The organism is Kribbella sp. NPDC031520, from assembly GCF_055580825.1.
The window spans coordinates 1-57671 of the sequence record NZ_JBVIKS010000001.1 but is presented as its reverse complement, the minus strand read 5'-3'; the positions used below and the strand labels follow the sequence as shown (position 1 = coordinate 57671).

The 57671-nt window shown below is 68.9% G+C and carries 45 protein-coding genes (1 of these 45 running past the window's edge); 35 read left to right on the top strand and 10 right to left on the bottom strand.

Annotated elements, in window-relative coordinates; translation table 11 throughout:
• Both ACZ5BU_RS00225 and ACZ5BU_RS00220 read right to left on the bottom strand, forming a co-directional pair.
• On the bottom strand, positions 1–261 hold the 5' portion of the coding sequence (locus ACZ5BU_RS00225) for a glycoside hydrolase 5 family protein (RefSeq protein ID WP_465694340.1). It extends 900 nt beyond the left edge of the window; 261 of the gene's 1161 nt are visible here — the first part of the coding sequence; its start codon is at positions 259–261; its stop codon lies off the left edge, out of view.
• A gap of 209 nt (positions 262–470) precedes the next feature.
• Positions 471–1487, bottom strand: coding sequence for a LacI family DNA-binding transcriptional regulator (locus ACZ5BU_RS00220; protein WP_465694339.1), 1017 nt, complete (start codon positions 1485–1487; stop codon positions 471–473).
• Positions 1488–1571: 84 nt separating this feature from the next.
• On the opposite strand from ACZ5BU_RS00220, the gene ACZ5BU_RS00215 reads away from it, so the two are divergent.
• The 3 genes from ACZ5BU_RS00215 to ACZ5BU_RS00205 are packed head-to-tail and all read left to right on the top strand — an operon-like array spanning position 1572 to position 4644.
• Positions 1572–2864 (top strand): ABC transporter substrate-binding protein, encoded by a 1293-nt coding sequence (locus ACZ5BU_RS00215; protein WP_465694337.1) that lies wholly within the window; start codon positions 1572–1574, stop codon positions 2862–2864.
• Positions 2864–3742, top strand: a complete 879-nt coding sequence (locus ACZ5BU_RS00210; RefSeq protein ID WP_465694336.1) for a carbohydrate ABC transporter permease — start codon at positions 2864–2866, stop codon at positions 3740–3742. The genes ACZ5BU_RS00215 and ACZ5BU_RS00210 overlap by 1 nt, the downstream gene beginning before the upstream one ends.
• Positions 3739–4644 carry a carbohydrate ABC transporter permease gene (locus ACZ5BU_RS00205; RefSeq protein ID WP_465694335.1) on the top strand — a complete coding sequence of 302 codons (906 nt, stop codon included), beginning with the start codon at positions 3739–3741 and terminating at the stop codon, positions 4642–4644. The genes ACZ5BU_RS00210 and ACZ5BU_RS00205 overlap by 4 nt, the downstream gene beginning before the upstream one ends.
• Here ACZ5BU_RS00205 and ACZ5BU_RS00200 read toward each other — a convergent pair.
• Positions 4634–5476 (bottom strand): phosphotransferase, encoded by an 843-nt coding sequence (locus ACZ5BU_RS00200; RefSeq protein WP_465694333.1) that lies wholly within the window; start codon positions 5474–5476, stop codon positions 4634–4636. The two genes, ACZ5BU_RS00205 and ACZ5BU_RS00200, sit on opposite strands and share 11 nt — an antisense overlap.
• A gap of 61 nt (positions 5477–5537) precedes the next feature.
• Positions 5538–11819: an RHS repeat domain-containing protein gene (locus ACZ5BU_RS00195; RefSeq protein ID WP_465694332.1), complete on the bottom strand. Its 6282-nt coding sequence runs from the start codon at positions 11817–11819 to the stop codon at positions 5538–5540.
• A 184-nt stretch (positions 11820–12003) separates the two neighbouring features.
• Here ACZ5BU_RS00195 and ACZ5BU_RS00190 point away from each other — a divergent pair, with 184 nt between their 5' ends.
• From ACZ5BU_RS00190 to ACZ5BU_RS00180, 3 genes are read left to right on the top strand one after another with little or no spacing between them, the layout of a single operon-like run.
• Positions 12004–16020, top strand: a complete 4017-nt coding sequence (locus tag ACZ5BU_RS00190) for an RICIN domain-containing protein (protein WP_465694331.1) — start codon at positions 12004–12006, stop codon at positions 16018–16020.
• A 45-nt stretch (positions 16021–16065) separates the two neighbouring features.
• Positions 16066–16746, top strand: coding sequence for a TetR/AcrR family transcriptional regulator (locus ACZ5BU_RS00185; RefSeq protein WP_465694329.1), 681 nt, complete (start codon positions 16066–16068; stop codon positions 16744–16746).
• On the top strand, positions 16743–17825 hold the full coding sequence (locus ACZ5BU_RS00180; protein ID WP_465694328.1) for an FAD-dependent oxidoreductase: 1083 nt from the start codon (positions 16743–16745) through the stop codon (positions 17823–17825). The genes ACZ5BU_RS00185 and ACZ5BU_RS00180 overlap by 4 nt, the downstream gene beginning before the upstream one ends.
• On the opposite strand, the gene ACZ5BU_RS00175 is transcribed toward ACZ5BU_RS00180, so the two are convergent.
• Positions 17812–18189: a DUF1844 domain-containing protein gene (locus ACZ5BU_RS00175; protein ID WP_465694327.1), complete on the bottom strand. Its 378-nt coding sequence runs from the start codon at positions 18187–18189 to the stop codon at positions 17812–17814. The two genes, ACZ5BU_RS00180 and ACZ5BU_RS00175, sit on opposite strands and share 14 nt — an antisense overlap.
• A gap of 295 nt (positions 18190–18484) precedes the next feature.
• Here ACZ5BU_RS00175 and infC point away from each other — a divergent pair, with 295 nt between their 5' ends.
• From infC to ACZ5BU_RS00125, 10 genes are all read left to right on the top strand, one after another.
• Entirely contained in the window at positions 18485–19162 is a 678-nt protein-coding gene (infC, locus tag ACZ5BU_RS00170; RefSeq protein WP_465694325.1) for a translation initiation factor IF-3, read from the top strand.
• 81 nt (positions 19163–19243) lie between these two features.
• A complete protein-coding gene (gene rpmI, locus ACZ5BU_RS00165) occupies positions 19244–19438 on the top strand; it encodes a 50S ribosomal protein L35 (RefSeq protein WP_130383713.1) in 195 nt (64 codons plus the stop codon).
• Positions 19439–19516: 78 nt separating this feature from the next.
• Positions 19517–19909 carry a 50S ribosomal protein L20 gene (gene rplT, locus ACZ5BU_RS00160; RefSeq protein WP_380202324.1) on the top strand — a complete coding sequence of 131 codons (393 nt, stop codon included), beginning with the start codon at positions 19517–19519 and terminating at the stop codon, positions 19907–19909.
• 20 nt (positions 19910–19929) lie between these two features.
• Entirely contained in the window at positions 19930–20733 is an 804-nt protein-coding gene (locus tag ACZ5BU_RS00155) for a TrmH family RNA methyltransferase (RefSeq protein ID WP_465694324.1), read from the top strand.
• A 249-nt stretch (positions 20734–20982) separates the two neighbouring features.
• Positions 20983–21366: a hypothetical protein gene (locus tag ACZ5BU_RS00150; protein ID WP_465694322.1), complete on the top strand. Its 384-nt coding sequence runs from the start codon at positions 20983–20985 to the stop codon at positions 21364–21366.
• A gap of 114 nt (positions 21367–21480) precedes the next feature.
• Entirely contained in the window at positions 21481–22515 is a 1035-nt protein-coding gene (locus ACZ5BU_RS00145) for a fatty acid desaturase family protein (protein WP_465694321.1), read from the top strand.
• 111 nt (positions 22516–22626) lie between these two features.
• A complete protein-coding gene (locus ACZ5BU_RS00140) occupies positions 22627–22956 on the top strand; it encodes an ANTAR domain-containing protein (RefSeq protein WP_465694319.1) in 330 nt (109 codons plus the stop codon).
• A 57-nt stretch (positions 22957–23013) separates the two neighbouring features.
• Positions 23014–23721 (top strand): ANTAR domain-containing protein, encoded by a 708-nt coding sequence (locus ACZ5BU_RS00135; protein ID WP_465694318.1) that lies wholly within the window; start codon positions 23014–23016, stop codon positions 23719–23721.
• A gap of 42 nt (positions 23722–23763) precedes the next feature.
• The gene (locus ACZ5BU_RS00130) at positions 23764–24498 is read left to right on the top strand and encodes a GAF and ANTAR domain-containing protein (protein ID WP_465694317.1); all 735 of its coding nucleotides are present in this window, start codon (positions 23764–23766) and stop codon (positions 24496–24498) included.
• Positions 24499–24763: 265 nt separating this feature from the next.
• Entirely contained in the window at positions 24764–25471 is a 708-nt protein-coding gene (locus tag ACZ5BU_RS00125; protein ID WP_465694315.1) for a hypothetical protein, read from the top strand.
• On the opposite strand, the gene ACZ5BU_RS00120 is transcribed toward ACZ5BU_RS00125, so the two are convergent.
• A complete protein-coding gene (locus tag ACZ5BU_RS00120; RefSeq protein WP_465694313.1) occupies positions 25461–26165 on the bottom strand; it encodes a TetR/AcrR family transcriptional regulator in 705 nt (234 codons plus the stop codon). The genes ACZ5BU_RS00125 and ACZ5BU_RS00120 overlap by 11 nt on opposite strands.
• Before the next feature lie 56 nt (positions 26166–26221).
• Between ACZ5BU_RS00120 and ACZ5BU_RS00115 the strand changes: the two genes are divergently transcribed.
• The 9 genes from ACZ5BU_RS00115 to ACZ5BU_RS00075 all read left to right on the top strand — a co-directional run bounded on the left by ACZ5BU_RS00115 (position 26222) and on the right by ACZ5BU_RS00075 (position 43681).
• The gene (locus ACZ5BU_RS00115; RefSeq protein WP_465694312.1) at positions 26222–27739 is read left to right on the top strand and encodes an MFS transporter; all 1518 of its coding nucleotides are present in this window, start codon (positions 26222–26224) and stop codon (positions 27737–27739) included.
• A 14-nt stretch (positions 27740–27753) separates the two neighbouring features.
• Entirely contained in the window at positions 27754–28098 is a 345-nt protein-coding gene (locus tag ACZ5BU_RS00110) for a hypothetical protein (protein ID WP_465694311.1), read from the top strand.
• A gap of 129 nt (positions 28099–28227) precedes the next feature.
• Complete coding sequence (locus ACZ5BU_RS00105; protein WP_465694309.1) at positions 28228–29184, top strand: hypothetical protein; 957 nt, start codon at positions 28228–28230, stop codon at positions 29182–29184.
• Positions 29185–29354: 170 nt separating this feature from the next.
• Positions 29355–30464, top strand: coding sequence for a phenylalanine--tRNA ligase subunit alpha (gene pheS, locus ACZ5BU_RS00100; RefSeq protein WP_465694308.1), 1110 nt, complete (start codon positions 29355–29357; stop codon positions 30462–30464).
• Positions 30464–33085, top strand: coding sequence for a phenylalanine--tRNA ligase subunit beta (locus ACZ5BU_RS00095; RefSeq protein WP_465694307.1), 2622 nt, complete (start codon positions 30464–30466; stop codon positions 33083–33085). The genes pheS and ACZ5BU_RS00095 overlap by 1 nt, the downstream gene beginning before the upstream one ends.
• Positions 33086–33110: 25 nt before the next feature.
• On the top strand, positions 33111–34655 hold the full coding sequence (locus ACZ5BU_RS00090; RefSeq protein ID WP_465694306.1) for a gamma-glutamyltransferase: 1545 nt from the start codon (positions 33111–33113) through the stop codon (positions 34653–34655).
• 43 nt (positions 34656–34698) lie between these two features.
• Positions 34699–35673 carry a glycosyltransferase family 2 protein gene (locus ACZ5BU_RS00085; protein WP_465694304.1) on the top strand — a complete coding sequence of 325 codons (975 nt, stop codon included), beginning with the start codon at positions 34699–34701 and terminating at the stop codon, positions 35671–35673.
• Positions 35670–37880, top strand: a complete 2211-nt coding sequence (locus tag ACZ5BU_RS00080; RefSeq protein WP_465694302.1) for a hypothetical protein — start codon at positions 35670–35672, stop codon at positions 37878–37880. The genes ACZ5BU_RS00085 and ACZ5BU_RS00080 overlap by 4 nt, the downstream gene beginning before the upstream one ends.
• 80 nt (positions 37881–37960) lie before the next feature.
• Positions 37961–43681 (top strand): Ig-like domain-containing protein, encoded by a 5721-nt coding sequence (locus ACZ5BU_RS00075; protein ID WP_465694301.1) that lies wholly within the window; start codon positions 37961–37963, stop codon positions 43679–43681.
• Position 43682: 1 nt separating this feature from the next.
• On the opposite strand, the gene ACZ5BU_RS00070 is transcribed toward ACZ5BU_RS00075, so the two are convergent.
• Genes ACZ5BU_RS00070 through ACZ5BU_RS00060 form a run of 3 tightly spaced genes read right to left on the bottom strand, consistent with a single transcriptional unit; the run spans position 43683 to position 45661 of the window.
• Positions 43683–44201 (bottom strand): GNAT family N-acetyltransferase, encoded by a 519-nt coding sequence (locus ACZ5BU_RS00070; protein WP_465694300.1) that lies wholly within the window; start codon positions 44199–44201, stop codon positions 43683–43685.
• A 33-nt stretch (positions 44202–44234) separates the two neighbouring features.
• Positions 44235–45110 (bottom strand): RNA polymerase sigma-70 factor, encoded by an 876-nt coding sequence (locus tag ACZ5BU_RS00065; RefSeq protein WP_465694299.1) that lies wholly within the window; start codon positions 45108–45110, stop codon positions 44235–44237.
• Positions 45107–45661: a carboxymuconolactone decarboxylase family protein gene (locus ACZ5BU_RS00060; RefSeq protein WP_465694297.1), complete on the bottom strand. Its 555-nt coding sequence runs from the start codon at positions 45659–45661 to the stop codon at positions 45107–45109. Before ACZ5BU_RS00060 ends, ACZ5BU_RS00065 begins: the two co-directional genes overlap by 4 nt.
• A 115-nt stretch (positions 45662–45776) precedes the next feature.
• Between ACZ5BU_RS00060 and argC the strand changes: the two genes are divergently transcribed.
• Genes argC through ACZ5BU_RS00020 form a run of 8 tightly spaced genes read left to right on the top strand, consistent with a single transcriptional unit; the run spans position 45777 to position 53731 of the window.
• Positions 45777–46817 carry an N-acetyl-gamma-glutamyl-phosphate reductase gene (argC, locus tag ACZ5BU_RS00055; RefSeq protein ID WP_465694296.1) on the top strand — a complete coding sequence of 347 codons (1041 nt, stop codon included), beginning with the start codon at positions 45777–45779 and terminating at the stop codon, positions 46815–46817.
• The gene (argJ, locus tag ACZ5BU_RS00050) at positions 46814–48016 is read left to right on the top strand and encodes a bifunctional glutamate N-acetyltransferase/amino-acid acetyltransferase ArgJ (RefSeq protein ID WP_465694295.1); all 1203 of its coding nucleotides are present in this window, start codon (positions 46814–46816) and stop codon (positions 48014–48016) included. The genes argC and argJ overlap by 4 nt, the downstream gene beginning before the upstream one ends.
• Positions 48013–48888 carry an acetylglutamate kinase gene (argB, locus tag ACZ5BU_RS00045; RefSeq protein ID WP_465694293.1) on the top strand — a complete coding sequence of 292 codons (876 nt, stop codon included), beginning with the start codon at positions 48013–48015 and terminating at the stop codon, positions 48886–48888. The genes argJ and argB overlap by 4 nt, the downstream gene beginning before the upstream one ends.
• Positions 48885–50084, top strand: a complete 1200-nt coding sequence (locus tag ACZ5BU_RS00040) for an acetylornithine transaminase (protein WP_465694292.1) — start codon at positions 48885–48887, stop codon at positions 50082–50084. Before argB ends, ACZ5BU_RS00040 begins: the two co-directional genes overlap by 4 nt.
• Positions 50084–51016, top strand: a complete 933-nt coding sequence (argF, locus tag ACZ5BU_RS00035; protein ID WP_465694291.1) for an ornithine carbamoyltransferase — start codon at positions 50084–50086, stop codon at positions 51014–51016. The genes ACZ5BU_RS00040 and argF overlap by 1 nt, the downstream gene beginning before the upstream one ends.
• Positions 51013–51525 (top strand): arginine repressor, encoded by a 513-nt coding sequence (locus ACZ5BU_RS00030; protein WP_465694290.1) that lies wholly within the window; start codon positions 51013–51015, stop codon positions 51523–51525. The genes argF and ACZ5BU_RS00030 overlap by 4 nt, the downstream gene beginning before the upstream one ends.
• A gap of 11 nt (positions 51526–51536) precedes the next feature.
• Entirely contained in the window at positions 51537–52964 is a 1428-nt protein-coding gene (gene argH / locus ACZ5BU_RS00025) for an argininosuccinate lyase (RefSeq protein ID WP_465694288.1), read from the top strand.
• Between the two features lie 44 nt (positions 52965–53008).
• Positions 53009–53731 (top strand): DNA-3-methyladenine glycosylase, encoded by a 723-nt coding sequence (locus ACZ5BU_RS00020; RefSeq protein WP_465694287.1) that lies wholly within the window; start codon positions 53009–53011, stop codon positions 53729–53731.
• A gap of 50 nt (positions 53732–53781) precedes the next feature.
• On the opposite strand, the gene ACZ5BU_RS00015 is transcribed toward ACZ5BU_RS00020, so the two are convergent.
• On the bottom strand, positions 53782–54729 hold the full coding sequence (locus tag ACZ5BU_RS00015; RefSeq protein WP_465694286.1) for an LLM class flavin-dependent oxidoreductase: 948 nt from the start codon (positions 54727–54729) through the stop codon (positions 53782–53784).
• A gap of 121 nt (positions 54730–54850) precedes the next feature.
• Between ACZ5BU_RS00015 and ACZ5BU_RS00010 the strand changes: the two genes are divergently transcribed.
• Positions 54851–55888, top strand: a complete 1038-nt coding sequence (locus ACZ5BU_RS00010; protein ID WP_465694285.1) for an App1 family protein — start codon at positions 54851–54853, stop codon at positions 55886–55888.
• 60 nt (positions 55889–55948) lie between these two features.
• Positions 55949–57241 carry a tyrosine--tRNA ligase gene (gene tyrS, locus ACZ5BU_RS00005; RefSeq protein WP_465694283.1) on the top strand — a complete coding sequence of 431 codons (1293 nt, stop codon included), beginning with the start codon at positions 55949–55951 and terminating at the stop codon, positions 57239–57241.
• The last annotated feature ends 430 nt before the right edge of the window (positions 57242–57671 follow it).

Below are 57671 nucleotides of genomic sequence, written 5' to 3'. Positions count from 1 at the left end.
GACCGCGACGGTCAGCCCGTGTTCCGCGGCGGCGTCGATGGTGTCCAGCAGGTCGGCGATCGCGCGCTCGCGGATGATCGCCCGGTTCGGCTGGATCCACGGCCAGACCGGGAACATCCGGACGTGGTCGAGACCCATCCCGGCCAGGTCCGCGAAGTCCCGGCGGACCGCGTCACCGTCGTAGTCGAGCCAGCTGTAGAACCACCCCGCCGAGGGAACGTAGTTCGCACCGAATCGCGGCGTGCTGGTCTGCGGAGCCATGGCGAGGATGCTAAATCGGTTTAGGCCACCGGAGCAACTGCACCGTCTCCGCACCGACCGCCCCGGCGGGCCGATCACCCCCCGATTTGCCTGGCTTGCCAGCCGAATCGGGGGTTGCTGACCGGTTGTCCGGGTCAGTAACCCGGCGTTTGGTGGGTATGCCAGGCAAATGCGTCAGGTGTGGCGGGCCGGTCGTCCGGGGCGAGGGGTCATGCAGGTGGAGAGGTCGACTCGCGGACCGTGAGCACCGGATCGGCGGTGCGGCGGTTGATCACCGTGGACGGGTCGGCGATCGTGTCGAGCAGCACCTCGGCGGCCTGGCGGCCGAAGTCGAAGGTGTCCCGGGACAGCGCGGTCAGCGCCGGGTGCATCAGCTGGGTGAGGATCGAGTCGTCGAAGGCCACGATCGACAGGTCGTGCGGGACCGCGACGCCCATCTCCATCGCGACGCCCAGGCCCGCCACCGCCATCACGTCACTGTCGTAGACGATCGCGGTCGGGCGCTGCGACTGGGAGAGCAGCTTGCGGGTGATAGCGGCCCCCTCCGCGTCGCTGAAGTCGGTCGTCAGCGAGGGGGAGTCGACCAGCCCGAGCCGCGGGGCCGCGTCCCGGACCGCGCGGATCCGGCGCTGGGTGTGCTGGAAGTTCGGCGTACCGGCGACGTGCGCGATCCGGCGGTGGCCGAGCGCGGCCAGGTACTCGACGATCGCCAGCATGGCGTCCCGGTCGTCGGCCCAGACCGAGGCGAGCGCGCCCTTGCCGCCGCGGCCGCCGATCACCACGGCGGGCAGCTCGAGCGCCTTCAGCTCGTCGACCCGCGGGTCCTTTACGGTCAGGTCGACCAGGATCACGCCGTCGACCCGGTGCTCGGACGCCCACCGCCGGTACACCTCGATCTCGGCCGCGGTGTCCTCGACGATCAGCAGCTGCAGTGAGATCGACTCCGCGGACAGCCCGGACTGGACGCCGGAGAGCAGGTGCGCGAAGAACGGCTCGACGCCGAGCGTACGGGCCGGCCGGGCGATCACCATGCCGACCGAGTCCACCCGGGACGCGCCGAGCGCCCGCGCCGCGCTGTGCGGCCGCCAGCTCATCTGCTCGGCGATCTTCAGGATCCGCTCCCGGGTCGCGTCGCTGACCCCGGGCCGCCCGTTCAGCGCGAACGACACCGCACCCTTGGACACCCCGGCCCTGGTCGCGATGTCCGCGATCGTAGGTCTCGCCATCGTGATACCTCCTGCCCTTGACAGCGGATTCTACGATGTGGATAGTTCGGGAGCTATACCGGTTTATCAAATCCAGGAGATCCCATGCGTAGACGCCGTCCGGCGCTGATGGCAAGTCTTGTCGCCGCCGCTCTCACCCTCGCCGGCTGCGGCCTCGGTTCGGAGGACTCCGGCAGCGGCGGTGCGAAGCCGACCGTGGACGCGAACGCCCAGGTGACCGGTGAGGTCAGCTTCCAGACCTGGGCGCTGAAGCCCAAGTTCACGTCGTACGTCGAAGGCGTGATCAAGGCGTTCGAGGCGAAGTACCCGGGCACCCACGTCACCTGGCTGGACCAGCCGGGCGACGGCTACGACAAGAAGGTGCTGAGCCAGGCGTCGGCCGGCCAGCTCCCGGACGTGACGAACCTGCAGCCGGACTTCGCGCTCAGCCTGGCCAAGCAGAACATGCTGCTCGACGTCGCCGCCGCGGACCCGAAGCTGAACGACGAGTACGTCGCGGGCGGCGTGCAGGCGTACCAGTACCAGGGGATGAGCGGCACATACGGCTACCCGTGGTACCTGAACACCGACATCGACTACTGGAACGCGACCAAGTTCGCCGCGGCCGGCCTGGACGTGAAGAACCCGCCGAAGACCTTCGACGAACTGCTCGCGGCCGCGAAGACGATGCACGACAAGACCGGCGGCAAGGAATACCTGATGAGCCGGCTGCCCGGCATCGGCGACTTCACCAACGCCGGGGTCAAGATCCTCTCCGACGACGGCAAGAAGTTCGTCTTCAACACCCCCGAGGCGGCCGCGCTGCTGGACAAGTACCGCGACGCCTACAAGGCCGGGTACATGCCGCGCGACATCCTCACCAACGAGTACCTCGGCAACTCCAAGCTCTTCACCCAGGGCAAGGTCGCCTGGACCACCGGTGGCGGCAACGCGATCCAGGACTTCGTCAAGGACAACCCGTCGCTGAAGGGCAAGGTCGTCCCGTCGCCGGCGCTCGACACCCCGCCGCTGTACGTCCAGGGTCTGTCGGTGTCGGCCAAGACCAAGAACCAGGCGGCGGCGATCGCGCTCGCGCGGTTCGTCACCAACGCCGAGAACCAGGCCGCGTTCGCGAAGATCGTGAACATCTTCCCGTCCACCAAGGCCTCCGCCCAGGACCCGTACTTCTCCAAGTCCGACGGTACGCCGGAGAGTGACGCCAAGGTGCTCGCATTCCAGTCGCTGGCCAAGGCGAAGAACCTGCAGCCGCCGGTGATCAGTGGCGCGACCAACGACTTCATCGGGCAGCAGATCTCGCTGGCGATCTCCGGCAAGATCTCGTCGCAGGCCGCCCTCGACGCCGCGGTGGCGAAGGCCGACCAGCTGCTCACGCAGTAATGCGGTCGAACCGGTGGTTCACCCCGTGGGTGCTGGTGATCCCGGCACTCACGTGGTTGCTGGTGTTCAACCTGTGGCCGTCGATCAACACCGTCATCCTGTCGTTCACGAACGCCAGGCCGATCGGCGGCGGCCACTTCGTCGGGCTGAAGAACTTCGAGACCCTGCTGCACGACGAGCAGTTGCGCTGGGCCCTGCTGAACAGCGTCATCTACATGGTGGTCTGTCTGCCGTTCCTCACGGTCCTTCCGCTGCTGCTCGCCGTACTGGTCGAGAAGAAGTTGCCTGGTATCACCTTCTTCCGTACGGCCTTCTACACGCCGGTGGTCGCGTCCGCGGTCGTGGTGGCGCTGATCTGGCAGTGGATCCTCGACGATCGCGGCCTGGTCAACGGGATCGCCGAGAAGCTCGGGTTCATCTCCGGGCCGCTGCCGTTCCTGTCCGACCAGTGGCTGTTGTTGCTCAGCGCAATCAGCCTGACGATCTGGAAGGGCCTCGGGTACTACATGATCATCTACCTGGCCGCCCTCGGGAACGTCGGGCGTGAGCTGCACGAGGCGGCCGCGGTCGACGGTGCCAGTCCGCTCCGCCGATTCATCCACGTGACGATCCCCGGCGTACGGGGGACGATGATCCTGATCTCGATCCTGATCTCGGTGTCGGCGCTGCGGGTCTTCTCGGAACTGTTCATCCTGAGCGGCGGCAAGGGCGGACCGGGCGGCCGGGACAACTCGGTGGTGATGCTGATCCAGCAGTACAGCCAGGGCTTCGAGGGCAACCTCGGGTACGCGTCCGCGTTGTCGATCGTGCTGTTCTTCGTCACCGTCGTACCGATGCTCGTCCTGGCCCGTCTCAACCGTCGAGGAGCCGAGGCATGACGACAGTCACCGATCGACCTGTTGATGCTCCGGCGGCCCCTGCGCCTGGTCGGCGGAGCCGTTCCTTCGGGTTCAACACGGTGTCGCCGCGGGAGAAGGTCGCCCGGTACGTCCTGCTGGTGTTCGTGCTGCTGATCACGATCGGGCCGTTCCTCTGGCAGCTGTCGACGTCGCTGAAGGGATCCGGCGAGGACATCTACACCCGGATCCCGCGGCTGCTCCCGGCGCAGCCGACGTTCAGCCACTACAAGGAGGTCACCGACACCATCCCGGTGCTCGACTACGCGCGGAACTCGCTCGTGGTCGCGGTACTGGTTGTCGGCGGCAACATCATCGGCGCGTCCCTGGCCGGGTTCGCGATCTCGCGTCTGCAATGGCGCGGGCGCAAGGTCGTGCTCGGGCTGTTCCTCGCGACACTGGTGCTGCCGGGTGAGGTCACGATCATCTCGCAGTACGTCACGGTCCGGGAGTTCGGGCTGGCGAACACGCTGCTCGGTGTCGCGCTGCCCGGCATGATCGGCGCGTTGAACGTACTGCTGATGTACAACGCGTTCCGCGCCCTGCCGCTGGAAGTCGATCAGGCCGCGATCGTGGACGGCGCCAACGCCTGGCAGCGGTTCCTGTACATCGGACTGCCGTCGGTGCGCGGGACGATCAGCGTGATCGCGATCTTCGCGTTCATCGGCGCCTGGGACGATTTCCTCTGGCCGCTGATCGTGCTCACCGACCCGAACAAGTACACGCTGACGGTCGGCCTGCAGTACCTGTCCGGAACGTTCAGCAACAACCCCCGGCTGATCGCGGCCGGCACGATGATCGCGTTCATCCCGATCGTGATCGTGTTCGCCACCCTGCAACGCTTCTTCTTCAAGGGCGTCGAGGAAGGCGCGGTCAAGGGATAGGTACGGCGAACTCCAGCCAGTGGGTGACGTCGGCTGCGGTGTGATGGCGGATCGACCAGTCGACCTGACGGAGCGCCATGTGGGCCCAGTAGAGGCGCAGTACGCCGGGCTCGAGGACGGTGCGGAGCAGCTCGTCGAACCAGGCGAGGTCCGCGCCGGGCAGCCGGACGTGGGCGCTGAACCGCAGCGTGACCAGGCCGAAGCGCCGGTCGCCGCGGCCGATCCCGTCCCAGTCGACGATGCCGGTGACGACGCCGGCATCGTCGACCAGCACGTTCCCGGGGTGGAAGTCGAGGTGCACCAGGTCGTCACCGGTCATCCCGCCCGGCGCACCGCGCCCGACCTCGTGGATCCAGCCGAGCAGGCGGCGGGTGCGGTCGTCGTACCGCTCCAGGGACTCGTGCAGGCAGAAGCCCGGGCCGCTCTCGAGCAGGTACATCGACGGCACCGGCAGGTCAGGCGCGATCCCGGCGAACCGGTCCGCCAGCGCGATCATTGCCTCCAGCAACGGCCGGTCGACCTTCTCCGGCGCCCGCCCCGGCAGCCGTTCCTGCACCACCGCGTCGCCGGCGAGCAACTGGTACCGCGGTACCGCCAGCCCCAGCTCCCGGGCCGCGTCCAGCGCAGCCGCCGTACGCCGCAACTCGTCGACCCCACCGGCCGCCCGCGTCAACACCCCGTCCCGCCCGTCCGGCCACCGTACGAACGCGGCCCCCACCTCACCGGCGGCCGCCTGCCCGACGAACTCCAGGCCGGCCCCGGTACAGCGATTCACCTCGGCCAGCAACTGACGCGCGTCGAGCTTCGGGACAGGCGGCGGCAGTTCGGTCATCCGTCGACCGTACCGAACCGGCGCGCCACGGGCGCCCCGATTTCTCGGGGCGCCCGTGTGCTCAGCAGCCCGCGCCCATCGCGTAGATGTGCTTGCACTCGTAGTTGGGCGTGTCCGGCGCCTGTGGGAGCGGCGCGTTGACCCGGCTCCACCACTGCTGGACCTCGATCACCCAGTTGAGGGCGTCGGGGTTGATCATGCGTGGCTTGACCATTGCCCGGCCGCAGGCGGCCCAGTCGACGCCGTGCGGGCCGTTGACGCAGTTCCACGTCGCGAACCCGGCGGCCGTGATCCCGCCGATCCCGAGGGCAACGGCGCAGCCGGGCCCGGTGGCTGCGCAGGCGGCTCCGATGGCGAGCGCGGTGGGAAGCCCGGCTTCCAGTCCGACCTTGGTCCAGTCCTCGTCACCGGGGTCGTTGTTGCCGAACGGGTTGTCCTGGTTGTCGGCGTCCGGCGGCGCGCCACCGCCGGAGGCGCCACCTCCGCCTCCCTTCGCGTGGTCGTCGGCGGCGAATGCGGCCGCCAGGGCGTTGATCGAGTTCGCGACGCGGTTGACGGACTCGGCCGCGTCCCGCAGGCCCCGCAACGCCCTGTCGATCTCCGCTGCCCGGTCGGGGACCCAGCGTTTGACGGTTTTCGCCACCTCTTCCAGGACTCTGACGAGTTCGTGGACGATGTGCACGATCTGGCGGATCCGGACGATCGTCTTGACCGCCTCGGAGCGGAACAGCGCGGCGAGTGCGTAGTTGTGGAAGAACTGCGACACGATGCTGGCGAACGCGAACAGGTAGGCCTTCACGACCAGCGTGACGATCTCGCGGCGGTACTCGATGATGCGTTTGGTGACGACCTTGATCCGGGTCTTCAGCTCCTTGACCACGTCGTACACGTAGCGCTGCCCGTCGGCGTCGCTGAAGGTGACCGGGCTGTTGTTCGCGTAGGCGTAGGCGTTGAGCTGTTGTGGATCGTTGAAGTCGACGACCGGGTCGGCCGAGATGAACTTCCCGAGTGCCGGGTCGTACTCACGGGCCCCGAGATGGGTCAGGCCGGTCGAGGTGTCCTCGGTACCGCCGACGAACCCGCGGTGGGTCGCCCAGCCGGCGGGCTGCGCGCCGCGGATCTCGCCGTACGGCGTGGTCCGGCGCCGCTGGACCGACAGCGTGTCGGCGTCGATGGTGAGGTTGGTGGTGCCGTGGTGGTCGGAGGCGAGCCAGGTCAGCTGGGTCGCGCCGGTCCGGACGGCGATCGGCGTGTCGCCGAGTGCGTAGTACCTGGTGCCGACCACCGAGTTGTCCGGCCTCAGCAGTACCTCGGTGTCGCCGATGAAGAGCGTGCTGCCGGTGCTGTCGCGCCGGATCAGGCGGTTGCCGTCGGCGTCGTACACGAAGCTCGTCTTCGCCGCGCCAGAGGTCACGGCGCTGAGGTGTCCTTCGGCGTCCCAGTCGTAGATGTCGCTGTTGTGGGTGGTCTGGTCACCGCGGGCGTCGTAGGAGAAGGTCGTGTCCTTGGTCGCGCCGTCCGGCCCGGTCTCGCTGACCTTCTGGACGGCGTGTGGCAGGGATTGTCCTGCCGCGGGATAGGTGTAGGTGCTTGTCGTCGTACCTGTCGGCATCGTCGTGCTCTGCGTCTTGCGGTTGCCGACAGCGTCGAACGTCCAGCTCTGCAGGTACGGCGCCGGCCCGCCCAGAGCGTCCTTGCTCGGTGCGGCCGCACAGTCGCCGCTCGACGGTGTCCAGGCCTGCGTGAGTCGGCGGTAGCCGTCGTAGCTGAAGCACTGGGTGTCGTTGAGCGCAGAGTTGGTGCCGTCGGCCGGGGTGTCCGTCACCTTGGTGACGTTGCCCGCGGGGTCGTAGCTGTAATGCACGTCGGACTCGCGCTGGTTCGGCGTCAGCACGCTGGCGCGGGACAGGCGGTGCGTGCCCTCCTCGTACTCGAAGGACTGCTGGATCCAGTTGTCGCCGCGGCCCATTGCCTGCGTCTCGACCTCGCGGTACGGCGTGTACACGGTGCCGCGGACGTACGTGTCGGCGCCGGTGAGCGTGGACGGCAGGCCCTGGTCGTCGTACCCGATCTTCAGGTTCTCCGCCGGCAGGCCGCCGGCCGCGGGCAGCGAGGTCGTGTCGACCTTCCCGTCCGGCGTGTAGGTCATGCCGACCGAGTACGTCCCTGCGAGCTTTCCCTCGGTGGACGGGATGACCAGGTCGCTGCCCGTCGGTCGGCCGCCGTTGTCGTAGCCGGTATAGCGCAGCGTGTACGCCGCGCCGTCGACGTACCGGGTGCTGCTGGTCAGCGAGCCGGGTTTGACGGTGTCCCACACCCACTCGGCCAGTTTGGTGGTGCCTTGGTACTCGGCGGTCTTACGGCCGGCGTCGTCGTAGGTGTAGCTGAGTGTGACGTTGCGGGCATCGGTGGTGGTGAGCAGTTCGTCCCTGTCGTCGTACGTGTACTTGGTCTCACCCTTGTCCGGCTCGACCGAACGGGTCAGCCGGCCACGGACGTCGTACTCCGAGGTCCACACGTTGCCTGCCGGGTCGGTGACCTTGGCGAGCTTTCCGGCCGCGTTGTAGCTGTACAGCGTGCGGTCGTACGCCCCGGTCGGGTCGCTGCCGTGGTACTTCCAGACCTCGGTGGTGCGGCCCTCGACGTCGGTGAACGTCGTGGTGGCCTGCTCGCCGTCCGGCGGATCGATCGTCTCGACGCCCGTCCCGTTGGTGTGGCTGGTGTGCCAGAGCTCCTTGCCCAGCGAGTAGAACGTCTCCAGCGACGGCCGGCCGAGGTCGTCGTACTGCGTGACCTTGCGGCTCGGCAGGTTGCTCGGGTCGGTCGGCTGGACGACGGTGGTGCCGGGTGGAGCGGAGTTGTAGTACGGGCCGTCTTCCTGGACCTCGAGCCCGCGCGCGTCGTACCGGTAGTCGGTGATGATGCGGCCGTCGCCATCGGCCGCCGGCTGTTGGGTCTGTCGCTTCCGCATCAGGCCGTCGAGCAGGTCGTAGCTGGTCGACACCGTGCCGTCGGTGGCCTGCGTCTCGGTGGTGACGACGTTCGGCTTGTCGGTGCCGGTCGTGTAGCTGACCTTGGTGCTCGGGATGCCGTTGCGGTCCGTGCCGGGCAGGAAGGTCGCGGTGACGCGGCCGAGCGCGTCGCGCCGGGTGTCGGTACGCCGGCCGGCCTGGTCGACGGCCGCGACTTCTTCGCCCCAGGCAGGGTCGAGCTCGGTGGACGTGGTGAGTCCAGTAGGCAGCGTCGTGGTGGTCTTGGTGACCGGTCCGGTGGCCGGGCTGTAGCTCACCTGTGTGGTCTTGTCGAGTGCGTCCGTGGTGGACCGTACTCGTCCTTGCGCGTCGTACGTGCTGATGCCGACCGTTTGGTACTGCGGCGTGCCGTCGGTGTTCCAGCCCTTCAACCGCTCGGTCTTGGTCTTGTTCCCGGCTGTCGGCGTACCGCTGTCGTAGGTCATCCGGTCGTCGCTGACGACGTTGTTCGCGGTCGCGGGCGTGTCACAGGTTCCGGTCGCGACCTGCCTGCGGGTCGGCAGGTCGACGATTCCCTTGGCGGCGTTCGACGCGTACTCGTACCGCGTGCAGGTGTCGTCGGCGCCGTTCGCGGAGTCCTTCTGGTCGTACGTCGTCTGCACTGCGCCGTCGGCGGCATACGCGTTGCTGGACACACTGCTGCGCCAGCCGGCGCCGCTCGCTTCCTGATCGCGTACTGCGGCCTGCTGCACGATGAACGACTCCGTCGTGGTGGCAGGCGTCGTACCGGACGTCTCGTTGGTCCGGCTGGAGGTCGCGTTCGACACCCACGGGTCGGTGATGGAACGGGAGACGATCTTGCTGCCGTCGTACGTCGTCTGCTCCCGCTGGGTACCGGACAACGGGGCCCGGTCGTCCAGCGTGGTGCCTGCGGAGTCGGTGACCTTGACGTCCTTGGTCGTGCCGTCGGCCTTCAGGTCGCCGTCCATTCCGCGGAAGTACGTGTTCTCGGTGACCTGCGCGTTGGCGCCGGAGCCCTTGGTGACGCGCACCTTCTGGTAGCCGCGCCACTGCGACCAGGTCTTGCTGTCGACCTCGACGAGACCTTCCTCGTCATCGTGGTGCCAGGCCGGTGCCGAGAGATAGTCGACGGTCGTCGTCACCGGGTCGAGGCCGGTGGTGAGGTCGGACTCGGTGACGGTGCTGACGACGTACTTGTTGAACCAGTCCTGCCGTTCGGCCTGGCCCGGTGGCGTCCACTTGATCTGGTGGCACCGCATCCCGTTGCTGTCCGGCGTGGGCACGTTGTCCGGCAGGCTGCAGTCCGGACGGAGGTAGTCGACGGTCAGTTGCCCGCCGGTGCCGTAGGTGACGGTCTGCATCCGGGGCCAGTTCATCGCGGGCAGTCCGTCCGCCCCGACCACCCGGTTCGCCAGCATCATCGACGAGAACGTGACCTCCGGGGTGGCCAGCGAGCCGCCGACCAGCCCGGTGTTCGTGATCCCGTCGAGCCACAGCATCGGTGACCGGGTGTCCTTCGGGTCGAGGAAGCTCTGCCGGAAACTCCAGGAACTCACCGGCTGGTACGAGGTTCCGCGCCACACCGACGTGGTGATGCCGGTCAGCCGTTGCTTGGTCCAGAACGTCGGATAGAAGTGGTTGTCGCAGTTCGTCGTACTCGTGCATTCCTGGTCGAGCGGTGTGTCCGGGTAGTCCGACGGTGCACACGCACTGCCCGTGAAGCACCGGTCGGCGGTCGTGAAGTCGACGACGCCGACGGCCTTGTCGAGGAACACCCGCCCGTCGGCCTGTCCGTACTCGATCCGCTTGATGTTCCCGGCCCGGGTGTACGTCGACACCGTGGTCGCGGTGGCGTTCCGGGCGTAGTTGTTGTTCTCCTTCGAGTAGAACAGGCTCATCGTGTTGCCGTGGGTGTCGACCACGTAGTCGAGGTTCCAGCGGTACGCCTGGTCGCAGTACGAGTTCGCGAACGCGGTCTGGTTGCACGGCTCGCCGGCGTTGTTGCCGAAGACCGGCACGGTCCACGTGGAGTTGGTGTCCTGGCTTGCCGAGGTGTTGCCGGGGATCTTGTTCAGCCCGAAGTAGAACTTCGTACCGGACTTGTCGGTGATGACCCAGTACTCTCCCTTGGCGCCGGGCACCTGCCCGGTCGGACCGCCGTCGCCGTTGACCGCGCCGTACAGCCGCTCGACCTTGGTCCCGTCGTCGTTGCGCGGGTGCCACGTGCCGGTGGCGTCGTCCTTCACCAGCTCCCCACCTGCGCCGTTCAGCGTGAAGGTGGCGTTGTCGGTGGCCCAGCACACGTCGCCGACCGGTTTCGTGCCGTTGTTGCCCTTCTGCTCGGTCTTCGAACCACAGGACGCGTACCGGCGCTCGATGCTGCCGCCGGGCGTCAGTTCGAAGCCGGCACCCGCCCATGACGCCTGGCTGTTGGCCGAGCTCGTCCGTCCGTCGACGCTTCCGGACGAGTAGCCCAGCGTCAGGTCAGGGCTCGGTCCGCCCAGGCTCGGCGGCGCCTTCATCGGGTAGTTCCAGCTGAAGTCACCGGACTGACCGCCGGCCTGCCAGGTCGCGGTCTCGTTGAGCGAGGTGCTGGTACTGCTGCCGGCGTCGCTCGCTGCCGCCGCCTGTACGGCGAAGACACCGGACGCGGGGACGTCCGCCGTCAGCGTGCCGACGCCGTCGTTCTGCGTCGTCAGCGGTGTACCGGTCCCGCACCCGGCCTGGTTCGGGGTCGTGGCGACACAGCCCGGGAGCCGGACGAGTCCCAGACGCCGGTTCCAGTCGCCGCCGAACGCGGTCCGGAAGGCCGAGTAGTCGACCCGCAGCGCGACCTGTCCCGACTGTTTCGCGTTGTCGGTCCGGGTCAGCTTGATACGCAGCTGATTGCCGGTTCGCCCGAGGAGCTCGACACGGACGGAGCCGGGCGAGTCCGCCGGTGGTCTACCGGCGGCCATCGCGCGATTCGCCGCTGTGCTCGGCCCGATCGCGATCGGCAGGGAGCCTGCCTGGGTGAGGGTTTGCTTCGTTGTGCCTGCTTGCTGTGCCGAGATCGCAGCCGCCGGTGGCACCGCCACCTCGGCAGTGCCGGGTGCCGGCCAGTGCGGTGCGGGAGCTGAGGTGACGGTACGGTCGGCGTCCGCGTCGGGGAGCCCGGCTCGCGCCCTGACCGCAGTGACGTCGACCGACTTCTCCTTGCGCTGGGTGAGGGCCGGAGCCTTGGGCTTCGACGGCTTGTCCGGTGTGGTCGCCGCAGTGGCGCCGGGAGCCTGGAGGGTGAGGACGAGACTGACGCCGAGTGCGGCGGACAGGACGATGCGCCGCCGGCGCGTTCGGTGCGGAGTGGGCATGGGTACTCCTGGTGTGCCTGGGCGGAAGGGCACCGTCAGTGCAGCCCCGGATGCCGGTCGAGGCAATCCATTCCAGCCAGCTGGAAACCGGGCGAGGCCATTCGACAGCGATGGAAACGCTGTCCGGCAACGGTTTCCGGTGTCATCGTGACGGCACATCCGTCCGTGCTGGGGGAGGCCGCTCGTGAAGGTACGGCGCTGGACAGTCATGTCACTCGCGTTCGGGGTCGCGCTCGGATTCCTGGCCGCACCGACCCGGCCCACCACGGCAGCCGCCGAACACCCACCGGCACGGGATGTACCGGCCGGAGCAGCAGCCGGTGTCGCTGCCCCGGCCACGGCCGAGGTGGCAGCGGCGGCCGCGACCGCACGGCAGACCGGGCATCGCGTCGAGCTCGCGTCGGCAGGGACCGCGTCCGCCCAGGTCTACGTCAACCCCGATGGCCGCCGCACCCTGGTTCAGCACGCCGGACCGATCCGCGTCCGCCGCGGATCCGGCTGGACACCGGTCGACACCGGCCTGCGATTCACCGCAGACGGAACGGTTCGGCCCGGAGCGACCTCGACGCCGCTCGTCCTGTCCGGCGGCGGTACCGGCAATCTGGTTGCCCTCGGCAACACAACGCGCCAGCTCCGGCTCGGTTGGCCGGGCCGGCTTCCCGAACCGCGCCTCACGGGCAGTACCGCGACCTACCCCGACGTACTGCCCGGCGTCGATCTGCAGGTCCGCGCCGAGGCCGCCGGATTCGCCGAGCTGCTGGTGGTGAAGTCCGCCGCCGCGGCGAAGAACCCGGCCCTGCGCCGCCTGAGCCTCCCGCTCAGCGCCACCGGCCTGACGATCAGCACCCGCCCCGACGGCACGACGGTCGCCACGGACGTCAACGGCCGGGTCGTGTACGCCTCCGGGCAGGCGGTCATGTCCGATGCCAACGGCAACGAACGGAAGGTCGGCGCACAGGCCGTCCCCGGACACGTCGTCCTCACTCCTGACCTGTCCCTGCTCAGCGCCCCGGGTACCAGGTTCCCGGTCACCGTCGACCCGTCCTGGTCGGACGTCGCCGGCGACATGTGGACCCACATCAACAATCGCGACGACGGGACCCGGAACACGTCGTACTGGAACTACGACCGCGACGAGGGTGCGAAGACCGGCTGGGCGTACGACAACTCCGGCAACATCTACCGCTCGCTGTACCGCCTCGACCTGGGAGACATCGGCGGCGCCGAGATCCTCAGCGCGCGGTTCACCATCACCCTGCACTACACCCCGAGCTCTACCTCGACGTACGTCGACCTGTATCGCGTCTCGCCGATCGACCGCTCCCAGAGCGTGACGTGGAACAACACGACCTGGTACCAGTACCTCGGCGGTGCGCAGGGAGCGGCGTACGGCACCCCCGACGTCTCACTCGGGTACCAGACGGACGCCCTGAAGAGCCTGATCCAGCAGCTCGCGGACCAGCACGCGCCGACGGTCAGCCTCGGTCTGCGGGCACCCGACGAGGACTCGGCGCACCGGCTCGAGTGGAAGAAGTTCCTGGGCGAGACCGCCGCGATCGAGGTCGTCTACAACAACCTGCCGCTGGCGCCGACCAAGGTGAACTTCAGCCGGCCCAAGACCTGCGGTACGGCGACCGCGCCGACCGTGATCAGCAGCACGCACCCGTCGTTCGCCGCGGTCGCCTCCGACCCGGACGGAGACACGCTCCGCACCCGGCTGACGATCCAGCGCGCAGCGGACGACGCCGTGCAGTACACCGCCGACTCCGCGCTCACCAGTTCAGGGGCCGCGTTCGGCTGGCCGGAGCTACCGGACGGGCAGTTGGCGGCCGGTACGACGTACTACTACACCGCCCGCAGCGACGACCAGGTCCACGCGCCCGCTACGGACTTCGGGCCGGCGAGCCCACGCTGCTACTTCACGGTGGACGCGGTACCGCCGAACCAGCCGACGATCACGTCGACCGACTTCCCGAACGGGTCGGCCGTGACGCCGCTCCGGACGACCGGCTTCGTCACGCTGCATCCCGGCGCGGGCGACACCGATGTCGTCGAGTACCAGTACGGATCGCAGCGCGACAAGACCGTTCAGCTGGTAGAGGCTGCAGCGGACGGAACGGCGACCGTCCCGGTGACGGTCTGGCCGGATTCGTTGACCGGCCTGCCGACGCGGAAGCTCTACGTCCGCGCCGTCGACAAGGCGGGCAATGTCAGCGCCGCGACCCAGGGCTGGGACCTCGTCGCGAAGTCGGCCGGCTCTCCCGCCGTCCGGCATGTCCCCGGAGACGTCAACGGTGACGGGCGCGCCGACGTCAGCTTCACCCTCGATCAGGGATTCGGACGCACGACGGTGTGGACGGCACTGGCCACGCCGTCCGGCCTGGCCACCGGCACGATCGGTTGGGACAGCGGTGGCAACGGCGGCTTCCAGCTCTCCAAGACACGCTCGGTGACCGGCGACTTCGACGGAGACGGCCGTACCGATGCCGCGATGTTCCGCGACGAACCGGGCGGCATCGTCGGACTCTACGTACTGCCGTCGGACGGCAACCGTTTCCTGTCGCCGTCCGCGCCGGTCTGGCGCAGTACACCGAACGCCTGGACCGTCGGCACTGCACGGATGCTCGCCGCCGAAGTGACCGGAGACACCAAGACCGATCTCGTCGTCCAGGTGAACTCCGGCAACGGCGGCTGGCAGGTACTGGTGTTCCCGGGCGGCAACCTCTCCGCGCCTCAGCAATGGCTGCAAACCGCCGCGGGGTCGGGCGACTGGTCCCTGAGCCGTCCGGTTCTGGCCGATGTCAACGGCGACGGCAAGGCTGACCTGGTCAGCCTGGACAACCGTGGCGGCTGCCGCACCACCGCGAACGTCTTCATGTCGACCGGATCGGCCTTCACCGCCGCTACTCAATGGTTCGACAGCGGCGCAGGTGGCTTCTGCTGGGACAAGGCCAACGCCGTGGCCGGTGACGTCGACGGCGACGGCAACCAGGACGTCGTGGCCGTGTACGACGACGGCGACCAGCAGACGTCCCTGAAAGTGCTGCGTTCCACCGGCAGCGCGCTTTCGCTTTCCCAATGGTGGCAGGACAAGTCGGGGTTCGACCCGCTGAAGACAGCCTTGACCGTCGGGGACTACAACACCGACGGCAAAGCCGACGCGGCGTTCGTCTACTCGCTCGACGGAGGCGGTCGAGAGGTCTATCTGCTGTCGTCCACCGGCACCGCCTTCACCGCACCGGTATCAGGCTGGCGCGAACCGCGCGTCGGCGCCGGCACCGGCCCGAAGTACGACGTCGAAACCCGGACGTACGAACTCGTGTCCCGGCTGAGCGGACGCTGCCTGGAGGTCGAAGGCGCAAGCCAGACAGTGCCTGCGGACATCCAGCAATGGGACTGCTTCGGCGGCCTCCACCAACGCTTCCGGCTGGTCCCGGTGGCCGGGACTGAGCAGTACGAGATCCAGGCAGTACACGTGAACATCGAGCCCAAGCCGGCCGACGGCGTACCGCGCTGCTTCGACGTCAACAACCAGAGCCCCGCCGACGGCGAACAAGTCCTGCTCTGGCACTGCCTCGACCAGGCCAACCAGCAGGTCACCCTCGAATACGTCGAAGGCAGCAGTTACAGCACCGTCTTCCGGCTGCGGTTCGCCCACAGCAGCAAGTGCGGCGCGATCGCGGACAGCGCCACCGGCAACGGCGTCAAGCTCGTCCAGGAACCCTGCAAGACCGGCGCCGAGCAACAGTTCGTCCTGCGGGCCGCACTCAACAGCCCGCAACTCGACGGCCGCTACAAGATCACGTCGCTGCAGGGCGGTATGTCCCTCGACATCACCAACTGTGACCCCGCACAGGGTGTCCGCACCTGGGACTACATCGCCGACAGCCCCTGCCAGAAGTGGCAACTGAAACCGCTCGGCGACGACATCTACCAGATCATCGATCCCAGCACGAGCACCGCACTGCAGACCTCCGGCTGCTCTCGCGCGGTGCACTCGACCGTGATCGCGTTCCCCGTCGACGAATCGGACTGCCAACGGTGGCGGATCGAACCGGCCGGGGACGGTTGGAGCATCCACCAGGCCGACTCCGGCCTTTCCCTCGACGTCAACGGCTGCAACCCGGCCCACGGCCAACTCGTCGACACCTGGCCGTACTGGAACGGCCCGTGCCAACGGTGGCGGATCGACAAGCTCTGAGGTTGCGAACTTGTTCGTAACGAACATGTTCGTTACCTTGGAGGGGTGAGCGAGGAACCCAGGAGCAGGAGAGAGCGGCCCGCCAAGGCGGCGTTGTCGCGGCGGGCGATCGTCGCGGCCGCGGTCGAGGTGATGCGGGCCGAGGGGATGGACCGCGTGACGATGCGGCGGCTGGCGAAGGAGCTCGACACCGGGCCCGCGTCGCTGTACGTGTACTTCCGCAACACTGCCCAGCTGCACGCCGCCGTACTCGACGATCTGCTCGGCGCGGTGGACCTGGCGCCGGTCGACGCGGACGGCGATTGGCGAGAGCGGCTCGAGGCGGTGCTGGCGTCGTACACGCTGGTGCTGTTCGAGTACCCGAGCCTCGCGCAGTCTGCCGTGACGGCACGGCCGACGGGGGCGAACTACCTCCGTCTGGTGGAGTCGATCCTCGCGCTGCTCGACGAGGGCGGCGTGCCGCCGGGGCAGGCCTCGTGGGGGCTCGACCTCCTGCTGCAGCTGGCCACCTCGACCGCCGCCGAGCACGCGGGCGGCGACGACCCGGAAGCGTGGGACGCACTGGCCGCCGTACTGCGGGCGGTCAAGCCGGAGACGTATCCGCGGATCGCGGCCCTGGGGGAGGACCTGCTCAGCGGAGCGGGGCCGGACCGGAGCTCCTGGGGAATCCGTGCGCTGATCAACGGGGTGCTGGCCACTCCACGACCTGAAGGAGAGACAGCATGATCGCGATCATCGGAGCCGGCCTCGGCGGTTTGACCCTGGCCCGCATCCTGCACGTCAACGGCATCGACGCCGTTGTCCACGAAGCCGAAGCCTCACCGACCGCCCGCACCCAGGGCGGCATGCTCGACATCCACGAGGAGTCGGGCCAGGCAGCCCTCGAGGCAGCCGGTCTGTACGACGCCTTCCTGGGCCTGGTGATGCCGGGCGGCGAGGCCATGAAGGTCTACGACCGGCACGCCGTACTGCGGCTCGCCCACCAACATGAGGGCAGCGGCCGGCCGGAGGTGCACCGTCGCGACCTGCGCGAACTGCTGCTCGGCAGCCTGCCAGACGGCATGATCCGCTGGGGCTCGAAGGTTGTCGAGGTGTCCGACGGTCGCGAGGTGCAGCTCGCCGACGGCACCAGCTTCACCGCCGACGTGCTCATCGGCGCGGACGGCGCGTGGTCGAAGGTCAGGCCGCTCGTGTCGGACGCGACCCCGGCGTACTCCGGTCTGTCCTTCGCCGAGCTCGATCTGCTCGATCCCGACGTACGGCACCCGGAGAGCGCCGAACTGATGGGTGGCGGCTCGCTCTTCGCCCTGGGTGACGGCCGCGGCTTCCTCGGCCACCGCGAGCCGGACCGTCTATATGTTTACGTCGCTGTGCGGACCGATGCCCCGTGGTCCGGGATCGCGAGGGATGACCTCGTGGCCGAGTTCGAGGGCTGGGACGACCGCTTCCTCCGTCTGATCCGCGACTCCGACATCGAGCCGTTCCCGCGCGCGATCCACGCGCTGCCGATCGGCCATCAGTGGAAGCGGGTCCCCGGCGTCACGCTCCTCGGCGACGCCGCCCACCTGATGTCCCCGTTCGCCGGCGAGGGCGCGAACCTGGCCATGCAGGACGCCGCCGAGCTCGCAGCCGCGCTCATCGCGAACCGCGACGACACCGAGGCTGCCCTCGGCACGTACGAATCAGCTCTCTTCCCCCGCGCCGAGGAGGCTGCGAGGGAATCCGCTCAGAACATGGATGTCTGCTTCGCCCCGGACGCTCCGGACGGCCTCGTCGCGTTCTTCACCAGCTTCAGCGCTGAGTAGCGGCCGGGTAGACGGCGCCGGTGTACTTCTCGCCGGGGCCCTGGCCGGGCTCGTCCTGGATGCTGCTGGCCTCGCGGAAGGCGAGTTGCAGGGAGCGGAGACCGTCCTTCAGCGGCGCGGCGTGGTGGTGGCCGAGTGACGGGCCGGCGGCGTCGAGCAGGCCGGCCAGCGAGTCGATCAGCGAGCGCGCCTCGTCGAGGTCCTTGTGTTCGGGCAGGTCGGCGGCCAGTCCGAGGTTGACCGCGGCCGCGCTCATCAGGTGGAGTGCAGCCGTGGAGATGATCTCCACGGCGGGAACCTCGGCGATGTCCCGGGAGGCGGTCGCCAGGGGGTCGGGCTGTGAAGTGGCATCTGCGTCGCTCATGCTGCTACTGTTACACGGCGACCGACCTGGTCCGATGGTGACCCCTGAGTGGAATACTTCGGGTGACCCACCGGTTCAAGTCAAAGCGGAGGGCCACCTCCCACCCAGTCGATGAACAGTCGGCGGGTCCCGGTCAACGTACGGCGTACCTCCCTTTCAAGGGTTGGCATGTCGTACCGCTGGGAATTGGGCCTTCGTGTGATCGCACGAGGGCCTTCGTGTTTTTCAGGAGGCGCTCCGATCACGAGGTGGCACCCAGTACGAGTTCAACCCAGGAGGACCCATCACCACTGATTTGCGCGTCAACGAGCGCATCCGCGTTCCCGAGGTGCGGCTGGTCGGACCGAACGGTGAGCAGGTAGGCATCGTCCGGATCGAGGACGCACTGCGGCTGGCCCAGGAGGCAGACCTCGACCTGGTCGAGGTCGCGGCAACCGCCCGGCCTCCGGTCTGCAAGTTGATGGATTTCGGCAAGTACAAGTACGAGACCGCGCAGAAGGCGCGCGAGTCCCGCCGGAACCAGACCAACACGATCATCAAAGAGATGAAGCTGCGGCCGAAGATCGACCCGCACGACTACGAGACCAAGAAGGGTCACGTGGTGCGGTTCCTGAAGGCCGGGGACAAGGTCAAGATCACCATCATGTTCCGCGGACGTGAGCAGTCCCGGCCCGAGCTCGGGTTCCGGTTGCTGCAGCGGCTGGCCGAGGACGTCAGCGAGCTCGGCTTCGTCGAGTCCTCGCCGCGCCAGGACGGCCGGAACATGATCATGGTGCTCGGACCGCACAAGAAGAAGTCCGAGGCGCGCGTGGACGTGGAAGCCGAGAAGGCGCAGCGGAAGGCCGAGCGGGAGGCCGATGAGCAGGCGGAGCGCAAGGAACGCGCCGAGCAGGCCCAGGCCCACGAGGCCGAGCGCGCCGCCGGCGCCACCAAGAAGCCGAAGGGTCCGGCCGACAACCTCGACCCGGAGTGACAACCGCTCCGGCCGCCGACGCGGCCGGAGCCGTCACACCGAAGATCGAGTCAACGAAGAAAACTCAGGAGCAGAACAGCCATGCCGAAGATGAAGACCCACTCGGGGATGAAGAAGCGGGTCCGGGTCACCGGGTCGGGCAAGATCCGTCGTGAGCAGACCGGTGTCCGGCACCTCGCCGAGGCGAAGTCCTCGAAGCGCAAGCGCCGGCTGTCCGGCACCGTCGAGGTCGCACCGGCGTACGTGAAGAAGGCCAAGAAGCTGCTCGGCATCTGAGCACCCTCACCCCCCAACATCCCCCGCCGAGTGGGCACCGTCCCGGCTCCGGCGCAGAAATACAAGGAGTAACACCTCATGGCACGCGTGAAGCGGGCAGTCAACGCCCACAAGAAGCGTCGTACCGTACTGGAGCAGGCCAGCGGCTACCGCGGCCAGCGCTCGCGGCTGTACCGCAAGGCCAAGGAGCAGGTCACCCACTCGCTCGTCTACGCCTACCGTGACCGCAAGGCGCGCAAGGGCGACTTCCGCAAGCTGTGGATCCAGCGCATCAACGCTGCGGTCCGCGCCGAGGACCTGACCTACAACCGCTTCATCCAGGGCCTGCGCCTGGCCGAGGTCGAGGTGGACCGCAAGATCCTCGCCGACCTCGCCGTCAACGACCCGGCCGCGTTCTCCGCGCTCGTGCAGGTGGCCAAGGCCGCCCTGCCGGCGGACGTCAACGCGCCGAAGTCCGACGCCGCGGCCTGAGCAACACCCGTACTACACAAGTGGCGAGCCCTGGTCTGTTGACCGCGCAGTCCGCGCGGATCAAACAGGCCCGGAGGCTCGCCACTCGTGCTTTCCGGCGCAAGGCCGGCCGCTTCCTGGTCGAGGGCCCACAGGCCGTCCGGGAAGCCCTCGAGCACCGCGAGCTGGTCGTCGAGGTCTACGCCGAGCCCGCCGTCGCGGCCCGGCATCGTGATCTGCACGATCTCGCCGCGGCGGCCGGCGTTCCGTGGTTCGAGGTCGACCGGGCCGCGATCGAGGCGCTGAGCGAGACCGTCACCTCGCAGGGCGTGGTCGCCGTCTGCACGCTGGTGACCGTTCCGCTGCGGACCGATTCGGTGAAGCTCGTCGCGGCCGGCGTCCAGGTCCGCGATCCGGGCAACGTCGGCACCCTGATCCGTACGGCGGACGCCGCCGGCGCGGATGCCGTCGTACTGTCGGCCGAGTCCGTCGACCCGCACAACCCGAAGGCGGTCCGGGCCAGCGTCGGCAGCATCTTCCACGTCCCGGTCACCACCGACGTCGACATCGTGGCCGCCGTACAGACCTGGCGCGAGCAGGGCCTGCAGGTGCTCGCCGCGGACGGGTACGGCGCCACCGACCTGGACACCTGCATCGACGACGGTACGCTCGCGAAGCCGACCGTCTGGCTGTTCGGGAACGAGGCACACGGCCTGCCCGACACCATCAACGCGATCGTCGACCACTCGGTAAAGGTCCCGATCTACGGCCGCGCAGAATCCCTCAACCTCGCCACCGCGGCCGCCATCTGCCTGTACGCGTCCGCCCGGGAACAACGCCGGTGACCACCCTGCCGTTCGATCTGCCGGGGCGGTTCTGGCGCGGGAACCTGCACACCCACTCGAACGCGAGACCTGCGCGCCGCCACCTTCACCACCCTCATCGGCGCCGAACTCCACGCTCCCCGTACTGAAGCCGGCCAGCAGTGGCACATCGTCGCCGCAGGTCTCCCGCTCGACTTCCCGCCCCCGACCGCGTCCGAAACCGGTCCTGAGCTGGCACGCCGAGCCCGTGCCGCCGGAGCATTCGTCGGCATGGCGCATCCATCCGCTTCGCTGCTGACCGCGGCCGATGCCGAGAGCCTGGACGCGGCCCACTCGGTCGAGGTCTACAACGCCCTGGCCGACCGCGAGAACCGCGGCGACAGCTGGCATCTGACCGATGTCCTCCTCAACCGCGGCCACCGCTTCACCACCTACGCCGCCGACGACGCCCACCTGCAACCCCAGGACCCGCCGCCCTGCCAGGCCTGGGTCCAGGTCCGCCACCCCGGCGCAGAAGTTGCCCAAGGCACCAACCTCACCAGCCACAAGTTCCCCCTGCGCCGCTTCGAAGCCACCCACTGCCGCCTAACCGTCGAAGACGCCGCAGGCGCCCGAGCCTGGACCAACCCGATCCACCTGCCTGAACGCGGATGAACAAGAACGGACAGCCTTCACTTGGTGCTGCTCGGCGTATGCTGAGGTAAGTGCGGCTGCCCTGGACCTGGTGGCGAGGACGCGACCCATTGGAGTCCAGGGATGTCCACCAGTGTGCGAAGTACCAATGCCACCCCGGCCGCCAGCGGTTACGCCGAACTGGCCCGGGAGATCCGCAGCCTCGGCTTGCAGCGTCGACGACCGGGGTTCTATGCCGTACTGCTGATCGCCAACCTGATCGGGCTCTGCGGCGTCGTCACCGCGATGGTGCTGCTGCGGGACTCCTGGTGGCTGATGCTGCTCGCGGTCGCGCTGGCGATCGTGTCCGCGCAGATCGGCTTCTTCGGCCACGACGTCGGTCACCATCAGGTCGCCCGCAAGCGGGTGCCGACCATGCTGCTGGGCTTGCTGAACGCCAACCTGCTGAACGGACTGAGCTACGGGTGGTGGATCGACAAGCACAACGCCCACCACGCCCACCCGAACGACCTCGAGGCAGATCCCGACGTTCTCCCCGGCATCCTGGTGTTCGACGCGGCACAGGCGTCCAGGAGGACGGGGGCAGCCGGCTGGCTGACGCGTCACCAGGCCTGGTTGTTCTTCCCCCTGTTGTTGCTCGAGGCACTCAACCTGCAGGTTTCCAGCGTCCGTGCCCTGCTGAAGCCGGGCATCCGGGCGAGAACCACAGAGATGGCTCTGCTCGGCGTCCATCTCTGCGGTTATGCCGTCTTGCTGTTCACCACGATGACCTGGCTGCAGGCGAGCGTGTTTCTCGTGATCCACCAGGGGTTGCTCGGTGTCTATCTCGGCTGCTCATTCGCCCCCAATCACAAGGGGATGCCGGTTCTGTCCGCCGAGCAGGCCGCCGACCCGTTGCTGCGGCAAGTGATCACGTCTCGCAACGTGCGCGGCGGCCCAGTCGTCGACTTCGTGCTGGGTGGCCTCAACTACCAGATCGAGCACCACCTGTTCCCGAGCATGCCGCGGCCCAATCTCCGGGTGGCGCAGCCCGTGGTGCGGCGCTTCTGTGAGTCGCACCAGGTGCCCTACGTGGAGGCCTCGGCGTGCGCGTCGTACGGCGCGGTGCTCCGTCACCTCCGTGATGTCGGGGCCGAGTTGCGCCGGGCACGGACGATCGCCGCTGGATGAGCGAAAAGGCGGTATTGTTCGAGCTGTCACACCGCTGAAATTCGGAGCGGCGTGTTCGGCTGCCCCAGACCCGGCGGCGCTCCACTGGAGTGTTATTGCAGGGAGTCGGGCATGTCTCTCAACCACACTGTGGATGATCAGCCTCTCGCGGGCAGTCACCGCCCCAGTTCAGGTTCGCCGGCGACAGGTGTGGTGCCGGCCGCGGTCGCAACCGTCGAGCAGGCATCGAGGCTGGCGCAGGCGATGGAGGCGGCCTCGCTCCTCGGCCAGGCTCAGGGACTGCTGATGGAACGCTACGCGATCGACGCCGACCAGGCGTTCGCAATGTTGCGTCGCTATTCGCAGGACGACAACATCAAGCTCCGCATCGTGGTAGCCGACTTGGTCAGCACCCGCCGGCCTCCCACCAGTTCCGCCGCCGCATCCGCGGTCAGCGGCTGATCGGCATACCTTGGTCGGCGACGTGCTGTGGGAGGGCGGTGTGGTCAGGTGTCATCGTTGCGGGTTCAACGGATCCTCGCCGACATCACCGCCGGCGAAACAGGCGGGCTCCTGGAGCGGCTTTGCCGTGCCTGTGCTGTGGCGATACCGGTCACCGGAGTGGGGTTGGCATTGATGACCACGGCCGGCCATGGCGGCACCATCATGGCCACAGACGGGCCGGCCGGGCTGATGGAAGACCTCCAGGCGACCCTCGGCGAGGGCCCGTGCGTGGACGCGTCGCACGACAGGCGGCCGGTGCTGCAGCCCGACCTGGCCGCCACGGGAGCGTCGCGGTGGCCGAGCTTCACCGCCGCCGCTCTCGAGGCAGGCATCGCAGCCGTATTCGCCTTCCCACTGCAGATCGGTGCAATCCGGCTCGGAATGCTCGACCTGTATCGCGACACGACCGGTCCATTGGACGGACCTCAGCTGGCCGACGCGCTGGCGTTCGCCGAGGCGGCTACCGCGATCTTGTTGCATCTGCAGGACGAGACCGCGCCGGGCCAGCAACTGCACCCTCAGTTGGCCGAGGCCGTTGACAGCCGCCGTGAGATTCATCAGGCGACCGGGATGATCACGGCGCAGGCCGGGATCGGCCTGGCAGAGGCTTTGCTGCGCCTACAAGCCCATGCCTACAGCAGTCAACGTCTACTGATAGACGTGGCCAAGGACGTGGTCGCCCGGAAGTTACGTTTCGGGCCCGAAGACGATCATCATGAATAAACACGATCCGGACACGGCGATCGTGTCAGAAAAGAGAGTGCCATGAGCAGGGAGCAGCAACTGGCCGGTGTGTTCGTCGAACTCGCCGATACCCTCGTCGCCGATTTCGATGTCATCGACTTCCTGCACACCCTGACCGAACGCAGCGTCGAACTGCTACAGGCCGACGCGGCCGGTCTCATCCTGGCCGACCCGCAAGGGCAACTGCATGTGCTGGCCTCCACCAGCGACGAGGCCCGCTTGCTGGAGCTGTTCGAGCTGCAGGAGTCCGGAGGACCCTGTTTGGACTGCTTCACCACCGGGGAACCGGTCGTGAACCTCGACCTGGCCGAGGTCGAGGCCCGCTGGCCGCGCTTCCACGCAGCGATTGCCGCGGCCGGTTACCACTCCGTGCATGCCCTGCCGCTGCGGCTGCGCCGACAGGTCATCGGAGCGATGAATCTGTTCTGCCAGACCGAGTCCACCCTGAGCGACGACGACATCGTGGTCGGTCAAGCATTGTCCGACGTCGCCACCATCGGTCTACTGCAGGAACGGACCGTGCGTCACGGCGAGATCGTCGCCGAACAACTTCAGGCAGCGCTGAACAGCCGCATCGTGATCGAACAGGCCAAGGGAGTACTGGCCGAGCGCGCTGGTATCGGTGTGGATGCGGCCTTCGCCATGCTGCGCGCGTACGCGCGCCACAACGGACGTAAGCTGCGCGCGGTAGCCGCCGCCGTGATCGACGGCTCCTTGGACGCGGCGCTGGCGCAGCCCCAACGGCACAGCAAGTAGCGGCGATCTTCTCAGGCTGCTGCCCACCCCTCGGCGCGTTCTGATAGTGGTGGTCTGAGCCCGACCTACCTCCTCGTCGGCAGCGTAGCGCTCCCAAGTTGACGCTGCATCGGCGTGCGTGTCAGCGTTGGGGTAGCGCGTGTCAGGGCGCCTCCTCTTCGCGGCAAGCACTGAGTGCACCTGGACTGTTGGACCTTCAGTCATGGCCGATGGACCCTTCGGGACGGCCTGGTCAGCGGAGCGGGTCGTCTGGGAGGACTGTCGAATGTCGGCTACACCGCTGCCTGCGAAGGCGAGTCTCAGTCAGTTGCGCGCTCGCGCCAAGGAGCTGCGTAAGGCGGTCGTGAAGGGGCGGCCGGATGCGATCGGGCTGGCGCGCGCGTACCACCCCGCGTTCGACCCGGCCGGCTTCACGTTGCGGGACGCGCAGCTGACGATCGCCCGCGAGTACGGGCTGGCCAGCTGGCCGGAGCTGATGCAGAAGGTCGCGACCGAGCTCGTCGAAGGGCGTGAGCTGCACCGGTACTTCGGGGTCGAGCTGAACAACGAAACCTGGGACCTGCTCGAACAGATCGACGAGACCAGCCCGCTGGTCGACCAGGAGCGGATGCTGTACGGCGCGTACGCCGCCTGTCTGCACTGGCTCGAAGCCGGGAACGAAGCCAACCACGCCCGTGGCGAGCACCTGATCGCTCGGGTCGCGCTCCGGATCGGCCGGGTCGAGCTCGGCCTGCACCACGCGCGCCGCTGCCTCGAGCTCGTACTGGCGTACCCGGAGCAGATGGGGGACTGGGACGAGCCGTTCGCGCGGGAAGCACTGGCGCGGGCGCTCGCTGCGAACGGGCAACCGGCTGCCGCGCGTGCCGAGCTGGACCGGACGCGGGAACTGGCCGAGCGCATCTCCCGCGAAGGCGACCGCAAGGTGCTCGAAGAGGAACTCGCCAAGGAGCCTTGGTTCGGCCTTACTTCTTGACGCGTGTCTGGAGTCCGTCGAGCAGCGCGTCGAGGCCGTAGACGAAGCTCTCGGTGAGGGCGGCGTCGAGGCCGGTCACGGTCCGGCGGCGGACGGACTCCTGCATGCTCGGGAAGTCGCCGGCCGCGGACTCCGCCTGCTCGAGGATGTCCGCGACCCACTCCTTCTCGGACCGCCCCGACTTGCGGGCCATCTCGCGGGTGGCGACCTCGGCGCTGGCCGTCCCGAGTACGTACGACATCACGCTGCCCATCGCCAGGTCGACCTCGCGGTCGGAGAACCCGGCGGCGCCGAACAGCACCATGCCGCGGGCGCCGAGGCGCATCGCCTTCGGCCCGATGCTCGGCCGGGTGTACATCACCTCGGGCAGCCACGGATGCCGCAGTACGGCGGACCGCAGGCTGTGGCCGAACAGCAGCGCGCCGCTCCGCCAGCCGGCCAGCTCCGGTTCGGGTACGTCGATCTCGCCCCAGACCTCGTCGATCAGCAGGTCGATCAGGTCGTCCTTGGTCGGGACGTGCCAGTACAGGCTGGTGGCGCCGGCGTCGAGCTTCGCGGCCAGCTTCCGCATGCTCAGGCCGGTCACGCCCTCGGTGTCGAGGAGCTTCATCGCGGCGGCCACGATCTGCTCCCGGCTGAGCGTCTCGCGCGCGGATGACGCCTTGCGTTCCCGGGTCCAGATCGTCTCTCTCATGGCTCCCATCCTACAAAGGACTCGCACGCCGTACGAGAGTGTCGTACAGTGTGCGAGTGACTAGTACACCGTTCGAGTCTTCCGAAGCCACCACGGGGCACCCCCGGCGCTGGTGGATCCTGCTCATCCTGTGCCTGAGTCTGATGGTGCTGGTGGTCGACAACACCGTCCTGAACCTGGCCATCCCGTCGCTGATGCGCGACCTGGACGCGAGTCCCGCCGACATCCAGTGGGTGATCGACGCCTACATCCTGGCGTTCGCCGGGCTGTTGCTGACCGCGGGAAGCCTGTCCGACCGGTACGGGCGGCGGAAGATGCTGCTGTTCGGCCTGGTGCTCTTCGGCGCTGCCTCGCTGCTCGCGACCCTCGCCGAGAACCCCTGGCAGCTGATCGCCTGCCGCGGGCTGATGGGCGTCGGCGGCTCGCTGCTGATGCCGAGCACGCTGTCGCTGCTGTTCACCGTGTTCCCGCCGGAGGAGCAGCGCAAGGCGATGGCCGGCTGGTCGATGGTCGCGATGGTCGGCGTGGTGGCCGGCCCGACGGTCGGCGGCGTACTGCTGAACCACTTCTGGTGGGGTTCGATCTTCCTGCTGAACGTACCGATCGCGGCGCTCGCGATCATCGGCACGCTGGCGCTGATCCCGGAGTCGAAGGGCCCGGCGCGGGACGTCGACCCGGTCGGTGCCGTACTGACCATGGTCGGGATGGCGTCGATCGTGTGGGCGATCGTGTCGATCCCGCTGCACGGCTGGGGGTCGGCCCGGGTGCTCGGCGGGCTGGCGGTCGGGGTGGTCGCGCTGACCGCGTTCGCGCTGTGGGAGAAGCGGAGCGCGCACCCGATGGTGCCGCTGGCGTTGTTCAAGGACCGGCGGTTCAGCGGTACGAGTTTCTCGATCGTGCTGCTGTCGTTCACCGCGGGCGGTCTGCTGCTGGCGTTGACGCAGTACCTGCAGTTCGCGCTCGGGTACTCGCCGCTGAAGGCCGGTCTGGCGCTGATCCCGTACGCGCTGTCGGCGGCGCTGTTCAACGGTCTGGGCGCGACGCTCGGGAAGAAGATCGCGGACCGGACGCTGATCTCGGTCGGGCTGCTGATCATCGCGGGCAGTTTCGCGATCCTGACGCAGGTGTCGGACACGAGCGGGTACGGGCTGCTGATCGTGGGCCTGCTGGTGATGGGCGTCGGCGGTGGTCTGGCCGGTCCGGCGGCGTACACGCTGCTGATGCAGGCCGTTCCGCCCGAACACCGCGGCGTCGGCTCGGCGATGAACGACACCGTCCAGCAGACGGGCGCCGCTCTGTCGGTCGCCGTACTGGGCAGCGTCCTGGCCTCGGCGTACTCGTCGGCACTCCCGGACTCGGTCCCGGAGGCGGCGCGCAAGTCGATCGCCGCCACGCTCGCCCTCGGCCCGGATTTCTTCGCCGCCGCGAAGCACGCCTTCGTCGACGCGATGTCGATCGCCATGACGGTCGGCGCCGCCGGCGCGGTTGCCGGCGCGCTGGTCGCCCTCACGGTTCTGCCGAAGGGTGAGGCGAAGGTGCAGGACCTGACGGCCGTGGACGACCCGGTGCACTGACAGCATTTGGAGCCGTGCCTGACTACCAACAGCTCGCGAACCTGGCCCTGATGTCGATGCTGATCCTGCTCCCGGTCGCACTCGGCACGATGCTGTACGGCCGCTCGCACGGCACCCGCCGCGTACTCAAATGGGCCAACGCGCTCGCCGTGGTGTCGCTCGTGCTGGCCATCGGGTACGACGTGGCCGCGGCGGTGGTGCTGATCCTCATCGAGCCCACCCCCGGCCACCCGCCCTGGACCAACCCGGAGTTGGCCACGAAGTACCCGTACTTCTACCTCCCCATCGGCGCCGGGGCCTTCCTGGCGGCCCTGGGAATCCTCGTCGGAGCCATCCGGGCCCGCCACAAGGTGGGCTGACCGCCCCCTTCCGCCCGGGCTCGGGGAGGATTTTCGTCCCGAATCGGGAAGAGATCCTCCCCACGTCCGTTGTCCACAGCGGAAAACTGAGCTGTCGGCGGGCGGTGTGATGCGTGCATGTTCTTGGGCGTGGAGGAGAGAACTGCGGGTTCGTTCGGGGAACTGCGTCGCGGGCAGGCGGGTGCGTTCACCCGGGCGCAGGCATTGGCCCACGGAATTACCGACAAGGTGTTGCTCGGGCGTCGTCGGTCCCGGCAGCTGCAGCGGGTCCACACCGGGGTGTACGTCGACTTCACCGGGCCGCTGCCGTGGGAAACCAGGATGTGGGCGGCGTTGCTGGCATGTGGACCGGACGCGGCTTTGACGGGGACGACGGCACTCCGGCGGTACGGCGTTGTCGACTCACGCGACGAGCGGATCCACATCGCCGTACCGCATTCGCGTCGGGTCGACCCGAAGCACGGGGTCGTCGTCACTCGGCACCGCCGGCTGCACTCGCTCGTGCAGGTGGCTCGCGAGCCACCTGCGGTCCGATTGGAGGTCGCGCTGCTCGTCACCGCCGGTGCGGAAGCGGACGTTTCGAAGCAGGCCGCCGTACTGTTCGATGCTTGCCGGCAGCGTCGGACGACGCCGAGCCGGTTGCTGACGGAGCTGGAGTCGCTCCCGGAGCTGCCTGGCCGCCGGATCCTGCGACGGATCCTGTCCGAGGCAGCCGAAGGCGTTCAGTCGTTCCTTGAGCAGGCGTACCTCCAGCGCGTCGAGCGGGCGCACGGGTTGCCGCGGGCGCGCCGCCAGGTCCGCGCCGTGGCCGCGGGCGCCGTCGTGTATCGGGACTCCGTGTATTCGCCGTACGACGTGATCGTCGAACTGGACGGTCAGACGGGTCACGCCGACGCGGCCAGCCGCTGGCGCGACATGACCCGGGACAACGCGGCAGCAGCGAGCGGCAAGGTGACGCTGCGATTCGGGTACCAGCTGGTCAGCGACCCGTGCGGTGCAGCTGCCCAGGTAGCAGCTGCTCTTCGCTTCCGTGGCTGGTCCGGCACTCCACACCCCTGCTCCGGCACTTGCCCAATCACCACCTGACCAAGTCGGGGAGGATTTCGTGCCGATCCGGGGGCAAAATCCTCCCCAACCCGGACGTTGCGGGCGGCGGGGGCGCAGGGGCCGCGCGCGGTTGTGGACAGCCGATTCACGGTCTTGGCGTTTGGGTTTCTAGACTGCAATCCGCAGACGTACCAACCCGAGAGCGAGCCATGTCCGGTCCCAACACTGATTACGACCCGGTCGAAGTGACGCCGCTGCATGCCGAAGAGGTGGAGCGGACCCGCGACGAGGCGCTGAAGGCGTTTACCGAGGCGGCCGATCTGGCCGCCCTGCAGGAAGCCAAGTCGGCGCATATGGGCGACAAGTCGCCGATCGTGCTGGCGAACCGGGAGATCGGCGCGCTGCCGCCGCAGGCCCGCAAGGAGGCCGGGCAGCGGATCGGCGCCGCCCGGAAGGCGATCAACGAGGCGTTCGCGGCCCGGCTCGCGGTGCTCGAGGCCGAGCACGAGGAGCAGATGCTGGCCACCGAGCGCGTCGACGTGACGCTGCCGTGGCACACCCCCGAGCTCGGCGCGCGGCACCCGCTGTCGCTGATCTCCGAGCAGGTCGCGGACGTCTTCACCGCGCTCGGCTGGGACGTCGCCGAGGGTCCCGAGATCGAGGCCGAGTGGCTGAACTTCGACGCCCTGAACTTCCAGCCCGACCACCCGGCACGGCAGATGCAGGACACCTTCTTCGTCGAGCCGGCCGGCTCCGGCAAGGTCCTGCGGACACACACGTCCCCGGTGCAGGCGCGGTCGATGCTCAGCCGCAAGCCCCCGATCTACGTGATCTGCCCGGGCCGCGTGTTCCGCACCGACGAGCTGGACGCGACGCACACGCCGGTCTTCTACCAGGTCGAGGGCCTGGTCGTGGACGAGGGCATCACGCTCGCGCACCTCAAGGGCACCCTGGACCACTTCGTCGTCTCGATGTTCGGCGAGGGCCTGGAGGCGCGGCTCCGGCCGAACTTCTTCCCGTTCACCGAGCCGTCGGCCGAGGTCGACCTGAAGTGCTTCGTCTGCCGCGGCGCCTCCGTCGGCAACCCGGACCGCCCGTGCCGCACCTGTGGCAGCGAGGGCTGGATCGAGTGGGGTGGCTGCGGCGTGGTGAACCCGCGGGTCCTGCAGGCCAACGGCATCGACACCGAGCGGTACTCGGGCTTCGCCTTCGGCATGGGCCTGGAGCGGACGCTGATGTTCCGCAACGGGGTCGAGGACATGCGCGACATGGTCGAGGGTGACGTGCGGTTCAGCCGCCAGTTCGGGATGGAGATCTGATGCGGGTCCCACTGTCATGGCTTCGTGAGTACGTCGACCTGCCGGCGGACGTCACCGGCCGCCAGGTCGCGGAGCAGCTGATCCGGGCCGGCCTCGAGGTGGAGACCGTCGAGGAGTCCGACCTGACCGGCCCGCTCGTGGTCGGCAAGGTGCTGACGTACGAGAACGAGCCGCAGAAGAACGGCAAGACGATCCGCTGGTGCTCGCTCGACATCGGCAAGGACGAGCCGCAGTGGGTCGTCTGCGGTGCGCACAACTTCGAGGTCGGCGATCTCGTGGTCGTCGTGCTGCCGGGCGCGGTGCTGCCCGGCGGGTTCGCGATCTCGGCGCGGAAGACGTACGGGCATGTGTCCAACGGGATGATCTGCTCGAGTTCCGAGCTCGGGCTGGGCGACGACGGTACGAACGGCATCGTCGTCCTCGAGCCGGGCGAGGCGAAGCCGGGTGACGACGCGATCGAGCTGCTCTCGCTCGCCGATGACGTGCTGGACATCGCGGTGACGCCCGATCGTGGGTACTGCCTGTCGATCCGCGGCGTCGCGCGTGAAGCGGCGACGGCGTACGGCGTACCGCTGAAGGACCCGGCCGACCTCACCCTTGACGGCTCCGGCGAAGGCGGTTACCCCGTACGCGTCGACGATGCCTCGGCCTGCAGCGTGTTCGTGACGCGGACGGTGACCGGGATCGACCCGAAGGCGTTGTCGCCGCGGTGGATGCAGAAGCGGCTGCTCGCGTCCGGGATGCGGCCGATCTCGGTCGGCGTCGACGTCGCGAACTACGTGATGCTCGAGCTCGGCCAGCCGATCCACACCTACGACGGGGCGCGGCTGTCCGGCGAGATCGTGGTCCGGCGGGCGAACGCCGGCGAGAAGCTGATGACGCTGGACGACCAGACGCGTGAGCTGGACGCCGAGGACCTGCTGATCACCGACGACTCCGGCCCGATCGGCGTCGCCGGTGTGATGGGTGGGGCGACGACCGAGATGTCCGACACGACCACCGACGTCGTGATCGAGGCCGCGCACTTCGACCCGATCGTGATCGCGCGGGCGTCGCGCCGGCACAAGCTGTCGTCGGAGGCTTCCCGCCGCTTCGAACGCGAGGTGGACCCGGCGCTCCCGCGGTACGCCGCCCAGCGCGTCGCGGACCTGCTGGCCCAGTACGCCGGCGGCACGATCCTCCCGGACGAGACGGTCGTGGACACCCACGCCGCCCCCACCCCGGTCAACCTCCGCGCCGACCACGCCGCCCGCGTGGCAGGCGCGCCGATCACCCTCGGGGTGACGCTTCAGCACCTCCGCTCCGTCGGCTGCACGGTCGAGCGGGCGGAGGAGGGCGCGACGCCGGCCCCGCTCGCGGTGGGTGTGCACGCCCCGGCCCTCGTGACCGACCCAGCCGGCGCGGCGCCGGAGTCGGCCTCGGCCGGCGGCCCGGGTGGCGCGGCGGGATCGGGCTCGGCGGCTGACCTGGTCGGCGATGATTTGCTGACTGTGGTGCCGCCGTCTTGGCGGCCCGACTTGCGGGACCCCAACGACTTTGCCGAGGAAGTCATTCGGCTGTTCGGGTACGACAACGTGCCTTCGGTGCTGCCGGCGGCGCCGGGTGGGCAGGGGCTGACCGTTTCGCAGAAGCGGCGCCGGAAGGTGGCGACGGCGCTTGTCGGCGCGGGGCTGACCGAGGTGGTGTCGTACCCGTTCACGGGCGACGCGGACTTCGACGCGATGGGGATCCCGGCGGGCGACTCACGACGTACGACGGTCAAGCTGGTCAACCCGCTGTCCGACGAAGAGCCTTCGATGCAGACGACCCTGCTCGCCACCCTGCTGCGGACCGCCGAGCGGAACGTCGGCCGCGGCGCGACGGACCTCGCGATCTTCCAGACCGGCCTGGTCTTCCTGCCCAACGCCGAGACGAAGCCGGCGCCGCTCCCGTCGGTCGCGCAGCGCCCGAGTGACGACGAGATCCAGGCGTTGTACGACGCCCTCCCGGAGCAGCCGCTGCACGTCGGCGCGGTGCTGACCGGTTCGCTGACGCCGACCGGCTGGTGGGGCAAGGGCCGTCCGGCGGGCTGGGCGGACGCGGTCCAGATCGCGCGGCTGGTCGCGTCCGCGGTCGGCGTCGAGCCGGTCGTGAAGAACGTCGAGCTCGCGCCGTGGCACCCGGGGCGGTGCGCGGAGTTCTCGGTCGACGGCAAGGTGATCGGTCATGCGGGCGAGCTGCACCCGAAGGTGTGTCAGGCGTTCGGGCTGCCGGCCCGCTCGAGTGCGCTCGAGCTGGACCTGGACGCGCTGATCGCGGCGGGCCCGGAGTCGATCACCGCGCACCCGTTCTCGTCGTACCCGGTCGCGAAGGAGGACGTCGCGCTGATCGTCGCGGCGGACGTCCCGGCGGCCGACGTACAGGCGGCGCTGGCCGAGGGTGCGGGCGATCTGCTGGAGTCGGTGCGGCTGTTCGACGTGTACACGGGTGAGCAGATCGGCGAGGGGAAGAAGTCGCTCGCGTTCGCGCTCCGCTTCCGCGCGCCGGACCGCACGCTGAAGGAGAACGAGGTCGCCGACGCCCGCCAGGCCGCGGTCCAGGTGACGGTCGACCGCTTCGACGCCGTCCAACGGGTCGGCTGACCACCATGCCCAGGGGCGGGCTGCGATGAGCGGCGGGCACCCGCGGGTGGCTGTTGCCGCGCCGAACGCGGCAGCGGCGGACGCAGGTGTGCGGGTTGCGGCTGAAGGCGGCAACGCGGTGGACGCTGCGATCGCGGCCACGCTCGTCACGATGGTGAACGAGATCGGCATCGTCTCGCCGGCGTCCGGTGGATTCGTCACGTTGCAGGTGGCCGGCGGTGAACCGGTCACTATCGACGGCTGGGTGGAGATGCCCGGCCGCGGCCTGCCCAGCGAGCGGTTCGGCCGCGGCGTCTGGGACATCACCACGGACTACGGCGGCGGTACGACGACCACCGTCGGCCACGGCTCGGTCGCCACCCCCGGCGGCATGAAGGCTCTCGGCCTCGCTCATCGCCGCTCCGGCAAGGCGCCCTGGCGCGAGGTGGTGCAGCCCGCGATCGACGTCGCCCGGAACGGGTTCGCGCTCAGCCGCACCTCGGGGTACTACCTCGGCTTCACCCACGAGATCATCTTCGGCTGGCATCAACCCAGCCACGGTGTGGTGCACGACGCGGACGGCGAGGTGATCAAGGCCGGCAGTACGGTCGTGATCCCGGAGCTCGCCGAGGCGCTCGAGCTGATCGCCCGCGACGGCGCCGAGACCATGTACACCGGACAGCTCGCCCAGCTCCTGATCCACGACATGGCCGCGAACGACGGCATCCTCACCGCCGAGGACCTCGCGGCGTACGAGGCCGTCGTACGTCCGGCGCTGATCGTCAAGCAGAACGGCTGGCGTCTCGCGACCAACCCGCCGCCCGCGGTCGGCGGAGTGGCGGCGGCTGCGATGCTCGCATTGCTCGACGGCGTACCGGCCGACGGCTCCTGGCGTCAGCAGGAGCTGGAGCGGCTCATCGAGGTCCAGTACGCCGTACTCGGCCGCCGGCTCGCCGAGCTCGACGCGGAGGACGTACGGAAACTCGAAGGGCAGAAGCTGCTCGAGCTGGCCGCGGCCGGTGACCTCCGAGCGCTGACCTCCCCGAGTACGGCGACGGTGTCGGTCGTCGACGACGAGGGTGACGCGTGTGCGATCACGGTCTCCTCGGGTTACGGCTCCGGCGTGCTGACGCCCGGTACCGGCATCTGGCTCAACAACGCGCTCGGCGAGCAGGAACTCCTGCACGGCGGCCCGCACAGCCTCGCCCCGGGCACCCGGCTCACCTCGAACATGGCGCCGAGCGTCGCGCGACGCGACAGCGACGGCGCCGTACTCGCGATCAGCTCGCCCGGTTCGGACCGGATCCCGACCGCGCTCGCCCAGGTCTACGCGCTGTACACGCACGGTGGGCTCACGCTCCGCGAGGCCGTCGAGCACCCGCGGCTGCACGTCCGGGTCCGCGAGGACGTGGTCGTCGACTACGAGGACGACCTGCCGGTGTCCGGTTCGACCGCGCTGCCGACCCGCCCGATGCCGCCGCACTCGATGTACTTCGGCGGTGTCGCGGCCGCGTTCTGGGATCCGGCCGACGGACTGCTCGCGGTCGGCGACCCGCGCCGCACCGGTGCGGTGGCGATCTCGCCGACGTAGCGCACGCTAAGGTCAACCCCTGATCTCTGGAGAAAGGCAGCCGATGCGGGACAAGCCCGAGCTCTCCGTCGTCGTACCGATGTACGACGAGGAAGAGGTGCTGCCGATCTTCTTCCAACGGATGCACCCGCTGCTCGACAGGCTCGGGATCACGTACGAGCTGCTCGTCGTCGACGACGGCAGCCGGGACAAGACCGCCGCGCTGCTGCTCGACGCCGCGAAGGACTGGCCGCAGCTACGGGTCGTCCGGCTGCTCCGCAACAGCGGTCACCAGGCGGCGCAGTCGGCCGGCTTCCGTCGTGCCCGCGGCCGGTACGTCGTCACGATCGACGCCGACCTGCAGGATCCGCCCGAGGTGATCGCCGACTTCCTGCGCGCTGTCGAGGAGGAGGACGTCGATGTCGTGTACGGCGTCCGTTCCGACCGCTCGAGCGACTCGTGGGCGAAACGGACGACCGCCCGGCTGTACTACCGGTTGATGTGCCGCCTGGTCGGCAAGGAGATTCCGTTCGACGCGGCCGACTTCCGGCTGGTGACGCGCCGCGTGGTGGATGCGGTGAACGGGCTGCCCGACGACGGCCGGGTGTTCCGGCTGGTGATCCCGTGGCTCGGCTTCCCGAGCACCGAGGTGAAGTACGTCCGGGCGGAGCGCGCCGCCGGCACCACGAAGTACAGCGTGTCGAAGATGGTCCGGCTGGCGTTCGACAGCGTGACCGCTTTCTCGGCGGCGCCGCTGCGGCTGGCGACCTGGCTCGGGCTGCTCGGTGGCGCGATGTCCGGCGTGTTCGTCATCGGCGCGCTGGTGATCAAGCTGACCGGCCGGAGCATCCCCGGTTGGACGTCGACGGTGCTGGCGGTCAGCGTGATCGGCGCGATCCAGTTGCTCTGTCTCGGGCTCCTCGGTGAGTACGTCGCCCGCCTGTTCCAGTCGAGCCAGCGGCGGCCGCAGTTCCTCGTCGGCTACGACAGCCTGGAGGACCACGGCCATCAGGAGCCGGTCCACGAAACGCGGAGATGAGGCGGGCTCTCCCGTGGCTGCTGCCGATCCTGGCAGCGGTCTACGGGTTCGTCGCGTTGGGGGACGTCGGTGCGGGGCCGGTGCTCAAGTACGCCGCGTACTTCGCCGGGGCGATCGCCCTGCCCGGCACGCTGATCCTGCGGGCGGTGTGGCGCAGTACCGGTAACTGGGCGGAGGACCTCGGGCTCGGGTCGGTCGTCGGCGCGACCTGGCAGTTGATCGGCTGGGCGGTCTTCACCGCGTTCGGCTGGCAGCGGTGGCTGATCGTCTGGCCGGTGCTGCTGCTGATCGGGTTCGCAATCGCGGGGCGGCGGCACTTCCGGATCGCCGAGCCCGCGCCGTTGCCGGTCGCGTGGACTGTCGGCTTGGCGGTGTCGGCAGCCGTGGTGGTCGGTGCGACCACGCTCGGAGTGATGGCGTACCACGCGATGCCTCCGGACGGTAAGGCGTACTACCCGGACCTGCTGTACCACCTGTCGATGGTGCACGAGCTGACCCGCTCGGTACCGCCTGAGCTTCCGCAGGTCGTGGGGGAGCGCCTCGACTACCACTGGTTCGCCAACGCCGACATGGCCGCGGCCGTGGACACCACACACCTGACACCGCTAGTCGTACTGTTCCGCCTGTGGGTGCTCCCATGGTTGGTCGTTTCGCTGCTCGTCTGCGCAACACTCGCCAGGACCGTCAGCCGCACGTGGTGGACCGGCGTACTCGCAGCACTCGCTCTGGCTGCGCCGCAGCTGTTCCTCTTGGTGGACACGAGTGTGAACCTCGCACCGCCGGTCAGCTTGCTCAGCCCGTCGCAGACGTTCGGCATGGTCGCGGCTGTCGCGGTAGCGGTGTTCTTGATCGAGCTGCTGTTCAGAAACGGCACCCGTCGGCTCTGGTTCCTTATCGTGCCTGTAGCGCTAGTAGGTGGCGGCTCAAAGCCGACGGTGCTCCCGCTGCTAGTAGGCGCGGTCGGCCTGGCGGCGCTCTACGTACTAGTGACAACACGACGCTTCCCATGGCGCTTGATCGGTACGACGGCCGTACTGCTCGTCGCGGGCGCCATCACCTTCCTGAGCGTTGCCGGCAGCACCAGTGGTTCTCGCTTACAGTTCCTGGCCGTACTGAAGTCGCTGCCCGTCTACACAGCAGCCACGGGTGACAAGACGCAACCAGGGGACGGCGGGCTTCTTCTTCCAGCGTTGATGCATGGTGAGGTACTAGGAACGCTCAGCCTGTTGCTAGGACTACTCCTCACGCTGCAGGCGATGTCGTGGGCAGGCTTCGGCGTCGTCGGTCAGAAGGACCCGATCGCGTGGTTCCTGCTCGGCGCGATGATCGCGGGCTGGGCCGGCTACCTGCTCGTCGATCACCCGTCGGTCAGCGAGTCGTACTTCGTCTACACAGCCGCACCGTTCAGTCTGGCCGGCGCGGGCTGGTTCGCGGCGAGAAGTGCGCGCGCCTCAGGCAGGCCGGTCCCGATCGCGGTCGCTGCCTTCGTCCTGTCGATCGGGTACGCCGGTCTGCTCGTCTGGGCACGCGGCGTGCCGGCCGCCTCGACCGGTCGCCAGTTGTGGCTCAGCACCCGGATGCTGCTCGTCGTTCTCGGCATCACGCTCTTCCTGCTGCTCGTCTGGCGTCTGACGTTGCGGCAAGCCGGCGGTGGCATGTTGGTCGTGCTCGTGCTGCTCTCGACCGCGCCGATCAGCTCGTTCGTACAGAGTGCCGTCCGCGGGGACACCGAGAAGGCGCCGACGTACCGGGCTGCGCGCTGGTGGGTGTACCCGGACGAGGCCGAGGCGGCGTTGTGGCTCGGGCAGAACTCGGCGACGACCGATGTGGTCGCGACGAACACGTGGTGCCGGCCGGCCGGGTCGATCGCCGCCGGCTGCGACGCTCGCGGCTACCTGGTCAGCGGGATCGCCGGACGCCGTACGCTCCTCGAGGGCTGGGCGTACACGAATCAGGCGATGGCCGACCAGGGCAAGGGCGGCCACCGGTACACCGAGCAGCCGTCGCCGTGGCCGGATCGGCTCGCGCTCACCGAGCAGGCCCTCACCGCACCGACTCCAGCGGTGCTAGGACAGCTCCGCGACGAGTACGGCGTCCGCTGGCTGTACGCCGACGCGCGCAACGGGCCTGTGGCGCCTGTGCTCGACCAGCTGGCCGTTCGGCGACACAGCATCGGCAACGTCACGATCTACGACCTCGCACGGTGATTGTCCCGTAACATGACGTGGCAAGGCCCGCCCGCCCGCGGCCGCAGCAGCTTTTGTGATTGCTCGGGAGGGCTGGACACATGCGGGCAACCCGACCGGGGGCCATTCTTCTTGTCACCGGCCTGCTGAGCCTCGGCACGGTCACCGCCGGCGCCTACGAGGTTCCGACCGCGCCGTTCACGGCTGCCGCCACCACCGCGATGCCGGGTTCCGGACTGCGGCAGACGATCAGCGCGAACGGGATGACCGAGCTGGGCGATCCGTCCACGGCGGGCTTCCGCGGGATCGGGCCGACGACGTACCAGCCGGCGATCGGGACGAACACGCCCGTACAGGACGTCGTGGTCAACACCGGCGACTGCGCGTCCACCGGTGGCTGCAGTGACCGCGGCACGCTGACGGTCGCGTTCTCTCAGCCGGTCCGCAACCCGGTCCTGCACCTCGGCGGCCTCGGCGGCTCGGTCACCCGGACTGTCAGCGGCCGTACGGTCGCGCAGTCCGAACTGCACTCGATCCTGAAGCTCACCACACCCGGCGTCAGCCTGACGAAACTCGGCCAGGGCAACAACCTCGCGGTCACCAGCGACACGATCACGGCCGCGAACCACGACACCGGTCCGAATTGCGTGAACACCAAGTCGCCGTCCGGCCTCGACACGTCCGCGACCGCTGCCTGCGGCTCGGTCCGCGTGAACGGTGTGGTCACCAAGGTCAGCTTCGACGTCACTGCGATGTTCACCAAGCACCCGAAGCTACCGGCGTTGAACAACAGTTCGTCCGGCGACGCGTTCTCGATCGTTGCTACTACCCCTGAGGACTTCGGTGATGCGCCGGCGTCGTACGGCGCCGCGTGGTCGGTGCTGAGCGACGTACAACTCGGGAAGAGCGTCACCGAGGACAACGCGACGGTCGCGAACGGTACGTCCGGGCCGACGGTTCCGGATGCCGGCGATGACGCGGTCGTCTTCGAGCCGCTGCATACCGGTAAGACGTCGTACGCCGCTGATCTGGGATTGGCCGGTACGTCGAAGGCCGGCCGTGCTTGTGGGTGGATCGACCTCAACGTCAACGGTTCGTTCGATCCGGGGGAGCGGGCGTGTGCCGCCTTCGCGGCCGGGCAGACGACCGTGACGTTGCGGTGGGCCGAGATCGCGCCGAAGGCCGGGGCGTCGTACGCGCGGGTCCGGGTCGGGTACAACACCGCGCAGGTCGAGAAACCGACCGGTGCGGCCGACGCCGGCGAGGTCGAGGACTACCCGTTCGCGATCACGCCGCCGCCTCCGCCGGTCCTGACCGGCGACACCGCGACGACCGCCTTCGACACTCCTGTCGTCGTGAAGGTGCTCGCGAACGACAAGCCCGGCGACCCGACTGCACAGCTCGTCCCCAGCACGTTGTGCATTGTTGACAATCAGACGTGCGTGCAGATGGTGAACGTCGTCGGCCAGGCGAAGTATGTCGCGGGCGCTGACGGCACGGTCCGCGTCGAGCCGGTGCCGGGCTTCGTCGGTCCGGCGAAACCGGTCACCTACCGCGTTGCCGACAGCAACGGTACGACGGCGACCGCGAAGCTGACGATGACCGTGTCGCTCCCGGACCACCCGGTCGCCACCCCCGACACCGCATCCACGCCGCAGAACACGAGCGTGACCGTGAAGCCGCTCGCCAACGACCACGCGGCCGCGGGCGTGCAGCTCGTCCCGGGTTCGGTCGTACTGCGTGATCCGGCCGATGCGGCGTTCAAGAAGAAGGTCGTGATCGCGGGCGAGGGCGAGTACGTCGTGAAGCCCGACGGCGGCATGGACTTCGTGCCGGTACCGCACTTCACCGGCGTCGGTACGTCGATCGGCTACCGCGTCACGGACACCACCCACCAGACCGCGGAGTCCACGCTCACCGTCACGGTCACGCCGGTGACGCCGACCGCCAACGGCGACTCGGTCTCGACCGCGTTCGACACCGGTGTCGTCGTACCGGTGCTCGACAACGACCTGCCGGGTTCGCCGGACGCACCGCTCGTGCCGTCGACGCTGCGGTTGGTCGACCCTGTCAACAAGCGGATTGTCGACAAGCTGACGATCGCGCACCAGGGCACTTACACCGCGGCCGCCGGCAAGATCACCTTCGGCCCACTGCACGGCTTCACCGGCGTCGGTACGCCGATCACCTACCAAGTGCTCGACAAGAACGGTACGGCGGCCCGCGCCGAGCTCACCGTGTCCGTCGCGGCCCCCGGCCCACCGGTGGCCAACCCCGACACGATCACGACACTGCAAGGCCGTGACGTGGTCGCGGCCGTCCTCGACAACGACAAGCCCGGACCGACCGGCGCACCGCTGCAGCCCGGCAGCGTACGTCTGCTGACCGCGACCCAGCCCGCGCTCTCACTCGTGGTCCCCGGCCAGGGCAAGTACGTGGTCAAGACCGACGGCACGGTGCTCTTCGATCCGCTGCCGACGTTCAGCGGTACGGCGACCCCGGTCGGCTACCAGGTTGCCGATGGCAACGGTGCGGTCGGCAGCTCGACGCTGACGGTCCGCGTGACGAAGGTCCAGCCGGATGCCGCCGACGACACCGCGGGTACGGCGTACGACACCGACGTCACCGTCCCCGTACTCGCGAACGACGACGCCGGCGACCCGTCGATCCCGCTGGTGCCGAGCACCGTACGGCTGATCGACCCGGCGACCACGCGGCCGACGGCGACACTCGTCGTCCCGGGGCAGGCGAAGTACACGACGACCGCCGACGGCACGATCGAGGTCGACCCGGCGCCGAAGTTCACCGGCGCCGCGACGCCGGTCACGTACCGGGTCGCGGACGTGAACGGTACGACGACCACGGCCACCCTGACCGTCACGGTCGCCAAGCCCGCACCGCCGGCCGCCGAGCCTGACACCGTGACCGGCAAGCAGAACGTCCCGGTCCGCCTGAGCCCACTGGCCAACGACCTGGCCGGCGTCGGCGCCGTCCTCGACCCGCACAGCCTCACGCTGGTCGACCCAGCCGACGGCTCGCTCAAGAAGCTGGTCAAGGTCCCCGGCCAGGCCGTGTACCAGGTCAACCCGGACGGCACGGTCACCGTCGACCCGCTGCCGACCTTCACCGGTACGGCGACCAAGGTGACGTACCGGATCGCCGACGAGTTCGGGCAGACCGCGCGCTCGACGATCACAGTCACGATCGCGCCGATCACCCCGGTCGCGGCCGACGACACCGCGCGGACGCCGTACGACAAGACCGTCACGGTGAGCGTGCTCGGCAACGACAAGCCGGGCGACACGACAGCCCCGCTGGTGCCGGGCAGTCTGCAGCTGATCGATCCGGCGGACGGGCTGGCGAAGGAAGCGGTACGGATCCCGAACGAGGGCACGTACACCGTGGCCGGCGGAGCGGTCCGGTTCGATCCGAGTGCGACGTTCCGCGGTCCGGGTACGCCTCTGACGTACCAGGTCGCCGACACGAACGGTACGAAGGCGACCGCCCGGTTGACGGTGACGGTCGGGCAGCCGCCGGTCGCCGTCGCCGACAACGCCTCCACGCTGCAGAACGTGACCGTGACGATCGACGTGCTGTCCAACGACCGCCCGGGCACCGACGCGACGCTGGACAGCGGATCGGTCGGTCTGAACGGATCCGCGAAGAAGGTGACGGTCGCGGGCGAAGGAACGTACGCGGTCCAGGCGAGCGGAGCGATCGAGTTCGACCCGCTGCCGGCGTTCCGCGGCAGGACGCGTCCGCTGACCTATCGCGTCGCCGACTCGGACGGCAACTACGCAGCCGCGACGCTGACGATGACCGTCGTACCCGTCAACCCGGTAGCGGTCGACGACTCGGCGATCACGCCGTACGGGCAGGCGATCACCGTCAACGTGCTGGCGAACGACAAGCCCGGCGACCCGTCGGCGCCGCTCAAGCCGGGCAGCGTCGTGCTGAATGACGTCAACGGTAAGTACGGCAAGACCCTGACGCGCGCCGGTGAGGGGACGTACGCCGTCGACGCGTACGGCGGGGTGAGGTTCACGTCGGCCAAGGGGTTCCAGGGCGTGACGACACCGACGACGTACCGGATCTCGGACGCGAACGGGACGACCGCGGAAGGCCTGCTCCTGCTGACGGTCGGCAAGGGACCGAAGGCCGTCGCGGACCCGGTCGGCACCAAGCAGAACGTGACCGTGACCGTCGACCCGCTCGCGAACGACCAGCCTGGGACCGGCGCGCAGCTCGACCCGGCGTCGCTCCAGGTGTACGGCGCGACGTGGGGGCCGACGACGGTCGTCCCGGGGCAGGGTGTGTTCACCGTGAAGTCCGGGAAGATCACGTTCGACCCCGAACCGGCGTACCGCGGCGTCGTGTCGATCGCGTACCGGGTGCAGGACTCGACCGGGAACCTCGCGAGCGCGTCCGTCACGGTGACGGTCGCCCCGATCGTCCCGGTGATCAAGGACGACGTCGCGAACACGCCGTACGAGACCGCGGTCACCGTCGAGGTGCTCGCGAACGACGGTCCCGGTGACCCGAGCGCCCCGCTGACAGCCGGCGGTCTCCGCCTGATCGATCCGGTGAACGGCGATCCGCTGCCGGCGCTCGTCGTACCGGGGGAGGGCACGTTCACGGTTCAGCCGACCGGCGCGATCCGGTTCGCGCCGGTCGACGGGTACGCCGGGACCGCGGTCCCGGTCGGGTACCAGGTTGCCGACCGCAACGGCACGATCGGGTCCGGCACATTGACCGTGACGGTGCAGGCGCGTCCGGTCGCGATGCCCGACGAGGCACGAACCAAGCAGCACGTCGCGGCCACGATCGACCCGCTCGCGAACGACAAGCCAGGTCCCGGCGCGAAGCTCAACCCGGACTCGCTGCTGCTCGTCGGCGCGGACGGTGCCCTGGTCAACCAGGTCAACAGCCCACGCGAAGGCACCTACCTTGTTGCCGATGGCAAGGTCACGTTCACGCCGGAGCCGACGTTCTCGGGCACGACTCGACCAGTCGCCTACGAGGTGAAGGACTCCAACCAGAATGTGGCCCGCTCGACGATCACCGTCACGGTCGACCCGGTCCGGCCGGTGATCGTCGACGACAGCGCCGAGACCGCGTTCGGTACGCCGGTGACCGTCAACGTGCTGAAGAACGACAAGCCGGGTGACCCGTCGGCGCCGCTGCGTACGGATTCCGTCGTACTGCGGGATCCCGCCGACGGTCGCGAGAAGAAGTCGGTGACGGTGCCGCGCGAGGGCAGCTTCGTCGTCGGTGACAGTACCGTCACCTACACCCCGGCGAAGGGCTTCGTCGGTACGACGCGGGCACTCGCGTACCGGGTCACCGACGCGAACGGTACGTCGGACACCGCGCTGCTCGACGTGACCGTCGCCGGTCCACTGCTCGCGAAAGCGGCACCGGACAGCGCGACCGGTACGCCGGGCAACCCGGTCACGGTCAACCCGTTGCTGAACGACAGCGGCACGATCAAGCCCAGCTCGGTCTGCCTGCGAACGACGGACTCCTGCACGAAGCACGTGACGAACAGGGCCGGCACCTGGTCGGTCGGCGCCGACGGCACGGTCACGCTGAAGCCGGTCGCGGCGTTCACCGGCACCGCGAAGATGACGTACGAAACCGACGGCATGACCACCGCCCCCGTGAAGGTCACAGTCGGCGCGCAACCGGTCGAGCAGCCCCAGACCTACAACCGCGCCGACCTACCACCGACCGGCGGCCCGCCACCCGTCGTCCTCACCGTCGGCGTCCTCCTCGCCGCCCTCGGCGCGACGCTCGTTCTCCTCGCCCGAACCAGGCGCTGAACTACAGGTCCTTCACCAGCATGATCTCGTCGCGGTAGTCGTCGGGCGCGACGCGGACCGCGCGCGGGTGCGTACCGACGACGCGATAGCCGAGCGGACCGTAGAAGCTCTCCAGGCCGAGGCCGCCGCGGATCGTCAGCTGGAGCTGCTCGAGCCCGAGGTCGACCGCCGAACCGCGCAGACCCTCCATCAGCAACCGCCCGGCGCCGTTGCCCTGGTACCCCGGATGCACCATCACCCGCAGCACCGTCCGCCAGTGCGCCTGCAACGCGCTCCCGCGGGACACCAGCATGCCCATCCCGACGTACCGCTCGCCGTTGTGCAGCACGCCGAGCAGGTCCAGCCCGGCCGCGACCCGCCCGAGCGCGCCGTCCAGGTTCTCCGCGACCAGGTCCACCGGCGCGGGCGCTGTGTACCCGACCGCGCCGCCCGCGTTCGTCGCGGCCACCCAGGTGTCCAGCAGGTCCGCTCGCAACCCCGGGTCGAGTGCCTCGTCCGGGTCCGCCACCAGATACTTCACTGCGCCTCCATCTGCGACTGAGTTGCAGATAGTCTACGGCTCGATCGACGGAACCTGCCCCAGTTTGTCCGGGTTCCGGATCAGGTACAGCTCGGTGATCCGGCCGTCCGTGCTCTTCATGAACGTGACCGTGTCCGGCTGGTCGTCGAAGTACGCGACGTACGCGAGCTCGTCGTTCAGCGACGCCATCCGGATCTCGAACCCCGGGTTGTCCGCGAGCACCGCGAACAGCCAGCGGGCGATCTTCTCCGCGCCGTGGATCGGCCGCAGCGCGGCGCGCTTCTTGCCGCCGCCGTCGCTGATCAGTACGGCATCCGGCGCGAGCAGCGCGACCACCTGATCGAAGTCGCCGCTCCCGGCGGCCTGCATGAACCGCATCGTCAGCTCGTCGTGCCGCGCCTTGTCCACGTGGTGCCGCGGCTGCCGCGCGTGGACGTGCTCGCGGGCGCGGTGGGCGAGCTGTCGTACGGCGGACTCCGACCGGCCGAGCGTGTCCGCGATCTCGTCGTACGGCAGGTCGAAGACCTCCCGCAGCACGAACGTGGCGCGCTCCAGCGGGGACAGGGTTTCGAGTACGACGAGCATCGCCATGCTGACCGAGTCCGCCAGCTCGACCGCGGCGGCCGGGTCGTCGTCATCGGTTGCGAGCGGCTCGGGCAGCCACGGGCCGACGTACGACTCCCGGCGCGCCTTCTGCTCGCGGAGCTTGTTCAGCGCGAGGCGGGTGGTGATGCGGATCAGGTATGCCCGCGGTTCGCGGATGTCGTCGTGATCGACGCCGGCCCAGCGCAGCCACGCCTCCTGGACCACGTCCTCCGCGTCGCTGACGCTCCCGACCACCCGGTACGCCGCGCCGACCAGCACCTGACGATGCTCGGCGAACTCCGCCGCGAGCTGTTCCTCGGTCACTGCACCGGCCTCAGTTCGCAGTACTCCTTGAAGCCCTGGCTGGTGAGCCCGAGCGCGGCGTTCGTCCGGGAGCGGTAGTTCTCCAGCGAGACGGTCGCCGTGAGCTCGACCAACTGCTCGTCGGTGAGGTCTGCCCGCAACCGCTCGACCAGCTCGTCGGTGACCTCCGGCGGGGTCGCCGTCATCGCCTCGGCGTAATCCATCACCGCGCGCTCCAGATCCGAGTAGACGTCACTGTCCCGCCACCCTGGCACATCCCGCAGCTTCGCCTGGTCGACACCCTGGTGATGGAACTCCCAGTACCCGAAGTCCATGCACCAGCTGCACCCGATCCGGGCCGACGTCACCATCACCGCCAGTGCCTTCAGGCCGGGATCCAGCTTGTTCCAGCGTGCGGCCGACCCCTCCATCATCAGCATCGTGGTCAGCACCCGCCGGTTGTGCAGCGCCGCCTTCCCGGGATCCAGTACCTCGCCGTACTTCCGCCGGCTGCCCCACTCCGCCAGCCGCACGAACCACGTCCGCTTGTGCTCCAGTTCGATCCGCGCCATCACGTCCTCCAAGGTTCGTCGTCGACTCCTGGACACGGCTCACCTGGTCGGTTGTGACATGACCCCGCTCACGACGATCTTGGATATTCATCCGCTTCGTGGCATACTCATTCACATGAGCGTGAAGGTGGCGGTGGCCGGGGCCAGCGGGTATGCGGGAGGCGAGCTGCTCCGGTTGCTGAGCAGCCACCCCGAGGTCGAGATCGGCGCCCTGACCGCCGGTGGGAACGCCGGTACGGCGCTCGGCGTGCACCACCCGCACCTCGTGCCGCTGGCCGGGCGCATCCTGGTCGAGACCACGGCGGAGAACCTCGCCGGTCACGACGTGGTGTTCCTGGCCCTGCCGCACGGACAGTCCGCCGGAATCGCCGAGCAACTCGGCGAGGACGTCACCGTGATCGACTGCGGCGCGGACTTCCGGCTGACCGAGGCCGAGGCGTGGGTCGAGTTCTACGGCGGCGAGCATGCCGGCTCGTGGCCGTACGGGCTCCCGGAGCTCCCCGGTCAACGGGACAAGCTCCGCGGTTCGAGCCGGGTCGCCGTACCGGGTTGTTACCCGACCGTCTCCACGCTCGCCTTGCTTCCCGCCGTACAGGCCGGCCTCGTCGACGCGGGGCAGCTCGTGGTCGTCGCGGTCAGCGGTACGTCGGGCGCGGGCAAGGCCCCGAAGGCGCATCTGCTCGGCGCGGAGGTGATGGGTTCCGCCTCGGCGTACGGCGTCGGCGGAGTACACCGTCACACACCGGAGATCGAGCAGAACCTCACCCCGTACACATCGCAGCCCGTGAGCGTGTCGTTCACGCCCGTACTGGTCCCGATGGCCCGCGGCATCCTCGCGACCTGCAGCGCACCGGTTGCCGAAGGCACCGACTATGCAGCGTTACGGAAGGCGTACGAGGACGCGTACGGCGACGAGCCGTTCATCCACCTGCTGCCCGAGGGACAATGGCCGCAGACGCAGGCCACCCTCGGCGCGAACACCGTGCAGTTGCAAGTAGCCCTCGACCAGCGCACCGGCCCCACCGGCCGAGTCATCATTGTGGCCGCGATGGACAACCTCACCAAGGGCACCGCCGGCGCCGCCGTGCAGTGCATGAACCTGGCCACCGGTCTCGATGAGACCCTGGCCCTGCCTCTCGTAGGAGTAGCCCCGTGACCCTCGCCGTCACCCCGGACACTCATGTCGATCGGAGCGCCGGTGTCACCGCGCCGGCCGGCTTCCGAGCGGCCGGAGTGATCGCCGGGATCAAGCCGGCCGGTACGCCGGACCTCACCGTCGTCGTCAACGACGGCCCGCACGACGTCGCCGCCGGCGTCTTCACCACGAACAAGGTGAAGGCCGCGCCGGTGCTCTGGTCGCAGCAGGTCCTGACCGCCGGTGTTCTGAAAGCAGTCGTGCTGAACTCGGGCGGCGCCAACGCCTGCACCGGACCCGAAGGTTTCCAGGACACCCACAAGACCGCGGAGAAGCTGGCCGACGTGCTGGGCGTCGGCGCCGCGCAGATCGGTGTCTGCTCGACCGGCCTGATCGGCGAGCGGCTTCCGATGGATGCTCTGCTTCCCGGCATCGACAAGGCGGTTGCCGCCTTGGCCGACGGGCCTGAGGCTGGGTTGGCGGCGGCGACCGCGGTGATGACGACCGACAACGTGCCGAAGCAGGCCGCGCTGAAACACCCGGACGGGTGGAGCATCGGCGGTTTCGCCAAGGGCGCCGGGATGTGCGCGCCGAACATGGCGACGATGCTGAGCGTGCTCACCACCGACGCCGTCCTCGACCAGCCGCACCTCGACCACGCGCTGCGGAACGCGGTCGGCAAGACGTTCAACCGGCTCGACGTCGACGGCGGTACGTCGACCAACGACACCGTACTGCTGCTCAGCTCGGGTGCCTCCGGGGTGACCGTGACGCCCGAGGCCTTCGAGGCCGCGCTGACCGCACTGGCTGCTGACCTGGTGAAGCAGTTGCAGGCGGACGCGGAGGGCGTCACCAAGCACGTGAGCATCACGGTGCAGGGCGCGGCGTCCGAGGCGGAGGCGTTGGCCGCCGCCAAGATCGTTGCCGAGGACAACCTGTGCAAGACCGCGTTCTTCGCCTCCGACCCGAACTGGGGCCGGATCGCGATGGCGGTCGGCAACGCCCCGACCGCGTTCGACCCGTCACTGCTCGACATCACGCTGAACGGCGCTGCTATCTGTGTTGCCGGCGGCAAGGGCGTCGACCGCTCCGAGGCGGACCTCAGCGGCCTGGAGATCGACGTGGTCATCGACCTGCACGCCGGCCCCGCGTCCGCGACCGTACTCACCACGGACCTCTCGCACGCGTACGTCGAAGAGAACTCGGCGTACTCCTCATGATCTATGAAGGCGCGGTCGAGAAGGCCGCCGTACTGACCGAGGCGCTGCCCTGGCTGAAGCAGTTCCACGGGAAGACCGTCGTGGTGAAGTACGGCGGGAACGCGATGGTCGACGACAAGCTCAAGCGGGCGTTCGCCGAGGACATCGTGTTCCTCCGGTACGCCGGGGTCCGGGTCGTCGTCGTGCACGGCGGCGGGCCGCAGATCAGCGACATGCTCGGCCGGCTCGGGATCGACAGCGAGTTCCGTGGCGGGCTCCGGGTCACCACCCCGGAGGCGATGGACGTCGTCGGCATGGTGCTGGTCGGCAAGGTCGGCCGCGAGCTCGTCGGCCTGCTGAACGCGCACGGCCCGTTCGCGGTCGGCATGTCCGGCGAGGACGCGGGCCTGTTCACCGCGGAACGCCGTACGGCGCTCGTCGACGGCGAGCAGGTCGACATCGGGCTGGTCGGCGACGTGGTCGAGGTCCGCCCGGAGGCCGTGATCGACCTGATCGACGCGGGCCGGATCCCGGTGGTGTCGACGATCGCGCCGGACGAGGACGGCCTGGCGCACAACGTGAACGCCGACACCGCGGCCGCCGCGCTCGCGGTCGCGCTCGGCGCCGAGAAGCTCGTCGTACTGACCGACGTCGCCGGGCTGTATCGGAACTGGCCGGACAGCGACGAGATCATCACGCAGATCGACGCGGCCGAGCTGGCCGAGCTGCTGCCATCGCTGGCGTCTGGCATGGTTCCGAAGATGGAGGCCTGTCTGCGCGCGGTCGAGTCGGGCGTGTCCCGGGCGACTGTGATCGACGGCCGCGTGCCGCACTCGTTGCTGCTGGAGATCTTCACCGACGCCGGAAGTGGAACCCAGGTGATCCCCTCATGACCGAACTGCTCACCGTCGACGGCACCCAGGCCGCGCTCACCGAGCGCTACTCGAGCGCTCTGATGAACACGTTCGGCGCTCCGAAGCGGGTGCTGGTCCGGGGCGAGGGTGCGTACCTGTGGGATGCCGACGGCAACAAGTACCTCGACCTGCTCGGCGGGCTCGCGGTGAACTGCCTCGGCCACGCGCACCCGTTCGTGGTGTCCGCGGTGACCTCGCAGCTCGCGACGCTCGGCCACGTCTCGAACTTCTTCGCCTCCGCACCGCAGATCGCGCTGGCCGAGAAGTTGCTCGGTCTCTTCGATGCTCCCGGCAAGGTGTTCTTCACCAACTCAGGCACCGAGGCGAACGAGGCCGCCTTCAAGATCACCCGGCGTACCGGCCGTACCAAGATCGTCTCCACTGTCGGCGCCTTCCACGGCCGGTCGATGGGCGCGCTCGCGGTGACCTGGAAGCCGGCGTACCGGGAGGCGTTCGCACCGCTGCCGGGTGACGTCGAGTTCGTCCCGTACGGCGACGCCGAGGCGCTGGCCGCCGCGGTCGACGACCGGACTGCGGCGGTGGTGCTCGAGCCGATCCAGGGCGAGAACGGTGTCGTCGTACCGCCGGCCGGATACCTGCAAGCCGCGCGGCGGATCACGTCCGAGCACGGCGCGCTGCTGTGGATCGACGAGATCCAGACCGGGATCGGGCGGACCGGCACGTGGTTCGCGTACCAGACCGAGGGGATCACGCCGGACCTGGTGACGGTGGCGAAGGGCCTCGGCGCGGGCATCCCGATCGGCGCCTGCATCGGGCTCGGCGCGGCCGCGGACCTGCTGCAGCCGGGGAACCACGGGACCACGTTCGGCGGCAACCCGGTCGCGGCGATCGCGGGGCTCGCGGTGCTGACCGTGATCGAGCGGGACGGATTGCTCGACCAGGTGAATGCTGTCGGCAACCACCTCGCGTCGTCGGTGATCGCGCTCGACCATCCGCTGATCGCGGGCGTCCGCGGGCGTGGGCTGTTGCTCGCGATCCAGTTGACCGAGCCGGTGTCCGACCAGGTGGCGGCGCTGGCGCTGGAGGCCGGGTTCGTGATCAACAACCCGACCCCGGACGCGTTGCGGCTGGCGCCGCCGTACATCCTCAGCAAGGCTGATGCGGACAGTTTCGTCGCGGCCCTCCCGGGGCTGCTCGACAAGGTGGAGATCTGATGGTGCGGCACTTCCTGCGGGACGACGACCTGTCGCCGGTCGAACAGGACGAGGTACTCACGCTGGCCGCACAGCTGGCCGGTGACCGGTACGGGCACAAGCCGCTCGAAGGGCCGAAGACCGTCGCGGTGATTTTCGACAAGACGTCGACCCGGACCCGGATCTCGTTCGCCGTCGGGATCGCCGAACTCGGCGGTTCGCCGTTGATCATCGACGCGCAGACGTCCCAGCTCGGACGCGGTGAGCCGATCGCGGACACTGCCCGCGTGCTCGATCGGCAGGTCGCGGCGATCGTGTGGCGGACGTTCGGGCAGTCGCGGATCGAGGAGATGGCCGCGGCGTCGTCCGTGCCGGTCGTCAACGCGCTGACGGACGAGTTCCACCCGTGCCAGATCCTCGCCGACCTGCAGACCGTACGGCAGCACAAGGGCGCGACGGCCGGGCTGAAGCTGGTGTACCTCGGCGACGGCGCGAACAACATGGCGCACTCGTACCTGCTCGGCGGCGCGACCGCCGGGATGCACGTCGTGGTCGGTTCGCCTGCCGAGTACCAGCCGGATCCGGCGATTCTCGCGCGCGCCGCGGAGATCGCGGCTTCGACGGGTGGATCCGTCGCGTGGACCGCGGACGCGGCCGCCGCGGTCGACGGTGCCGATGTCGTTGCCACCGACACCTGGGTGTCGATGGGGCAGGAGGCCGAGGCCGCCGACCGCGAGGCGCCGTTCGTGCCGTACTCGGTCACCGAGCAACTGCTCGGCAAGGCGAAGCCGGATGCGATCGTGTTGCACTGCCTTCCCGCCTATCGTGGCAAGGAGATCGAGGCGGCCGTGATCGACGGCCCGCAGTCGGTCGTCTGGGACGAGGCCGAGAACCGGCTGCACGCGCAGAAGGCGCTGCTGTCGTGGCTGTTGGCAAGGAGTTTCGGGGAATGAGCATCGCCGTACCGACGACCAAGACTGCTCGGCAGCAGCGGATCGTGGACCTGCTGGGTCGGCAGCCCGTACGGTCGCAGACCGAGCTGGCTGATCTGCTGGCTGCGTCCGGGCTGGTCGTCGGGCAGGCGACGCTGTCGCGGGACCTGGTCGAGATCGGTGCGGTGAAGGTCCGCGACTCGTCCGGCCAGCTCGTGTACGCCGTACCCGGTGAAGGCGGCGACCGTACGCCTCGCGCCGGCGAAGCGGCGGCCTTCGAAGCGCGCCTGGCCCGGGTCGCGTCCGAGCTCCTGGTCTCCGCGGAGGGCAGCGCCAACCTGGTGATCCTGCGAACCCCGCCGGGAGCGGCCCAGTACTTCGCGTCGGCGATCGACCACGTGGGACTGGATGACGTTCTCGGCACCATCGCCGGCGACGACACCGTGATGGTCGTCTCCCGCAATCCCACCGGCGGCGAAGCCCTGGCCGCCCGCTTCCTGTCCCTCGCCGCCCGCTCCGAACCGAAGTAGAGGAACTTGTTGTGAGTAGTACAGAGAACGCCGCGCGGGACTCAGCTCTCTGGGGAGCCCGGTTCACTGGCGGTCCAGCTGACGCGCTGGCGGCGCTGAGCAAGTCGACCCAGTTCGACTGGCGACTGGCGCCGTACGACATCGCCGGCTCGAAGGCACACGCGAAGGTGCTGCACCGCGCGGGTCTGCTGACCGACGAGGACCTGGCCGCGATGCTGGCGGGTCTCGACGGGCTTCTCGCCGACGTCCTCGCCGGCCGCTTCCTGCCCGCCGAGGCCGACGAAGACGTGCACACCGCGCTCGAGCACGGTTTGCTGGATCGGCTCGGTGCCGAGCTGGGCGGCCGGCTGCGCGCCGGCCGCTCCCGCAACGACCAGGTCGCGACGCTCTACAAGGCGTACCTGCGTGAGCATGCCCGGATCATCGGCCGGCTGGTGCTGGAGCAGGTCAACACGCTGGCCGAGCAGGCTTCCGCGCATCTGGGTGTGGCCATGCCCGGTCGTACACACCTGCAGCACGCGCAGCCCGTGCTGCTGTCCCACCACCTGCTCGCGCATGCGTGGCCGTTGATCCGGGACCTCGACCGGTTGGCCGACTGGGATGCCCGGGTGGCCGCGGACTCGCCGTACGGTTCGGGTGCTCTGGCCGGTAGTTCGCTGGGGCTCGATCCTGTCTTTGTTGCTCATGAGCTCGGGTTCACGAACTCGTCGGCGAACTCGATCGACGGTACGTCGTCGCGGGACTTCGTCGCGGAGTTCGCGTTCGTGCTGGCGCAGATCGGCGTCGACCTGTCCCGGCAGGCCGAGGAGGTGATCATCTGGGCGACGAAGGAGTTCGGGTTCGTCGAACTGGACGACGCGTTCTCGACCGGGTCGAGCATCATGCCGCAGAAGAAGAACCCGGACATCGCGGAACTCGCCCGCGGCAAGGCCGGCCGGCTGATCGGCAACCTGAGCGGTCTACTGGCGACGCTGAAGGCGCAGCCGCTCGCGTACAACCGGGACCTGCAGGAGGACAAGGAGCCGGTCTTCGACTCCATCGACACCCTCGAAGTACTGCTGCCCGCGTTCACCGGCATGATCCGCACGCTGCGCTTCAACTCCGCGCGCCTGGAAGAGCTCGCTCCACAGGGCTTCTCGCTCGCCACCGACATCGCCGAATGGCTCGTCCGCCAGAAGGTCCCCTTCCGGGTAGCCCACGAACTGGCCGGCGCCTGCGTCCAAGCCTGCGAAAAACGCGGCATCGAACTCTGGGACCTCACCGACGAAGACCTGGCCGCCATCTCCCCGCACCTGACCGCCGACGTCCACTCAGTCCTCACCGTCCAGGGCTCCCTATCCTCCCGCAACACCCGAGGCGGCACAGCCCAGCCCCAGGTCGAAGCCCAGCTGGCCGAACTCCACACCCGAGTAACAGAACACGCCACCCGCCTAGCCTGAGCCGGCGCAACCGGCTTGTCCGGCGGTCGCCTAGGGTGCTGCGCATGCGTCGTTCGCTTCTCGCCGGTCCCGTGCTGGATGTCGCTCCGAAGCTGTTGGGCATGGTTCTGCGCAGCACCACCGACGAGGGGACCGTCGCGGTGCGGCTGAGTGAGGTCGAGGCTTACGACGGACCTAACGACCCCGGCTCGCACGCGTACCGGGGTCAGACCCCGCGCAACGAGGTGATGTTCGGCCCGCCCGGCTTCCTGTACGTGTACTTCACCTACGGCATGCACTTCTGCATGAATGTCGTCGTCGGCCCCGACACCCAACCCTCGGCAGTCCTGCTCCGCGCCGGCGAAGTCATCGAAGGCGTCGAACTCGCCCGCATCCGCCGCGGCCAACCCGCCCCACAGAAGTCAGCCTTCAACCAAGCATCCATCCGATCCGCCACCCCACCTGGCGTCCGCTCGGAGCTGGCGCAGGCGTCTGTCCGACCGGGTCCGGTGAGCAAGCGCCCGGCGCCCAACCCGGACCGCGACCTTGCGCGCGGCCCGGCCCGCCTGTGTGTTGCCCTCGGCATCGGACGCGCCGGCAACGGCGCCGACCTACTCGCCAAGGACTCACCCATCCGGCTCCTCGACGGCCCCGGCTACGACGGCGTACCGGCCACCGGCCCGCGCGTCGGCCTCCGCGACGCCGCCGACCGCCCGTGGCGCTTCTGGATCCCAAACGACCCGACGGTCTCGCCGTACCGCCCACACGTCCCGAAGAAACGCCCCTAGAGCCGGCCGTACGAGCAGCCCGCCCTAGTGTCGGCCGTACGAGCAGCGCCTCAGCGGTTCGTCAGCTCGAGCACGTAGTCCAGCTGCGGCAGCCCGTGCTCCACCTCCGGATCCGGGAACAGCCCGACATGATCCACCCCGGCCGCCTCCAACCCGTCCAGGTGCTCGGCCGCGTCGTCGAGCGTCCCGACCGCACCGATCGCGGTCCACCAGTCGCTCGGCATTCCGACCAGCCCGGCCTCGCCGCTCGCGTCGTGCAACGCCTTCAGCTCGTCGAAGAACGGCAACGCGGTCAGCTGCGGCGCCCGGTCGCCGATCCGCCACCCGAGCCACGGCGCGGTCCACTCGTACGCCGTCTTCCGGTCCGCCCGGACGCACATCGCGGTGAACGTCGCGACCACGAACCCCTCGGGCGATCCGGCGTACTCCACCGATTGCTGCACGTACGCCGCGGTCGCCGGCTCGGCGAGTACAACGCCGTCCGCGACCCGCCCAGCGAGCGCCATCGACTTCGGCCCCTGCACCCCGAGCAGGATCGGCGGGACGTTGGCCGGTGGTGCGTCGAGCTTCACCTTGTCGAGGAAGACCGTCTTGCCCTCGAAGCTCACCTCCTCGCCCCGCAGCAACCGGGTGACGCTGGTGGTGACCTCCTCGAGCGCCGTCAACGGCGACTTCGGCCGTACGCCCATCTGCCCCATCCACGACTGCACCCCATGGCCGATACCCGGCAGGAACCGCCCCGGCCCGAGCGCCTCCAGCGTCGCGAACTCCATCGCCGTCACGGCCGCCGTACGAACGACCGCCGGCACGATCCCGAGCCCGACCGTCAGCTGCTCGGTGGACGTCAAGGCGGCCGACACCAGTGACGGTCCCGCGGTGTAGAAGCAGTCCTCGATGATCCACAGCCCGTCGGCGCCGCCGCGGTCTAGGCGCCGCGCGACCTCGGTGACGAGCGCGGCCGGATAGGTACGCGGGAAGCACATTCCGATTGCGGTCATGGGGAGAAGGTAGAGGACGCCGCCGACAGTTCGCTCCGGACTTGATGAACGTCGTCGCAAAGGTGTCCACGGACCGCGGGGGAGGACGACTAGCGGCCCATGCTCCGGGTAGGTTTCTGGTATGGCCCGTCCGCACTACGCATCCCGTCTCGAGGACTGGTTCAACGTCGGGGTGCAGGCGGTGCTGCGGCGGCGTGGCTGGCAGGAGCGGATCATCCCGCAGGTCGGGTACGGCAACACCGAGTTCGTCCGCGTGCTCGCGCGCGTGGTGCTCGGCCGGGACCCGCGCAACCAGCCGCGGTACGACGAGGACCAGGTGGTGCGGGGCTGGCGCGCGTTCGTCACGGCGCCGGCGGTGAAGGTACTGGTGTCGGTCACCGTCAACGGGCGGACGTACGACGCCATCACCGACCGCGGCGGGTTCATCGACCTGACCGTTCCGGAGGTGCTGCCGGCGGGGTGGCACGAGATCATGCTCGGCGTCCACGGCGAGCGGCAGGCCCGGGCGCGGATCTTCGTACCGGACCCGGACGCGACGTTCGGTCTGGTCAGCGACATCGACGACACGGTGATCCTGACGATGCTGCCGCGGCCGTTGATCGCGGCCTGGAACACGTTCGTCCGTGACGAGCAGGCCCGCCGCGTCGTACCAGGAATGGCCGGTCTGTACGAAGAGCTCCTGGCGGACCACCCCGGCGCTCCGATGTTCTACCTCTCCACTGGTGCGTGGAACACGGCCCCCACGTTGACGCGCTTCTTCGCGCGGCACGGGTACCCGCCCGGACCGTTGCTGATGACGGACTGGGGACCTACGAACACCGGGTGGTTCCGTAGCGGGCAGGAGCACAAGCGGACCGCCCTGCGTCGACTGGCCCGCGAGTTCCCGAACGTACGGTGGGTCCTGATCGGTGACGACGGCCAGCACGACCCCCAGCTGTACGGCGACTTCGCACAGACCCACCCGGACAACGTGCTCGCTATTGGCATCCGCCAGCTGACCCCGGCCGAGCAGGTGCTGTCTCACGGTTTGCCGGTGCCTAACACGGACCCTGGCGCTCACGACCCACACCGGCCGACTGCGGCCACCGTGCAGGGGCCTGACGGCCACGCGCTCCGTCCACAACTGCGGTCGGTCCTTGCGCGCCCTGAGACCACCTGAGCAGCCGGGTCTCGTCGTACAGGACACTAGTACTGACCGACGTACTCGAGGAGAGAACTAGTGACCGAACGCCGCACTCAGGTGCTTGACGACCTGGAGAGCCGTGGCCTGATCGCCCACTCCACCGACCCGGAGGCCCTCCGGGCCTCGATGGCGGCAGGGCCGATCACCTCTTATGTCGGTTTCGATCCCACCGCGCCGAGCCTGCACATGGGGAACCTGCTGCAGCTGCTGACGCTGCGACGGCTCCAGCTGGCCGGCCACAACCCGATCGGGCTCGTTGGTGGCGCCACCGGACTGATCGGCGACCCGAAGGAGACGTCGGAGCGGGTGCTGAACCCGAAGGACGTCGTCCACGAGTGGGTGGAGCGGGTGCGCTCCCAGGTGGAGAAGTTCGTCGACTTCGACCAGTCGCTGCCCAACCCGGCCCGGATCGTCAACAACTACGACTGGACCAAGGACCTCAACACCCTGGACTTCCTGCGTGACATCGGGAAGCACTTCCCGGTGAACCGGATGCTCGGCCGTGAAGTCGTCAAGGCGCGACTGGAACAGGGGATCAGCTACACGGAGTTCAGCTACGTGCTGCTGCAGTCGCTGGACTTCCTGGAGCTGTACAGGCGGCACAACTGCACGCTGCAGACAGGTGGCAGCGACCAATGGGGCAACCTGACGGCCGGTGTGGAGCTCATCCGCCGTACGGATCAGGGCAAGGCGCATGCGCTGGCGACGCCACTGGTCACCAAGGCCGACGGGACCAAGTTCGGGAAGACGGAGTCCGGCACGGTGTGGCTGGACCGGGAGCTGACAACGCCGTACGCGTTCTACCAGTTCTGGTTCAACACCGACGACCGCGACGTGATGCAGCTGGTGCGGTTCTACACGTTCCGGTCGGCTGAGGAGATCGCTGCGCTGGAGCAGGCCACTGCAGAACGCCCCCAGGCGCGGGAGGCGCAGCGCGTGCTCGCAGAGGACGTCACGACGCTGGTGCATGGAGCTGACGAGACTCGGCGGGTGCAGGAAGCGTCGAAGGCGTTGTTCGGCCAGGGGGAGCTGGGGTCGCTGGACGGCTCCACTCTGGTCGCCGCACTGCGTGAAGCACCGCATGTGGAGCTGGGCGCAGGAGAACAGATGCCGACGTACGGCGACCTCCTGGTGAAGTCGGGTCTGGTCGCCAGCAAGTCGGCGGCCCGGCGGACCGTGGCCGAGGGCGGTGCGTACCTGAACAACGAGAAGGTGAAGGACGCGGAGTACGTACCGGCCGCGGACGACCTGCTGCCGGGCGGCGTCCTCGTGCTGCGACGCGGGAAGCGTTCATTTGCAGGGGTTCTGGCTTCGCCGGCGCAGGGCTGACGGCTCGTCGCGGCTCGCGGGTGGGAGTGGTCTCCACTCCCACATCCGGGTTGCCGAAGGCAAATTACAAGCCTGTGATTCAGCCCACCGGGAGCCGATTTGACCGGTCACCTGGGAGCCACGTAATGTTCTTCTTGTTGGAAGCGAGCGCGGGACGCGAAAGCGGCCGGACCTTCCAAAACCCCCAAAGGCTAGCTCAGCCGGAACGCGTCTTCGGACTCGGGTCGGCCAGCAAGACGCGGGTGGGGATCGGGAAAAATCGGGTCTTGACTCGGTGGATCTGATCCGGTAGAGTAACGCAGGTTGCCCCGGGAGCCTGGCTGCAAGGCCAAGCTGCGGTGTGCGTCCGATTCTTGAGAACTCAACAGCGTGCCGAAAGTCAATGCCGAAAGATGCATTAACCCCGTCTACAGGCATTCAATGTCTGTGG

Bases quoted from the DNA above. Each gene is read 5' to 3' on its own strand.
- ACZ5BU_RS00205 (WP_465694335.1), top strand. From the start codon at position 3,739: ATGACGACAGTCACCGATCGACCTGTTGATGCTCCGGCGGCCCCTGCG.
- ACZ5BU_RS00175 (WP_465694327.1), bottom strand. From the start codon at position 18,189: ATGAGCGACGCAGATGCCACTTCACAGCCCGACCCCCTGGCGACCGCC.
- ACZ5BU_RS00060 (WP_465694297.1), bottom strand. From the start codon at position 45,661: ATGGCGCGGATCGAACTGGAGCACAAGCGGACGTGGTTCGTGCGGCTG.
- ACZ5BU_RS00195 (WP_465694332.1), bottom strand. From the start codon at position 11,819: ATGCCCACTCCGCACCGAACGCGCCGGCGGCGCATCGTCCTGTCCGCC.
- argB (WP_465694293.1), top strand. From the start codon at position 48,013: ATGATCTATGAAGGCGCGGTCGAGAAGGCCGCCGTACTGACCGAGGCG.
- ACZ5BU_RS00125 (WP_465694315.1), top strand. From the start codon at position 24,764: ATGTCGGCTACACCGCTGCCTGCGAAGGCGAGTCTCAGTCAGTTGCGC.
- rpmI (WP_130383713.1), top strand. From the start codon at position 19,244: ATGCCGAAGATGAAGACCCACTCGGGGATGAAGAAGCGGGTCCGGGTC.
- rplT (WP_380202324.1), top strand. From the start codon at position 19,517: ATGGCACGCGTGAAGCGGGCAGTCAACGCCCACAAGAAGCGTCGTACC.
- ACZ5BU_RS00150 (WP_465694322.1), top strand. From the start codon at position 20,983: ATGGCGCATCCATCCGCTTCGCTGCTGACCGCGGCCGATGCCGAGAGC.
- ACZ5BU_RS00220 (WP_465694339.1), bottom strand. From the start codon at position 1,487: ATGGCGAGACCTACGATCGCGGACATCGCGACCAGGGCCGGGGTGTCC.
- ACZ5BU_RS00075 (WP_465694301.1), top strand. From the start codon at position 37,961: ATGCGGGCAACCCGACCGGGGGCCATTCTTCTTGTCACCGGCCTGCTG.
- ACZ5BU_RS00210 (WP_465694336.1), top strand. From the start codon at position 2,864: ATGCGGTCGAACCGGTGGTTCACCCCGTGGGTGCTGGTGATCCCGGCA.
- ACZ5BU_RS00080 (WP_465694302.1), top strand. From the start codon at position 35,670: ATGAGGCGGGCTCTCCCGTGGCTGCTGCCGATCCTGGCAGCGGTCTAC.
- ACZ5BU_RS00015 (WP_465694286.1), bottom strand. From the start codon at position 54,729: ATGACCGCAATCGGAATGTGCTTCCCGCGTACCTATCCGGCCGCGCTC.
- ACZ5BU_RS00140 (WP_465694319.1), top strand. From the start codon at position 22,627: ATGTCTCTCAACCACACTGTGGATGATCAGCCTCTCGCGGGCAGTCAC.
- ACZ5BU_RS00120 (WP_465694313.1), bottom strand. From the start codon at position 26,165: ATGAGAGAGACGATCTGGACCCGGGAACGCAAGGCGTCATCCGCGCGC.
- ACZ5BU_RS00090 (WP_465694306.1), top strand. From the start codon at position 33,111: ATGAGCGGCGGGCACCCGCGGGTGGCTGTTGCCGCGCCGAACGCGGCA.
- ACZ5BU_RS00085 (WP_465694304.1), top strand. From the start codon at position 34,699: ATGCGGGACAAGCCCGAGCTCTCCGTCGTCGTACCGATGTACGACGAG.
- ACZ5BU_RS00010 (WP_465694285.1), top strand. From the start codon at position 54,851: ATGGCCCGTCCGCACTACGCATCCCGTCTCGAGGACTGGTTCAACGTC.
- ACZ5BU_RS00215 (WP_465694337.1), top strand. From the start codon at position 1,572: ATGCGTAGACGCCGTCCGGCGCTGATGGCAAGTCTTGTCGCCGCCGCT.
- ACZ5BU_RS00020 (WP_465694287.1), top strand. From the start codon at position 53,009: ATGCGTCGTTCGCTTCTCGCCGGTCCCGTGCTGGATGTCGCTCCGAAG.
- ACZ5BU_RS00200 (WP_465694333.1), bottom strand. From the start codon at position 5,476: ATGACCGAACTGCCGCCGCCTGTCCCGAAGCTCGACGCGCGTCAGTTG.
- pheS (WP_465694308.1), top strand. From the start codon at position 29,355: ATGTCCGGTCCCAACACTGATTACGACCCGGTCGAAGTGACGCCGCTG.
- ACZ5BU_RS00180 (WP_465694328.1), top strand. From the start codon at position 16,743: ATGATCGCGATCATCGGAGCCGGCCTCGGCGGTTTGACCCTGGCCCGC.
- ACZ5BU_RS00130 (WP_465694317.1), top strand. From the start codon at position 23,764: ATGAGCAGGGAGCAGCAACTGGCCGGTGTGTTCGTCGAACTCGCCGAT.
- argF (WP_465694291.1), top strand. From the start codon at position 50,084: ATGGTGCGGCACTTCCTGCGGGACGACGACCTGTCGCCGGTCGAACAG.
- ACZ5BU_RS00095 (WP_465694307.1), top strand. From the start codon at position 30,464: ATGCGGGTCCCACTGTCATGGCTTCGTGAGTACGTCGACCTGCCGGCG.
- argC (WP_465694296.1), top strand. From the start codon at position 45,777: ATGAGCGTGAAGGTGGCGGTGGCCGGGGCCAGCGGGTATGCGGGAGGC.
- ACZ5BU_RS00040 (WP_465694292.1), top strand. From the start codon at position 48,885: ATGACCGAACTGCTCACCGTCGACGGCACCCAGGCCGCGCTCACCGAG.
- ACZ5BU_RS00030 (WP_465694290.1), top strand. From the start codon at position 51,013: ATGAGCATCGCCGTACCGACGACCAAGACTGCTCGGCAGCAGCGGATC.